Here is a 56904-nt window from a genome sequence, read left to right as displayed (position 1 = left end):
ATGAGCTACTGGAATCCGGTGCTCAAGTACGGCGTCGATCGCTTCGCACGCGATCTGGCCGCCGCGGGCGGGTCCGGCCTCATCACCCCCAACCTGATCCCGGAAGAGGCCGATGACTGGTTCGTCGCCTCGTCCACGCACAACCTGGACCGCATCTTCCTGGTCGCGCCCTCGTCCACCGAGGAGCGTCTGGTGAAGACGCTCGAGGCCAGCCGCGGCTTCGTGTACGCGGCCTCGACCATGGGCGTCACCGGCGCCCGCGACGCGGTGTCCTCCGCCGCGCCGGCGCTGTGCGCGCGCATCCGGGCTCACTCCGACCTCCCGATCGGCGTCGGACTCGGTGTGCGCTCGGGCGAGCAGGCCGCCGAGATCGCGGGCTACGCCGACGGCGTCATCGTCGGCTCGGCGCTGGTCACCGCGGCCGCCGACGGGCTCGACGCAGTGCGGCGTCTCACGGCGGAACTTGCCGCCGGTGTCCGTTCACCGATCGCGTTCGCCAGTTGAGTCGCGCTGTGACTACCAGCCCCAGTTGTCGTCCGGCGGCGGCTGCACGAGGCGGATCCCGACCGCAGATGGTGGCAGAACAGGCCTGCGGCCGAGCGGCTCGCCCATGTCGAAGAACTTCGATCCGACTACTACGGTTGGGGGCCCGATGGAGCTGGACCGCGACTTCAGCGAGTTCATCGCATCGTGCGTCGAGCATAGTGTCCGTTCCCTGGTTGTAGGTGGTTACGCGGTTGCAGCACACAGGCATCCCCGATTCACGAAGGATCTGGATGTGTGGGTGTGGGTAGACCCGCACAATGCGGACCGGCTGGGCAGGATCTGGCCGATGCGGCGGTGCTGGAGGAACAGGATGTCCGCGGATCGGGCGACGCCTGACCGCGGAGCTTGCGACTGAACCGCACTCCGCTACGGTGGCGACCGTGACCTTACGAGTCGTGGCAGACAGTGTCGTGGCCAACAGCGACGTGCTGGCCTACATTCCCAGCCCCGCGCAGGGCGTGTGGCAGCTCGGACCCTTCCCATTGCGCGCGTATGCCCTGTGCATCATTCTCGGCATCGTCGTCGCGATCTGGTGGGGCGAGCGGCGCTGGCGCGCGCGGGGCGGCCAGCCCGGCGCGATCCTGGATGTCGCGATGTTCGCGGTGCCATTCGGGCTGGTCGGCGGCCGGCTCTACCACGTGGCCACCGACTGGCAGAAGTACTTCGGTCCGGACGGGAACCCGGTCGACGCGCTGAAGATCTATCAGGGCGGACTCGGCATTTGGGGTGCGGTGCTGTTGGGCGGCATCGGCGCGTGGATCGGCTGCCGGGTGTACCGGATCCCGTTGCCGGCGTTGGGTGACGCGGTGGCCCCGCCGATCCTGCTCGCCCAGGCCATCGGCAGGCTCGGCAACTACTTCAATCAGGAGCTGTACGGCCGCGAGACCGACGTGCCGTGGGGCCTGCAGATCTTCCGCCGGGTCGGCGACGATGGTCAGCTGGACATGATGAACGGTGTCTCCACCGGCGTGGTCGACAAGATCGTGCATCCCACCTTCCTGTACGAGATGGTCTGGAACCTGCTCGTCGTCGTGCTGCTGGTGTTCGTGGACAGGCGCTTCCGGATCGGCCATGGCCGCCTGTTCGCGCTGTACGTCGCCGGCTACTGCTTCGGGCGGTTCTTCATCGAACTGATGCGTGCCGACGAGGCGACCGAGATCGCGGGCATCCGGATCAACTCGTTCACCTCCGCGGTGGTGTTCCTGGGCGCGATCGCCTATTTCGTGTTCGCCACCAAGGGCCGCGAGACGCCCGAGCAGTTGCAGCCGGGCGCGAGCCCCCGCCCTTGGCCGTGGCAGCTCCGTGCGTTGCGCGCCGCGGGCGCGGCGTCGCCCGAGAAGCCTTCGGACGCAGCGGTATCCGAGGAGACCGCGTCCGATGCGGCCGGGGCCGGGACCGCCGAGGAGACGTCCGCTGCCGAGTCCGGTGCGGGGGAGTCCGCCGAGACCGGTTCGGAGAAGGCCGATTCGGACAAGGGCTGACTCGTGCCGTCCGGGCCGGGCGCTGCGGCACCCGGCTCGGCGCCGCACCGCCGTCGGATTCTCGTCCGCGGCAACGAATCGGCGACCCGCCGCGATAACTCCTCGCAGGTCCGGAAACATCGGAGGCGACAACGCGGTCGATCCCGGTGACAATGTCTCGTGATCGTCGCGAGCGGCAAATCGGCGGTCCAGCAAGGACGGGGGCCGAGAAGAGGGTGCCCGCACGAATGAGGAGGACATGAGTGACCGACCCTTACCAGCAGAATCCGGGTTCCACGGGCCCGCAGTACGGCCCGCCCGGTACGGGTCCGGATCTGACCAAGCCGCTGGAGGCGCAAGGCCAGCCGCAGTACAGCCCGCCGCCGGATCCCTACGGCCAGCCGCAGTACGGCCAGCCCATCGACCCCTACGGCCAGCAGCCAGGCGGCTACCCGCAGGCGCCGTACCCGGGCGGTCCGCAGGGATACAACCCGAACGACCCGGAGGCTCCGTGGGGCCGCGATCCCTTCGGCGTGCCGCTGTCGGAGAAGCAGAAGCTGATCGCGGGCCTGCTGCAGATCTTCCTCGGTAGTTTCGGCGTCGGTCGCTTCTATCTCGGCTACACCGGCCTCGGCATCGCCCAGTTGGTGGTCACGATCCTCACCTGCGGCCTCGGTGGCATCTGGGGTCTCATCGACGGCATCATGATCCTGGTCGGCAAGGTCCCCGATCCCCAGGGACGCCCGCTGCGCGACTGATCGCGACCTCGACACGGCAGGGAGGCGGGCGCGGGCTGTCCGCCTCCCTGCGTGTTTCCGGCGAAACCCACGGAGCACAATCCTTCCGCGCACGATGATCGGGATACTGTCGCCGGGGCAGGTCCGGGCGTAGCATGACCCGGATTCGCGTGTCGTGTGTGGAGCTCCACGCACTGAAGAGAGGGATTTCGTGCGTCGCAAGCTGTTCGCCGCCGCCATGCTCGCCATCGTCGCCGCCACGGGCCTGAGCGGGTGCGGCGACAGTGACCCGAACGTGCTGAAGGTCGGCACCGAGGGCACCTACGCGCCGTTCAGCTTCCAGGGCTCCGACGGCAAGCTCACCGGGTACGACGTGGAGGTGATCCAGGCGGTCGGCGACAAACTCGGCAAGAAGGTCCAGTTCGTGCAGACGCCGTGGGACGCCATCTTCGCCGGTCTGGAGTCCAAGCGCTTCGACCTGGTCGCCAACCAGGTGACCGTGAACGACGAGCGCAAGGCCAAGTACGCGCTGTCGGCGCCCTACACTACGTCGGCGGGCGTGATCGTCACCCGGGCCGACAACAACGCCATCACCGGTCTCGCCGATCTCGACGGCAAGACCTGCGCGCAGTCGGCCACCAGCAACTGGAGCAAGGTCGCCACCGACGCGGGTGCGAAGGTCGAAGCCGTTGAGGGCTTCGTGCAGGCCATCCAGCTGTTGAAGAACGGCCGCGTGGACGCGACCGTCAACGACAACCTCGCCGTCGCCGAGTACGCCAAGAAGACCGGCGACACCAGCGTGAAGATCGCGGGCAAGACCGGAGCGGTGAGCAAGCAGGCGTTCGCCGCGCGCAAGGGCGACGCGCTGATCGCCGACGTGGACAACGCGCTGAATCAGCTGCGCGCCGACGGCACCCTGGCGAAGATCGCCGAGAAGTATTTCGGCACCGACGTCAGCCAGTAGCCGCCCCTTCATGGACGCCGCGACCAGGGATCTCATCTGGCACAACCTGTGGCCGATGTTGCAGGCCACCGTCACGAAGACCATCCCGCTGACCGCGATCAGCTTCGCCATCGGTTTGGTGCTCGCCTTGTTCGTGGCGCTGGCGAGGATGTCGCCGGTATGGCCGCTGTCGGCGGCCGCCCGGTTCTACATCTCGATCATTCGCGGCACTCCGCTGTTGGTGCAGCTGTTCATCGTGTTCTACGCGCTACCGCAATTCGGCATCGTGATCGACCCGTTCCCCGCCGCCGTGATCGCGTTCAGCCTCAACGTGGGCGGCTACGCCGCCGAAGTGGTGCGCGCCGCGATCCTCAGCGTCGCCGACGGCCAGTGGGAGGCGGCCGAGGCGCTCGGTATGTCCTACCCGATGATGCTGCGGCTGATCATCCTGCCGCAGGCGGCCCGGATCGCGGTGCCGCCGCTGTCCAACACACTGATATCGCTGGTCAAGGACACCTCGCTGGCTTCGACCATTCTGGTCACCGAGCTGCTGCGGGTCGCGCAGCTCGCCGCCGCGCCGACCTTCGATTTCTTCGCGCTCTACGGGGTCGCGGCGCTGTACTACTGGGTCATCTGCCTGATCCTCGGATTCGCGCAGACCCGGCTGGAAACCAGGTTGGCTCGCCATGTCGCGCGCTGAGTATCCGTATGTACCGGCTATTGAGCCCCGGTTCATATTTTTCACCAAGGTTTCACCGTGGCCAGGGCGGGACCTGTACACCCAGCGGGACTAGGCTCTACCCGTGATGCGACGGACGAAGATTGTGTGCACGCTCGGCCCGGCCACTGCCACCGAGGACCGTATCCGCGAACTCGTCGAGAGCGGTATGGACGTAGCGCGGCTGAACTTCAGCCACGGCGAGCACGCGGACCATGCCGAGAACTACAAGAAGGTGCGTCAGGCCTCCGACCACCTCGGCCGAGCCGTCGGCATTCTCGCCGACCTCCAGGGGCCCAAGATCCGCCTCGGTCGCTTCCTCGAGGGCAGGACCGTCTGGGCGACGGGCGAAGAGGTCCGCATCACTGTCGACGAGGTCGATGGGACCCACGACCGGGTGTCCACCACCTACAGGGAACTGGCCCAGGACGCCAAGACCGGCGACCGCCTCCTGGTCGACGACGGCAAGGTGGGGCTGGTCGTCACCCGCGTCGACGGCAACGACGTGGTCTGCCGGGTCACCGAGGGCGGCCCGGTCTCCAACAACAAGGGCGTCTCGCTGCCGGGCATGGACGTGTCGGTGCCCGCGCTGTCCGAGAAGGACATCGAGGACCTGGAGTTCGCACTCAAGCTCGGCGTCGACTTCATCGCGCTGTCGTTCGTGCGGTCCCCGTCCGATGTCGAGCTGGTGCACGACGTGATGGATCGCGTCGGCCGCCGGGTGCCGGTGATCGGCAAGTTGGAGAAGCCGGAGGCGATCGACAACCTGGAGGCCGTGGTCCTCGCCTTCGACGCGGTGATGGTCGCCCGTGGCGATCTCGGCGTCGAGCTGCCGCTGGAGCAGGTGCCGATCGTGCAGAAGCGCGCCATCCAGATGGCCAGGGAGAACGCCAAGCCGGTCATCGTCGCCACCCAGATGCTGGAATCGATGATCGAAAACTCCCGCCCCACCCGCGCCGAGGCCTCGGACGTGGCGAACGCGGTGCTCGACGGCGCCGACGCGGTGATGCTGTCGGGGGAGACCTCGGTGGGCAAGTACCCGATCGAGACGGTGCGCACGATGGCGCGCATCGTGCACGCGGTGGAAACCGAGTCGACCCGCGTCCCCCCGCTGACCCACGTGCCGCGGACCAAGCGCGGCGTGATCTCCTACGCCGCTCGGGACATCGGCGAGCGGCTCAACGCCAAGGCGCTGGTGGCGTTCACCCAGTCGGGTGACACGGTGCGCCGCCTGGCCCGGCTGCACACGCCGTTGCCGCTGCTGGCGTTCACGCCGCTGCCGGAGGTGCGCAGCCAGCTGGCGCTGACCTGGGGCACGGAGACCTTCATCGTGCCGACCGTGAACACCACCGACGCGATGATCCACCAAGTCGATGTAGCGCTCCTGTCCATGGACCGATACCAGAAGGGAGACCTGGTGGTCATCGTGGCGGGATCGCCGCCCGGCACCGTAGGCTCCACCAATCTGATCCACGTGCACCGTATCGGTGAGGAGGACCATTAGTGAGTGCTTCCCTAGGCAGCTCCGTAGTCGTCGAGGAGCTGCCCGCACAGCGCTCCGACCTGGATGTGTTGCTCGGCCTGCTCGATCTGGAGCAGATGGATGAGGACGTGTTCGTCGGCCAGCATCCGGCGAAGGTGTGGAGCCGGACGTTCGGCGGTCAGCTCGTCGCGCAGGCCATCATGGCGGCGGGCCGGACGGTCGGTGACCGTCCGGTGCACGCCGTGAACGCGCATTTCGTGCGCGGCGGCGACGTGAAGAAGCCGATCGAGTACCGGGTGGACCGCCATCGCGACGGACGCGCGTTCGCCAACCGCACCGTCACCGCGACCCAGGACGGCCAGGAGCTGTTCGTGATGCTCGCCGCGTTCCAGGATTGGGGCAAGGGGCTCGAGCACGCGCACGCCCAGCCGGAGGTCCCGGATCCGGAGACGCTGCCGCGGGTGGAGGAGAGCTTCGAAGGCTTGGAGGACAAGCTGGAGATGTTCGTCAAGGCGCCGCATCCGATCGACATGCGCTACACCAACGATCCGGCGTGGATTCTCAAGGGCACGGGGGAGCGGCTGAACCACAACCGGGTCTGGATGCGCGCCGACGGCAGGTTGCCCGACGACCCGCTGATCCACGTGGCGACGCTCGGCTATTCGTCCGACACCACGGTGCTGGACTCGATCATCACCACCCACGGGCTTTCCTGGGGCCTGGACCGGATCGTGGCGGCCACGGTCAACCATTCGATCTGGTTCCACCGCCCGTTCCGTTTCGACGAGTGGGCGCTGTACGCCACCGAGTCGCCGGTGGCCGCGGGCTCCCGCGGCCTGGCAACCGGACGGTTCTACTCCCGCACCGGAGACCTGCTCGCCACGACGGTGCAGGAGGGGCTCATTCGCCACTTCCCCGCGCGCCAGCGGGCTTAGGCGGCTGCCTCGCCTCCGCTCGGCCCGGCGCGGGTCTACGGCGGACTTCGTCCGGCAGTGTCCTTTCTGCGGCGCCTCGCCTCCGTTCGGCCCGGCGCGGGTCTGCGGCGGACTTCGTCCGGCGGTGTCCTTTCTGCGGCTGCCTCAGCCCTAGCTCCGCCTGGTCCGCGGGCGGAATTCATCTGGCCGCGCCCGGGAGGCGCACTACAGCAGTTCGCGGTGCCGATCGATGTCGAGATCGACGTCGGTGCGTTGCGAGGCGCGGATCGAAACCGGGATCTGCCGTCCCGGCTCGGTGCGCGCGAGTCCGGAGATCCCGCGCAGCAGTTGGCGTTCCAGCGTGGCCACGTCGTCGTCGGTCAGTTGGTCCGGCAGTCCGACCAGGCTGAGCGCGATCTCGTAGGTGCGGCGGTCTGCCAGTGCGCCGTCGAGCCGGCCCGGACCGCAGCGGCTCTCCAGGGCCAGGTGGGTAGGGTCGTCGGTATCGACCGGCAAGGTGAAGCGCCAGACGAATACGTCGCGGTCGGTGAGATAGTCGTCCACCACCTCGCGCACGGTCTCGACGACGCGATCGAGGGCTTCCGGTGTCACATAAACATGGAGCGAAACATCCGAAATTCGCTTCGGCATGTCTGATTCCTGTCCTGTGTCGAAGCAGCAACGGGCGGGAGTGTTGTCCGCGAGGAGTTTAATCCGTCCATACCCGGAATGGACATAGCCGGATGATGACAGGCGGGCGGGCCGTGCATTGCACGGTGTCCGAGCGAGTTCCCGGTCTGGCCCTCGGGTTGCTACCGCGCGCGCTGGGCGGCGAGGAAGGTCGCCAGTGGCGGCCGCGACATGCCGGGACGGATCACCAGTCCGCGCTCGTCGTCCTGCGGGCGCGGCTGCTCGTTCGGGGCCAACGCTAGCAGCAGCGGCACCAGCGCCTCGGCGATGCGGTCGCCGACCTCGCAGAACGCCTGCGGGGACAGCCCGACCGGGTCGGCGATGTTCTCCCGCCCGACCAGGGAGAGGTCGTTGCGTGCGGTGTGCAGTTCGGCGACCGTGCGCGCGCCGGTGACGTGGGCGATCCGGTGGGCTTCGAGCAGTGTGTAGGTGCGGGACCCGGCGCCGAAGGCCATGTCGATCGCCTGGTCGCGGATCTGCTCGGTCATCGCGAGGACCAAGTCGGCCTTGTCGATCATGTCCGGCTTCAGGCGGCGGGCCCGGAAGTTGCCCGGGTCGGCGCCGAGCCCCGCGATGGTCTGGGCGGCGAGCGGCTCGACCGGAAATCCCACCAGCGCACGGGTTCCCGCGCTTTCGGTGGTGAGATGGGGCAGAGCGTGTTCGACCGCGAGGGCGCGGGTGAGCCGCTCGGCGATCACCGAACGGCAAACGTTGCCGTTGCAGACGAACAGGACGTGCATACGAACACGATAAGCGGCGGCGAGGCTACCAGAAGGTCCTGATTCGGTAGTCCCAGGTGTGGGAACAACATATTCATCTGTTCGTAGCGCGCCGTACACGAAGTACGCCGTTTTTCAGCCCTGGCCTGCGACGTACGTCACTCCGGCGGTTGGAGCGGTTCGATTCTCCGTCCTCGGTGTACCCCGTCGCGAGCGCAGCGAAACGCTGCTTCGTGATTGCTTCGTGATATGACAGCCTGCGCAGGTTACTCGGATTCGCCGTCGTAGTAGGTGCTTTCGCGCACCACGGGCTCCAGCTCGGCGGGTCGGTCCTCGACGCGTCCTCGGGTGGTGAACCTTCGCCCGCGCGAGGGAACCACGGGCGCGAACCGCGCGAGCCCGGTCGCGGGGTCCATGTCGTCGTACATGGCGTCGATGCCGCCGCGCGCGAAGTAGGCCTCGTGCCAGAAGCCGGTGCCACCCGAGTCGCGCAGGAATTTCTGCCACCAGTCGCGATGCGGCGCGCTGCGGGTCCATGCTTCGAGGCTGTCGAGGTCGCGCCAGTATTGGCGCGCACCCCAGTGCGGCGGAAACAGCGACCAGACGACGTCTTCGTGCAGGAGCAGCCCGTCCGGCCGATCCTGGTGCGACCGATACAGTTTGGGCCCGAGCCCGAGCAATCGCAGCATTCCCCTCGGCCGCCGCACCCGCATCCCGAGATAGATCACCACCAGATCCGGATACTCCGACAGATCCACGGTGGTCCTGTTCACCCGCATCGAACACCTCCGCTGCCCGGACGTCCGCCGCGTCCTACGCGAATCACGATCCGGCGACCGAAACGGTTCGACGCAGAGAAAGAACGTCGGCCGCCCCACGACTCCGCCGCTCCCCCCAACGCTACGCCGCAATGCCGCCACACCCGCCCGAAGCGCGAACCAACAGAAACCGCGTCTTCCCACGGAGAAATCTATGAACGCAACTCGCCACCGTCCGTAACATTCGCCAGCTGCGACCCGCGGGCATCCGGCCTCGCAATCCAACGTGCTCGCCGATCGCAACCACGTGCTCGGGGATCGGTGGCGAAGCTCGCCGTGGGGTCCAGGGGTGAAGCCCCGGAAGAACTGGCGAACCTTCCCCTGGTCAGTGCTTTCGCTGAACAGAGTTGCCCGGGAGGCCGCAACACCGACCCCGTGGGGAGTGTTCCCTCGCAGCGGGATCGCTCTGGGAACTCGTCTGGTGCCGAGTGTGGGACTCGAACCCACACGTCCTTTCGGACAACGGTTTTTGAGACCGTCGCGTCTGCCAGTTCCGCCAACTCGGCGCACCGGGTGGAAACTATAGCGGGTGGGGTGCCGTGGAAGCGAATGAGTTGGCGTCGGCGGTGCGAGCGCGCGGTTTGCGCAGGGTATATGCGTTCTATGCAGAAGTGAAAGGTACTCTTTACATCACTCGACAGCCTGATGGTCGCCCGGAGGATCGTGGCTTCTTTCGGTGTGTCGAGGACAGGGCATCGGAACCAGAGGGGTCTACCTATGAGCACAGCAGCTGGGGGCGCCGGCACCAAACGGGACGCCGGGGCGAAGCGGGTCGTCGTCGCCGAGGATGAGGCGCTCATTCGCATGGATCTGGTCGAGATGCTGACCGAAGAGGGCTATCACGTGGTCGGCGAGGCGGGCGACGGTCAGCAGGCGGTCGATCTCGCGGTCGAGCACCGGCCGGATCTGGTCATCATGGACGTGAAGATGCCGCGCCGGGACGGAATCGACGCGGCGGCGGAGATCGCGTCCAAACGTGTTGCGCCGGTGGTTATCCTGACCGCGTTCAGCCAGCGTGATCTGGTCGAGCGGGCGCGGGACGCGGGTGCGATGGCCTACCTGGTGAAGCCGTTCACCAAATCGGACCTGGTGCCGGCCATCGAATTGGCGGCCAGCCGCTTCCACGAGATCACCGCGCTGGAGAGCGAGGTGGCGAATCTGGCCGATCGGCTGGAGACGCGGAAGCTGGTCGAGCGTGCCAAGGGTGTGCTGATGCAGACCCAGGGCCTTTCGGAGCCGCAGGCGTTCAAGTGGATTCAGCGCACCGCAATGGATCGGCGCACGACCATGAAGGCGGTCGCGGAAGTCGTGTTGGAGAACCTGACGCCGAAGTGACATCGGCGTACGCCCGCGGGAAAATTTACTCAGTCGAAACGCGGTCGTGAACAAGAATTCGACACAATGTCGCGCGCATGATCCGAATGTGATGCGGAACTAACGTACCGACGCTATGTTCTGACCGGGCCGACGTGGTCGGCCTCCTCGGCGAGCCCGGGGGAGCACAGAACTTAGATGAGGTGAATCGTGCTTAGTTCCACATGGCGCAGTCGCTCGACGCGAGGTCTTCTGGCCGTCGGCGCTGCCGCTGCGCTGGTGCTGACCGGTTGTAGCGACAAATCCACCAGCAGCGGTTCGGATTCCTCGGGCACCAATGGCGCGGGTGGCTTGTCCATCCAGCCGGTTTTGCAGGTCGACCAGCAGGGCAAGGAGGTGCCGAAGGCCGACGCGGCCACCGCCGCCGATCCCGCGGGCGACGGCAAGGCGACCTGCGCGCCGGGTACGTCCATTGCCATGGCCGGCGCGCTGACCGGCCCGGACGCCGCGCTCGGCATCAATATCGTCAACGGCGTCAAGCTGGCCCTCGATCAGCACAACAAGGCCAACCCGGGCTGCAAGATCGAGCTGAAGCAGTTCGACACCGAGGGTGACCCGCAGAAGGCCACCCAGGTGATCCCGCAGATCGTCAACGACAGGTCGATCATCGGCCTGGTCGGCCCCGCGTTCTCCGGTGAGACGAAGGCGACCGGGAAGATCCTCAGCGACGCGGGCCTGGTCTCGGTGACGTCGTCGGCGACCAACGCGACGCTGACCCAGAACGGCTGGACCACCTTCTTCCGCGGCCTGGCCAACGACGACGTGCAGGGCCCGTCGGTGGCGAAGTACCTGGTCAACACCGCGAACTACAAGAAGGTCTGCGTCATCCAGGACAACACCGACTACGGCACCGGCCTGGCGAAGTCGATCACCGAGGGCCTGGGCGCCGCGGCCGATCCGGCCTGCGCCGCCAGCATCAAGAAGGGCGACAAGGACTTCTCCGCGACGGTCACCAAGGTGGCGGGCGCGAATCCGGACGCCATCTTCTACTCCGGCTATTACTCCGAGGCCGCGCCGCTGGCCCAGCAGCTGAAGTCCGGTGGCGTGAAGGCGGTCTTCGTGTCCGCCGACGGCACCAACGACCCGCAGTTCGTCGCGCAGGCGGGCAGCGCGGCCAAGGGCGCGAAGCTGTCCTGCCCGTGCGGTCCCGCGCCGGAGACGTTCGCCAAGGACTACGAGGCGCTCAACGGTCAGGCGCCGGGTGTCTACTCGGTGGAGGCGTACGACCTGACCGCCATCCTGGCCAAGGGCATCGACGGCGGTAAGGTGACCCGCCCGGATCTGCTGGAGTTTGTGCGGACGTACGACGGTGCCGGCCTCGCGCGTCAGTACAAGTGGAATCCGAACGGTGAGCTGTCGAACGCGCTGATCTGGGTGTACGAGGTCAAGTAGCTCTGGGACTCGGACGGACGGCACGTACCGGGGTTCGCACGAACCCCCGTACGTGCCGTTGTTCCGCGGGCGAATGGATGAGGGCAAGAAATAAATGAAATCAACGGCATTGGCCGGTGGGGCACAACTCCTCGGCGGCTCGATCGACTTCAACTACGAGGGATTGATCGATAGTTTCTGGCGACTGACCGTCGACGGAGTGACCTATGGCGCCATCTATGCCTTGGTCGCCGTGGGCTATACCTTGGTCTACGGCGTATTGCGCCTGATCAATTTCGCCCATTCGGAAATCTTCATGCTCGGCTTGTTCGGGCAATTGATCGGGTTGATGATCTTCGGATTCGTCGCGAGTCCCGATGTCTACACCCAGGGCGTCGTGCTCACGATCGTCTATCTGGGGTTGGCGATGATCGTCGGCATGCTGGTGTCCGGCGGCGCGGCCGTCGGATTGGAGCGGGTGGCCTATCGGCCGCTGCGTAAGCGGGGCGCCAAACCGCTGGCCTTTCTGATCACCGCGATCGGCATGTCGTTCGTGCTCCAGGAACTGGTGCACTTCGTGCTGCCGAAGATCCGCCCCGATCTCGGTGGCACCAACGCGCAGCAGGCCATCCGGCTCGTCGAGCCCACCGTGCAGTTCAGTTTCGGTGGCGCGGACGTCACCAACATCATGCTGCTGATCGTGATCGCGGCGGTGGTGCTGGCGATCGTCACCGAGGTGCTGATCAACCAGACGAAGTTCGGCCGCGGCATCCGGGCCGTGGCCCAGGACCCCGATACCGCGACGCTGATGGGTGTTTCGCGGGAGCGGGTCATCATGCTGACCTTCCTCATCGGCGGCGTGCTCGCGGGCGCGGCGGCGATGCTGTACACGCTCAAGATCCCGAACGGGATCATCTACTCCGGCGGATTCATCCTCGGCATCAAGGCGTTCAGCGCCGCGGTGCTCGGCGGCATCGGCAATCTGCGCGGCGCGCTGCTCGGCGGACTGCTGCTCGGCGTGGTGGAGCAGTACGGCCAGATCCTGTTCGGCACCGAGTGGCGTGACGTGGTCGCGTTCGTGGTGCTGGTTCTTGTGCTGATGGTTCGCCCGACCGGCATCCTCGGCGAGAGTCTCGGAAGGGCACGCGCATGAGCGACACGACCAAGACGGCGCCCGCGCCGGAGGGCGCGCGCCACGGCCTCGGCGACGCCATCCGTACCTGGTGGGACGGCCTGAGCAGGCCCGCGCAGTGGGGCGTCGGCGTCCCGATCCTCCTCCTGCTGGCGCTGCTGCCACTGTTCCCTCCGCCGCTGCTGAACACCCCCTCCTACAACTTCGGCCTGGTGATGGCGCAGGTGGCGATGTACGCGCTGCTGGCCATCGGGCTCAACGTGGTGGTCGGACAGGCGGGCCTGCTCGATCTCGGCTACGTCGGTTTCTACGCCGTCGGCGCCTACACCGTCGGCCTGCTCACCAGTCCCAACAGCCCGTGGAACCAGACCGACGGCGGCTGGCTGGATCCGAAATGGGCGTGGTTGGCCTGCCTGCCGCTCGCGGTGGCGGTGACCGCGGTCTCCGGCCTGATCCTCGGTTCGCCGACGCTGCGCCTGCGCGGTGACTACCTGGCGATCGTGACCCTCGGCTTCGGCGAGATCGTCCGGCTGCTTGCGGAGAACCTCACCGAGCTCACGAACGGCAGCCTCGGTTTGTCCGGCGTGGCGTACCCGCACGTCGGCGAGTCCGAGAGCAGGCCGGAGGGCGTGTTCTCCGGCGGCAACAGCGGGGACCCGGACGCCGCGAACCTGCTCGACCGCGCCAGCTACGGCACCTACTGGTACTGGCTCGGCATGGCGCTGGTGGTAATCGTGCTGCTGATGGTCGGCAATCTGGAGCGCAGCCGGGTCGGCCGCGCCTGGGTGGCCATCCGCGAGGACGAGGACGCGGCCGAGATCATGGGCGTGCCGACGTTCAAGTTCAAGCTGTGGGCGTTCATGATCGGCGCCGCGGTCGGCGGCATGTCCGGCGCGATCTATGCCGGACAGGTGCAGTTCGTCAACCCGACCGGGTTCAACATCATCAACTCGATGCTGTTCCTGTGCGCGGTGGTCATCGGCGGTCAGGGCAACAAGCTCGGCGTGATCTTCGGCGCGTTCATCATCGCCTATCTGCCCGCGCGACTGCAGTCGGTGAACCTGGTGAGCAACGAGTCGACCGGGTATGTCCTGCTGGCGATCGACGTCGCGGTGTTCGTCGCGCTGATCCTCGCCTGGCGGCTGTGGGCCGACCGGCTGGGCGCGTGGCCCCGCCGCGGGGTGATCACCGGCATGGTGGTGACCGGCGTGCTGGCGCTGCTGCTACTTGGCAGCGTGTTGTTGTTCCGCAAGGGCGGCGCGCAATCCCTCGGCGATCTCAAGTATCTGTATTTCGGTATCGCGTTGGTGGTGATGATGATTCTGCGTCCGCAGGGTCTGTTCCCGGTGCGGCAGAAGCTGCTCACCTACGGCAGGCAGGTGTATCAGGCCGTGCGCAGACCGGCCACCCGCGAGCTGATCGGAGCCGGACGATGACCGGGCCCGGCGCGGGTGACGCGCTGTTCGACAACGAGGACTTGGTGGCGGGCTACGCGCCCGCGCCCGAGGTCCAGAGTGCGGGCACGGTGGACGTGACCGCTGTGCTCCCCGATCTCGCCGATGCCGAGACGGTCGCGGAAGTCGTTGCGCCGCATCGGGTCATCGAGACCGCGGTGGGCGAACCGCTGTTGCGCACCGATGGCCTGACGGTGAAGTTCGGCGGTCTCACCGCCCTGGACGACGTGAGCTTCGAGATCCGTCGCGGCGAGATCCTCGGCCTCATCGGTCCCAACGGCGCGGGCAAGACCACCTGCTTCAACGCGATCACCGGCGTCTACCAGCCGGCCTCCGGACTGGTGTACTTCGACGGCAAGCCGCTGACGAAGACCAAGCGCAACGCGATCACCCGCCTCGGCATCGCCCGCACCTTCCAGAACGTGCGGCTCTTCGGTGAGATGACCGCGTTGGAGAACGTGGTGGTCGGCACCGACGCGCGGCACAAGACCTCGGTGCCGGGTGCGATTCTCCGGACGCCGCGGCATCGGCGCGAGGAACGCGACGCCATCGAACGCGGGATGGCGCTGCTGGAGTTCGTCGGCATCGCGCCGCGTGCGGTGGAGAAGGCGCGCAACCTCTCCTACGGCGACCAGCGTCGCCTGGAGATCGCCCGCGCGCTGGCCACCGAGCCGAAGCTGCTGTGCCTGGACGAGCCTGCGGCCGGGTTCAACCCGAGCGAGAAGTCCGCGCTGATGGATCTGATCCGCAAGATCCGCGACGACGGGTTCACGGTGCTGCTGATCGAGCACGACATGCGGCTGGTCATGGGCGTGACCGATCGGATCGTGGTGCTGGAGTTCGGCCGCAAGATCGCCGACGGGCTACCCACGGACATTCGGGACAACCCGGCCGTGATCGCGGCGTACCTCGGCGTGCCGGATACCTCGGTGATCGAATCCGGAACTGCCGCAGGTGAAAGCGGCGCGTCCGGTGCGCGGTCCGGGCCGGAGCCTGCGCCGGGCGAGCCTACGGTCGACAAGCCGTTCACACCGCCTGCGCTGCATGGCGAACCCGCCGCCTCCGGTTCGGCCGCCCCGCTGCTCGAAGTCGAGGACATGGTCGTCAACTACGGCAGAATCCAAGCGCTGCACGGGATCTCGCTGACGGTCGCGGAGGGTGAACTGGTCACCCTGCTCGGCGCCAACGGCGCGGGCAAGACGACGACCATGCGCGCCATGTCCGGGCTGCTGCCGCTGACCCGCGGGCGGATCTTGTTCGAGGGTCGCGACATCACCCACATGAAGGCGCACGAACGGGTGACCAGCGGCCTGATCCAGGCGCCGGAGGGCCGGGGCGTGTTCCCCGGTATGACGGTGCAGGAGAACCTCGACATGGGTTGCTACGGACGGGGTTTCAAGCAGAAGGCCGAGTACGACCGGACGCTGGAGTGGGTGTTCGAGCTGTTCCCGCGGCTGCTGGAGCGGCGCAAACAGGTCGGCGGCACGCTCTCCGGCGGTGAGCAGCAGATGCTGGCCATCGCCCGCTCGCTGATGGCGCGGCCCAGGCTGCTACTGCTCGACGAGCCGTCGATGGGCTTGGCGCCCATGGTGATCCAGCAGATCTTCCGGATCATCAGCGAGATCAACCAGCAGGGCACCACCGTGCTGCTGGTCGAGCAGAACGCCCAGCAGGCCCTGGCCCGCAGCCACCGCGCGTACATCATGGAGACCGGCGAGGTCACCAAGACCGGCCGCGGCGGCGAACTGCTCACCGATCCCGCCGTCAAATCCGCCTATCTCGGCGTGGGTTAGGCGTCCCGCCGCGGCGGCTGCGCCGCAGTCCGGTGCCGTGCGGCCGAGCTCGAGGCATGATCGTGACCATGGATGGTCACGACGAGCTGATGAGCTTGGCCGAGCGGTATTGGGACAGTGTGCTCGAGGCGGCGCCGAGCGAGGCGACCCTGCTCGGCGACCGCCGCTTCGACGATCGCATCGAGGATCTGTCCGTCGAGGCGGAGCAGCGGGTGCTCTCGACCTGGCGCGACCTGCTGCGCGCGGTCGACGCCCTCGACGCCGACCGGCTGAACCCGACCGACCGCATCACCCGCAGCTTGCTGCGCACCGAGTTGAGCGGCGCCGTCGAGCATCTGGAGTGGCGGCCGGTGGAGATGGCCTCCGACCAGATGAACGGCGTGCACGCCGCGGTGCTGATGATGGCGCCGCAGACCAACGCGCCGCGACCGGAGAACGCGCTGGCGCTGACGCGGCGGTACCGGCAATTCGGCGACATGCTCGGCCAGGCCGTGGAACGGTTCCGGGCCGGGCTGGCCGCCGGGCGCGCCCCCGCACGGATCACCATCGAGCGCTCGCTCAACCAGCTCGACGGCTACCTGGACTCCGATCACACCTCCGACCCGTTCGCCACCTTCGCCGGACCGGACGGGTGGGATGGCGAGGCCGCATGGCGCGCCGAATTGGCCGAGGTGGTACGGGATGTCATCCGTCCCGCGTTCCAGGTCTACCGCGACGCGCTGTACGACGAGCTGCTGCCGGCCGGCCGACCCGACGACAAGCCCGGCCTGTGCTGGCTCGGCGCCGACGGCGAGGACATCTACCGGCGGCTGCTGCGCCACCACACCACGCTGCCGGATCTCGGCGCCGAGGAGATCCACGAACTCGGACTCAGCGAGCTGGCGAAGCTGCGCGAGGAGTACGCCACGGTGGGCGAGCGGCTGTTGGGCACCGGGGATCTCGGCGAGGTGTTCGCCCGGCTGCGCGACGATCCCGCGCTGTGCTACGACGACGCCGAGCAGATCATGTTCGACGCGCGGCGGGCGCTGTCGCTGGCCACGGCCGAGATGGGGAACTGGTTCGGGCGGTTGCCGAAGGAATCCTGCGACATCGTGCCGGTGCCGGAGTTCCTCGCCGCGGATGCGCCCACGGCGTACTACTTTCCGCCCGCCGCCGACGGCTCGCGGCCGGGCACCTACTTCGTCAACCAGCACCATCCCACCGGCCGCGGCCGCTACGAGACCGCGTCGGTGGCCTATCACGAGGCGATTCCCGGCCATCATCTCCAGCTCACCATCGCCAACGAACTGGACCACCTGCCGCGCTTCCAGCGTCAGTCCTTCGCGAACACCGCCTTCGTCGAAGGCTGGGCGCTCTACACCGAGCGGTTGGCCGACGAAATGGGTTTGTACGAGGACGATCTCGGCCGCCTCGGCATGCTGGCAGGGGATTCGTGGCGCTCCTGCCGTCTGGTCGTCGACACCGGTCTGCACGCGAAGGGCTGGACCAGGCAGCAGGCCATCGACTTCATGGTGGCCAACGCGCCGGTCGGGCTGGCCGAGATCACCGTGGAGGTGGACCGTTACATCGCGATGCCGGGGCAGGCGGTCGGCTACAAAGTCGGCCAATTGGAGATCCGGCGCCAGCGGGCGGCGGCCCACGAGCGGCTCGGCGCGGCATTCGACATCAAGGCGTTCCACGACGCGGTGCTCGGTTCGGGATCGGTGAGCCTGCCGGTGCTGCGCGAGCTCGTCGCCGCATTGTGAGCGAGCACATCGCGCGGGCGGTTATGCCGGAGCCGAGCGTCAGGGAGGCGCAGGCATAGGCGTCGCTGGGCGCGGTTCCCGGCACGCGAACGGACCGGGAGCCGCTCCGAGCGGCACGCCGCCGGTGGGTGTCACCTTGTCGGTGGCGGTCCCTAGACTCTGGAGGGTGAGTTCACCCACGACCGCTCCGCGTCCCGCCACCGCGTCCGGCTCCAGCGATCCCGGGTCGGGCGACCGGCCGACGCTGCTGCTGCTGGACGGTCATTCGATCGCCTACCGCGCGTTCTTCGCGCTACCGGCGGAGAACTTCAAGACGGTCACCGGGCAGACCACGAACGCGGTGTACGGCTTCACCGCGATGCTGATCAACCTGCTGCGCGACGAGAAGCCGACGCATGTGGCCGCGGCGTTCGACGTGTCCCGCCAGACCTTCCGCGCCGAGGCGTACCCGGCGTACAAGGCCAACCGCACCACCACGCCGGACGAGTTCCGCGGGCAGGTCGAACTCACCAAGGACGTGCTCGGTGCGATGGGTATCCCGGTGATGGCGATCGATGGCTTCGAGGCCGACGATCTCATCGCCACGCTCACCACCCGCGCGACGGCCGAGGGTTTCCGCGTGCTCATCGTCACCGGCGACCGCGACTCCATCCAGTTGGTCGACGAGAACGTCACCGTGCTGTACCCGCGCAAGGGCGTCTCTGATCTGACCAGGTTCACCCCGGACGAGGTGCTGGCCAAGTACGGCCTCACACCGATCCAGTACCCCGACTACGCGGCGTTGCGCGGGGATCCGAGCGATAACCTGCCCGGCATACCCGGCGTCGGAGAGAAGACCGCCGCCAAGTGGATCCGCGAGTACGGCGACCTGAACACCCTGGTCGACAAGGTCGACGAGGTGAAGGGCAAGGTCGGTGACGCGCTGCGCGCCAACCTGAGCAGTGTGGTGCTCAATCGGCAGCTCACCGAGTTGATGCGCGACGTGCCGCTGCCGTACACGCCGGACCAGCTTGCGCAGGGGCCGTGGGATCGGGAGAAGATCCACCGATTGTTCGACGATCTCGAGTTCCGCGTGCTGCGCGATCGGCTGTTCGAGACGCTGGCCCCGCCGCAGCCCGAGGCGGAGGCGGGCTTCGAGATCAGCGGTGGCGCGCTGGAGATCGGCGCGGTTGCCGCCTGGCTCACCGAGCACGCGAAAGCCGGTGTGCGCCACGGTGTCTCGATCATCGGCACGGGCACTCCGGCGCATGGTGACGTGCGCGCGCTTGCCATCGCGGCGGGTGATGGCGAGAGCGGCTACATCGACGTCACCGTGCTCACCCCGGAGGACGAGGCAGCGCTGGGTGCCTGGCTGGCCGATCCGGCCGTGCCCAAGGCACTGCACGAGGCGAAGGCCGCCGTGCACGCGCTGCGCGGCCGCGGCTGGACCCTCGGCGGGCTGACCAGCGACACGGCTCTGGCCGCCTATCTGGTCCGCCCCGGCCAGCGCACGTTCAACCTCGACGATCTCTCGCTGCGCTACCTGCACCGCGAGCTGCGCGCCGAGACTGTCGATACCGCGCAGCTGTCCCTGCTCGACGAGGAGGACACCGTCGACGCCGAGCTGGCGCGGGCGCAGATGCTGCGCGCCCGCGCGGTGGCGGATCTCGCCGACGCGCTGGACGAGGAACTGCGCAAGATCGAGTCCACGCCGCTGCTCGCCGATATGGAGCTGCCGCTGCTCGGCGTGCTGTCCACGCTGGAGGACGCGGGCATCGCCGTGGACACCGATCAGCTGGCGACGTTGCAGCGGCAATTCGCCGATCGGGTCACCGAGGCGGCGAACGCGGCCTACGAGGTGATCGGCAAGCAGATCAACCTGGGCTCGCCCAAGCAGCTGCAGGTGGTGCTGTTCGACGAACTGGACATGCCGAAGACCAAGCGCACCAAGACCGGCTACACCACCGACGCGGACGCACTGGAGTCTTTGTTCGAGAAGACCCAGCACCCGTTCCTGGAGCACTTGCTGGCGCACCGCGACGCCACCCGGCTGAAGGTCACCGTCGACGGCCTGCTCAAGTGCGTCGCCGAGGACGGCCGCATCCACACCACGTTCAACCAGACCATCGCGGCCACCGGGCGGTTGTCCTCCACCGACCCGAATCTGCAGAACATCCCGATCCGCACCGACACCGGCAGGCAGATCCGCGACACCTTCGTGGTCGGCTCCGGCTACGAGTCGCTGATGACGGCGGATTACAGCCAGATCGAGATGCGGATCATGGCGCACCTGTCCGCGGACGAGGGCTTGATCGAGGCATTCAACTCCGGTGAGGACCTGCACAGCTTCGTCGCGTCGAAGGCGTTCGACATCCCGATCGCCGAGGTGACTCCGGAGTTGCGCCGCCGGATCAAGGCGATGTCCTACGGCCTGGCCTACGGGTTGAGTTCGTATGGGCTCTCGGCGCAGCTGAAGATCAGCACCACCGAGGCGAAGGAGCATATGGACGTCTACTTCGCTCGCTTCGGCGGGATCCGTGACTACCTGTACGAAGTGGTCGAACAGGCGCGCAAGGTCGGCTACACCCAGACGTTGTTCGGCCGCCGCCGCTACCTGCCCGATCTGGACTCCAGCAACCGGCAGCGCCGGGAGGCGGCCGAGCGGATGGCGCTCAACGCCCCGATCCAGGGCACCGCGGCCGACATCATCAAGGTCGCGATGATCAACGTGCACCGGGCGATGCGGTCGGCCGGGCTGCGTTCCCGGATGCTGCTGCAGATCCACGACGAGTTGCTGTTCGAGGTCGCGGAAGGGGAGCGGGAAGGGTTGGAAGCGCTGGCGTGCGAACAGATGTCCGCGGCGATCGCCCTGTCGGTGCCCTTGGAGGTCTCCGTGGGCGTCGGCCGCAGCTGGGACGCCGCAGCGCACTGAAAGCACAGCGCGACGCATCGACCGGACATGCCGGGCCCGACCGCACGGGCCCGGAATCCGGCATTCCGGGAGCTATCATCGCCCTGCCGCGCCAGTAAACGAATCACCGTGAACGGGACAGGTGTCCCGCCGCGCGCGGGCATCTACCGTGAGCTGGTCACATAGAGGGATTTCCGCATACCGAGCGCAGGGGATAGCCCATGACTGTCACCGATGAGTACCTGGCGAACAACGCGGCATATGCCAACGCCTTCCAAGGCCCGCTGCCGTTGCCGCCCTCGAAGGGGGTGGCCGTTGTCGCGTGCATGGACGCGCGGCTCAACATTTACGGCGCGCTCGGCCTCGCGGAGGGCGAGGCGCACGTCATCCGCAACGCGGGCGGCGTGGTGACCCCCGACGAGATCCGCTCGCTCGCGATCAGTCAGCGGTTGCTCGGTACCAGGGAGATCATCCTGATCCACCACACCGATTGCGGCATGCTCACTTTCACCGACGACGCGTTCAAGGCCACCATCCAGGCGGAGACCGGGATCAAGCCGGAGTGGTCGGCGGAGTCGTTCTCGGACCTGGAAACCGATGTGCGCCAATCGATCGCACGGATCGTCGCGAGCCCCTTCGTGCCGCACAAGAACTCGATCCGCGGCTTCGTCTTCGACGTCGCCACCGGCGCGCTGAACGAGGTCCCGGCCGGCTAGCGAGTACCGCAGTGCCACAGTAGGATTCGGGCAACACGCCCGGATCGCGCTGTCGGCGCCCTGCCTTACTGCGGGAGCTGCCGCACCAGGCGCGCCGAACCACTCGTGAGATCCACCTCATCGCGCGGCGGTGCGCCGTCGGACTTGTTCTCCCGGTGCATCAGCGTCGTCATTCGCTGCTCGAATTCGTAATGCTTCGCGCCTTGGAACAGCGCCGTCACCTCTTCGAAGCCCGCGGCCGCCACCGGGCGGCCCGACCGTCTGCGGGTCCAGGGCAGCACGCGGGTTCCGGTGAGTTTGTTCCATGCGACTTCGGCGAAGGCGAGCGCGATCAGCAGGAGGGACAGACCCGGGATGGTCATGGCGACGAGACCCATGCCACCGACGCTACCTTCGGCGTGCCCGCAATGCCCTGAACTGCGCGAATGGTACTCGCCAGTAGACAGATCCGGCATCGAATATGGTTGCTATTGCGCCGCGATGTCCCTATTCTCGATCGCGTGCCGAATCCCGTCGACCGCCACAGCGCAGCGCTCCGCGTCGCAGACCGCGACCGTGCTGTGTCGATGGCGTCGCTCACCGGGCACTCCGTGATCGCGCCGGTTACCGCCGGACCGGAAGTTCGCACCGGGCTTGTTCCGCTTACCGCGATGGTGGCGCAGCGTCGTCGAGGCCTCGTAGTAACCCGCCGTAGCGGGGTCTGATCCGGGCCGGCTCCCTCGCTGCGGGCTGTTCGACTTGTCAGTGCTGGTCCCCTCTGTCAACTGAGCCACGACATCTTCGGGAAGACCTACTTTCAATGACCATCCTGTCGCTCGATACCGACATGTTCCACGCCGCCGCTCCGAAGGGCCTGCGCGCCGAAAGCACCGGCCTGACCTCGGCGGAGTTCCACCGCCGCTATTGCGAGCAGCACGGCCCGATCCGGCTCGGTGACTGGTCGCCAGCGGGCAGCCGCACCGCCGAGTTCACCGCCACGCTGGAGTTCGCCGGCCATTTGCGGACCGTCGTCGCCGCGGGCAGCCCGGTCGCGGCGATGACTTCGGCCCTCTACGACGAGGGCTACCCGGTGGAGATCCTGCAGTTCCATCAGCGGCGCACCGCGAGTGGCACCGCCACTTTCGTGCAGTGCGAGTGCGACGGCAGGCGCGGTTGGGGCGCGGCCATCGCCGACGACGGCGCCGAGTCGACGGTGCGCGCGATGATCGCGTGCGTCAACCTGCTCGGCGTGTCCTGACATCGAGAACATCGACCGCGGGGCGGCTGGGTGCCGCTCCGCGGTCGAAGCATGCCGCCCGGGCCCGGTCACGAGCCAGGCCCGAACACGGACTCCCGCTTGCCGGGGCGGCCGTGTTCGGGCCTGGATCGATACCGTTGCGGCGCAGGAACTTTCCGCGCCGAGCCGACTACTGACCGGCCTGCTGTTCGGCGAGCTGCTTGCGCACTTCGTCCATGTCCAGCGCCTGGACCTGGGTCACCAGATCCTCGAGCGCGGCGGGCGGCAGCGCGCCGGGCTGCGCGAACACCAGCACGCCCTCCCGGAAGGCCATGATGGTCGGGATCGAGCGGATGTTGGCAGCCGCCGCGAGGCCCTGTTCGGCTTCGGTGTCGACCTTTCCGTGCACCACGTCGGGGTGCTTGTCGGAGGAGGCCTCGAAGGTGGGGGCGAAACTCTTGCACGGACCGCACCAATCGGCCCAGAAGTCGACGAGTACCACGTCGTTTCCAGTGACTACCTCGTCGAAATTCTGCTGGGTCAGCGTCTGGGTCGCCATGACGTCCTCTCGTGTTCGGTGTGCCAGCTATAACGCGGGCCGACTCGGTTATCTTCCACGGCGGATCCGGCCGACCGGCCACTCGCGCCGCTGATCACCATCCCATCGACGGATACCCAGCACGGTCGCCGGAAAATCCCGATCCCGCGCGACGGCGTGGATCGCCTCGCCCAGCTGATGCGGCGGCACGCGCCTGGCCAGCGTGATGTGCGGTGTCCAGGCGTCCGGATGCAGGTTGGCCGGAATGCCGGGGCAGGGTGAGATGGTGTGGAAGATCCGCCGGTGCAGCGCGAGCAGCGGCTCCGACGGCACGACCAGCCGCACCAGGATGGGACGGCGCGCACCGAAGACCACCAACCCGCCCAGCCGCACCGAGATTGGCGAGAATGCCTGCTCGTCCAACGCCTGCTCGATGCGCGGCCAGACCTGTCTGGCCACCGCCGCGGTGATGTGCGGGCGGTTGGACTCGTCGGTGCGCACGGCAAGGCTCGACACGCCGGCCTCGGCCAGCAGCCGCCACTGCTGACGAATCTCCGCGTCGGCGGCGTCATCGAGAAGTAGTTCGACCGACTGCACCATGGTCTCCCGAAGGTAACTGCCTCCGGTGTGTTCGCGGGCCGGTTCAGCCGCCCGGGCGCGGCGGCGAGAGGATGTTCCGGTGAACGATGCGAGCAAGCCCCGAGCGCTGCGGCTCGGCCTGATCGACGGCGACGGCATCGGTCCCGAGGTGGTGCGCGCCGCCAGGCAGGTGGTCGACGAGGCGCTGTCGGCGGCGGGCGCCGCGCGGGTCGACTGGGTGCCGCTGGCGATGGGACATCGCGCCATCGCCGAGTTCGGTACGCCGCTGCCGGAGCAGACGCTCGACGCGCTCGACGGTGTGGACGGCTGGATCCTCGGTCCCCACGACAACGTGTCCTATCCCGCCGAACATCGCGTCGCGGTCGCCCCGGGCGGCGCCATCCGCAAGCGGTTCGGCCTCTACGCCAACATCCGCCCCGCGCGGGCGTTCGCCGGTGTGCGCGCCGCGGCGCCCGACATCGATCTGGTGATCGTCCGGGAGAACAGCGAGGGCTTCTACGCCGACCGCAACATGTTCGCGGGGACGGGCGAGTTCGCGCCGACGCCGGACATCGCGATGTCGGTCGGTCTGGTGACCCGCGCCGCCTGCGAGCGGATCGCGCATCAGGCGTTCCGGCTGGCCGCGACGCGGCGCAAGCGGGTGACCATCGTGCACAAAGCCAACGTGCTGCCGCTGACCATGGGCCTGTTCCGTGACGTCTGCTATGCGGTGGCCCACGCCTATCCTGGCGTCGATGTCGACGACGAACATGTCGACGCGGCCGCCGCGCACTTGGTGCGCGCCGCCGCCGACTACGACGTGCTGGTGACCGAGAACCTGTTCGGCGACATCCTGTCCGACCTGGCCGGGGAGCTGAGCGGCTCGCTCGGATTGGCCGCATCGTTGAACTGCTCGGCGACCAAGGCCATGGCGCAGGCCGTGCACGGCGCCGCGCCCGCGCTGGCCGGGCACAATCGCGCGAACCCGGCGGCGTTGCAGATGTCGTCGGCGATGTTGTTGCGGTGGCTGGCGGCTCGGGACGCGGAGACGCCATTGGCGCAGGCGGGCGCGCGGATCGAGCGAGCCGTCGCCGCGACGTTGGAGGCGGGCATCGCCACCTCCGACATCGGCGGAATGGCTTCGACCAGCGAATTCACCGAGCAGGTGTGCGCGAGGGTGCACCGCAGGTAGCGTCCGAGAATCGCGGCGCCGGGAGGGGTAGCGCGCCACGCCCGAGCGTGTCACGGACGAACAGCATGGTGGACCGTGCGCCGACCCCAAAGCCGCAGGTCATGCAGCGAGGGGCTAGGGTGTCCCGGCAACGTACCGGCACGTCGGCGGCAGGGAACTTCGCAACGACTTCGTGTCGCTGCGCTATCTGCCCAACACGAACCGTCCCGGTCGCTTAGATTGCCAAACGGGTGATGTCGCCCGGGTTGCGTATATCCGAAATGTGGAGGGCTGCTGTGTCTGATCGATTGTTTCTCGGCGGGCGCGCCCTGCGGGCCGCACTGGGTGTGCTCGCCGCGGGCGCACTGGTGCTGACGGGCTGTACCACGAACACCGAGGAGTCCGGACCCTCGGTGCCCAAAGTGCAGGTGGACAAGGTCGACGAGATCGCCGCACAACTGCCGGACAAGGTCGAGCAGTCCGGCAAGATCGTCGTCGGCGTGAACATTCCCTACCAGCCCAACGAGTACAAGGACGCCGGCGGCCGGATCGTCGGGTTCGACGTGGACCTGATGGAGGCGGTCGCCGCCGTGCTCGGCGTCAAGGCCGAATACGTCGAGTCGGCCTTCGAGAAGATCATCCCCGCGATTCAGGCAGGCACCTACGACGTGGGCATGTCCTCGATCACCGACTCCAAGGAACGCGAGCAGCAGGTCGACTTCACCACCTACTTCAACGCGGGTATCCAGTGGGCCCAGCAGAAGGGCAAGCCGGTCGACCCGGACAACGCCTGTGGCAAGAAGGTCGCCGTGCAGGCGACCACCGTGGAGCACACCGACGAGGTGCCCGCCAAGAGCGCCAAGTGCGTTGCCGAGGGCAAGCCCGCCATCGATATCAAGCCGTTCGATGAGCAGAGCGCCGCGACCAACGCGCTGGTGCTCGGTCAGGTCGACGCCATGTCGGCCGACTCCCCGGTGACGGCGTACGCGATCAAGCAGAGCGACGGCAAGATCGAGAACGCGGGCCCGGTGTTCGATTCCGCGCCCTACGGCTGGGCGGTGGCCAAGGGCGCGCCGCTGGCCGCGGTGCTGCAGAAGGCCGTCCAGCACCTCATCGACAGTGGTAAGTACGCCGAGATCACGAAGAACTGGGGTGTCCAGGAAGGCGCCATCACCAAGTCCGTGATCAACGGCGCCGTGAGCTGATCGGTGGCCGACAACGACATCCGGTCGGCGCCCGGCGAACCCGGGCCCGACCGGGCGGATTCAACGCGGGAGCCGGAGCCGATCAAAGCGGTTCCGCTGCGCAGGCCCGGTCGCTGGATAGCGGCGGCGATCATTCTGGCTTTGGTGGCTCTGTTCGTCTACGGCGCCGCGACGAACCCGGCGTATCGCTGGGATACCTACGGGAAGTATCTGTTCGACAGCCGGATCACCGCCGGTGCCCTCGTCACACTGGAATTGACCGTGCTCGCGATGGCCATCGCGGTCGTGCTCGGCACCGTGCTGGCCGTGATGCGCCTCTCGCCGAACCCGGTGCTGCGGGCCTCGGCGTGGGTGTACCTGTGGATCTTCCGCGGCACTCCGGTGTTCGTGCAGTTGGTGTTCTGGGGGCTGTTCCCCTCGCTGTATCGCCAGATCCACCTCGGCGTTCCGTTCGGACCGCAGTTCTTCCAGCTCGACGTGCAGGGCCTACAGGCGGCGTTCACCTTCGCCGTGATCGGCCTCGGCCTCAACGAAGCCGCCTATATGGCCGAGATCGTCCGGGCGGGCATCAACTCCGTCGGTGAAGGGCAGCGCGAAGCGTCCGTCGCGCTCGGAATGTCCTGGAGCCAGACCATGCGCAGGACGGTGCTGCCGCAGGCCATGCGGGTGATCATTCCGCCGACCGGCAACGAGCTCATCGGCATGCTGAAAACCACCTCGCTGGTCACCGCGATCCCGCTGAGCACCGACCTCTACGGCCGGGCACGGGATATCTACGGTGTGAACTTCCAGCCGATTCCGCTGCTGCTGGTCACCGCCACCTGGTATCTGGCGATCACCAGCGTGCTGATGGTCGGGCAGTACTATCTGGAGCGCTATTACTCGCGCGGCGTCTCCCGCCAGCTGACCGCCAAGCAGCTGCAGGAACTCGCCGACGCCCAAGCGGTGGTGAAGGCGAAATGAGTACAGATCTCGGAAAGACCGACACCCCGGGCGGCGATCGGCGGTCGCCGATGATCGTCGCGGATCGGGTGTGCAAGCACTTCGGTGCGTTGCAGGTGCTCAAGGGCGTCTCGCTCGAGGTGGGCCGCGGCGAAGTGCTCTGTGTGATCGGGCCTTCCGGCTCCGGCAAGTCGACCTTCTTGCGCTGCGTCAATCACCTCGAGCAGGTGAACGCGGGCCGGCTGTACGTCGACGGCGAACTCGTCGGCTACCAGGAGAAGAACGGCAGGCTCTACGAGCTGCACCCGCGCGAGGCGGCCGCGCAGCGCCGCGAGATCGGCATGGTGTTCCAGCACTTCAACCTGTTCCCGCACCGGACCGCGCTGGAGAACGTCATCGAGGCGCCCACGCAGGTCAAGAAGATCCGCAAGGCGCAGGCGGTGACCAGAGCGCGGGAACTGCTGGCCCGGGTCGGCTTGGCCGAGAAGGCGAACGCCTATCCGGCGCAGCTGTCCGGTGGCCAGCAGCAGCGTGTGGCCATCGCGCGGGCGCTGGCGATGGACCCGAAGCTCATGCTGTTCGACGAACCCACGTCCGCGCTGGACCCGGAGCTGGTCGGTGAGGTGCTCACCGTGATGCGGGAACTCGCGGAGTCGGGCATGACGATGGTCGTGGTCACGCACGAGATGGGGTTCGCGCGGGAGGTCGCCGACCAATTGGTGTTCATGGACGGCGGCGTGGTCGTGGAGGCCGGGCCGCCGCGCGAGCTGCTGGCGAACCCGCGGCATGAGCGCACCAAGGCGTTCCTTTCGCGGCTGCTCTGAATCGAGCGCCACGCGGCCCGACCCGGCGCCGAGGCGGAGAGCAGCCACGCCGACCGTGGGCGACGAACCGTTCAGCGCCGCCGGTTGTCTCGGCGGCCGCGTCGACCATCGCGACCGCACCCCGCCGCGCCGTGTGCGGTCGGCTATCGGCTCGATGCCGTCGGCTCACTCGAGTTCGGTGACCGGGCCGAGACCGGGGATCGAGACCTGGCGTCGGCTCGAGTTCGGCGAGCAGTTGGCTCGCCGACTTACGTGTCGGAGCGCATGGCGATTCGCAGTTGGCCGAGGAGCACTTTGGCCGCCGGACCGGCGGGACGGTCGATGCGCCAGGCCAGCGCGAGCCGACCGCGCAGCTCGGGCTCGACGATGCGCACGGTCCGCACTCCGAAGGCCGCGGCCTCCTGGGTGGTGAGCGCGGGCACCACCGCGACGCCGAGGCCGCGCGCGGCCAGGCGCAGCAGTAGCGCGGGTGCGGCGGCCTCGTAGGCGATGTCGGGCTCGAATCCCGCTGCGGCGCAAGCGCGTTGAAACACGCCGCGGAGCCCCGTGCCGGGTGGCAGGCAGATCAGCGGGTGAGCGCACAGCGCGGCCAGCGGAATCTCGGCGTCGAAGTCGGCGTCCGCCGCCGGGACCGCGGCCACCACCGCCGTATCCAGCACCACATCGATGCCGAACCCGGGATCCAGTTCCGCGCCGGTCAGCCCGATCAGCGCGATGTCCAGTTCGCCCCTGCCGAGGGCGGCGAGCATCCGCTCGGAGGTGTCTTCGGTGAGGCTGATGCCGATCTGCGGATGGTCGTCGTGAAAATCGGCGAGCACGGCGGCGACATCGAATTCCTCGACCGCAGCGCCCGAGATGAGGCCGATCCGGACCTGACCGCGCAGCAGGCCGGTGAACTCGTCCACCGTCTCGGTGATCCGCTCGGCGGCCGTCAGCGCCGCCTCCGCCTGCCGCAACACGGCCGCGCCGACCTCGGTCAACGTCACGGTGCGTCCGCCGCGGTCGAGCAGCGGCTGACCGAGTTCACGTTCCAGCTGCCGGATCTGCGCGCTCAGCCCGGGCTGGGCCAGATGCAGCCTCGCCGCCGCCCGGGTGAAGCTCGCCTCCTGCGCGACCGTGACAAAGTAGCGAAGCTGCCGCAATTCCATAACTACTGATTCTAGTATCTAGAAGAACTATCTGTTTTACTTCTTATCACCGGTAGAGCAGCGTCGAAGGCATGGGAAACAACGCCACGCAGGCCATCGACATCGACGCTTTCACCGGCCCGGTCTTCCGTCCGGGTGACCCCGGCTACGAGGCGGAAATCGCGGGTTTCCAGACCGCCTACACGCACCGGCCCGCGCTGATTGTCGGCGCGGTACACGCCGAGGACGTGCGTGCCGCCGTGGAATACGCCGCGCGCCACGATCTTCCGATCGCCGTGCAGGCGACCGGGCATGGGCTGTCGGTCGCGGCTGACGGGGGAGTGCTGATCAGCACGCGCCGGATGACCGGCATCCGGATCGATCCGGCGAGCCGGACGGCGCACATCGGCGCGGGGGTGCGCGCGGGCGCGCTGGTCCAAGCCGCGGCCGAGCACGGGCTGGCGCCCCTGAACGGTTCATCGCCTTCGGTCGGCGTGGTGGGCTATCTGCTCGGCGGCGGGGTAGGGCTGCTCGCGCGGCGGTTCGGCTACGCCGCCGAGTACGTGCGGGCGATCGAACTGGTCACCGCCGAAGGCCGGGTGCGGGCGCTGACGCCCGGCGACGAGCTGTTCGGCGCCGTGCTCGGCAGCGGAGGCAACTTCGGTGTCGTCACGGCGCTGGACGTCGATCTGGTTCCGGTCACGACGGTGTACGGCGGGCAGCTGGTGTTCGACACGCCGCTGGTCGAACGAGCGCTGGACGCGTGGCGGCAGTGGACCGCGACCGTGCCGGACGCGCTGACCTCGACGGTCACCATGCTCGCCTTCCCGGATATCCCGCAGGTGCACGCACCGCTGCGCGGGCGGTACGTCGCGTCCATCCGGATCGCCTTCACCGGCTCGGCCGAGGAGGGCGAGCGCTCGGTCGCCCCGCTGCGCGCGGTCGGCGACCGGCTCGAAGACGACTTGCGCGCGATGCCCTACACCGAGTCGCACACCATCCACAGCGACCCCGACCATCCGCACGCCTACGCCGCCACCAACGCGCTGCTCGGTGCGTTCACCGAAGAGGCGGCCTCCGCGCTGCTGGCCGCCGCGGGCCCGGAGTCCGGCGCGGGAGCGGTCATCGACGTCCGTCATCTCGGCGGCGCGCTGGCACGTCCGAGCGGCACGGGGATCGCGGTGGACCATCGCGAGGCCGGATACATCGTGCGGATCATCACCGGACCCGAAGACGCCGCGACCCAGGCGGAGATCCGTGCCGCACTGGCGCCATGGACGCTGGGGCACAGCCTCAACTTCCTCTACGGCGCGGGCGGTGCGGCCGACGAGGCGCAGACCCGCGCCGGCTACCGGCCCGAAACCTACGCGCGGCTGGCCGCGCTCAAGGCGGAGCACGATCCGCGCAACCTGTTCCGTTTCAACCGCAATATCCGGCCCGCACGCTGACGGTCGTCGCCGTCGCGCTCTGGTCGGCGCGGCGGCGAGATGCTATCTTCGTGATATCACTTTGATATTGGGAGGATGTCATGCAGTTTCGCTCTGCGTTCCGGGTCAACGGCTTTCTGGTGCTGGTTGGGTGGTTCGTGCTCACGGTGCTGTTCGGTGGCGCCGCGGCGCTCGGTTTCGTCGCGGGAGCCAGGCACGGCAACGCACTCGCCGTTGGCGGCGCGGTGGCCGCGACGGTCATCGTCGTGGTCCTGCTGTTGCTCGTGACCGGCCTGACCGTGGTGAACCCGAATGAGGCCAAGGTGGTCCAGTTCTTCGGCCGTTACGTCGGCTCGGTGAGCGAGCCGGGCTTCTTCTCGGTGCTCCCGTTGACCGACCGCAAGAGCATCTCGCTGCGCGTGCGCAACTTCGAGACGCAGAAGCTCAAGGTCAACGACGCCGACGGCAACCCGGTCGAGATCGCCGCCGTGGTCGTCTACCGGGTGATGGACAGCTTCAAGGCGGCCTTCGCCGTCGACGACTACGAGGAGTACGTCGAGACCCAGTCCGAGGCGGCGGTGCGCCACCTGGCCACCACGCACCCGTACGACGCGCACGACGCGGACCGCACCAGCCTGCGCGACGGCGCCGAGGTCGCCGAGGAACTCACCGTCGAACTGCGCGAGCGCACCGAGATGGCGGGCATCGAGGTGCTGGAGGCCAGGATCACCCACCTCGCCTATGCGCCCGAGATCGCCCAGGCGATGCTGGTTCGCCAGCAGGCCGCCCAGGTGGTCGCCGCGCGGACCCGGATCGTCGAGGGCGCGGTCGGCATGGTCGGCCTCGCGCTGGAGCGACTCGCCCAGGAGGGCATGGTGGAGCTGGACGAGGAGCGCAAGGCGGCGATGGTGTCGAATCTGCTCGTCGTGCTGTGTGGTGATCGTCCGGCTCAGCCCGTTGTCAACGCCGGTTCGCTCTACTCCTGAGGCGGGCGGCCCATGGCTGAGCGCAAGAAACTGCTGCTACGCCTGGACCCGGCCGTCCACGACGCCATCGCGAAGTGGGCGGCCGACGACCTGCGCAGTATCAACGCCCAGATCGAGTACGCGCTGCGCGTGGCGTTGGAACAGGCCGGGCGCAAACCGAAACGCGATGACGGAACGGCGCCGGACGGTACTGCCGAGTGACGCCGCGGCATCGGCGCGCGATCCGGCGAAGAGTGTCGTCCGGTCTGGTGCGCACACCCTCCGTCCAGGTCGAAATACCCGCGATCATGGCTGGTGCCCGACCGCTTCGGCGCGAAGACTGGTTGTCAGCAACTTTCCAGCAGCCCGCACCGAAAGGGGAGTCCGATGACCACGACAGTGCATGTCGACGACACCGTGCGCGACTACGACTCGTGGAAGACCATGTTCGACAGTTACGAAAAGTTCCGCGCCGACGCCGGAGCCCGCAACTGCCGGGTGGAGCGGTTCCTGCACAACCCGAACCGGGTGCTCATCGACTTGGACTTCGACACCGCGGCGGCGGCCGAAGCCTTCCGGGACGACTTACGCAAGATCATCGACAGCCCGCGGGTGCAAGGGACGCTGGTGTCCCATGAGGTCTCCATCCTCGAGCTGGTCGACGAGCATCACCCCTCGTCGCTCAGGGCTTCCAAGTGACGAAAATGGCGGTGCCAGGGAACAGCTCGCCGCGCAAGGGGCTCCACTGCCCCCATTCGCGGTCGAGCCATTCCGGCCATTCCGGTTCGACGATGTCCGCCACGACCAGTCCCGCCGCGACGATCTCGCGGACCCGGTCGCCGATGGTCCGGTGGTGCTCGACGTAGGTGGGGACGTTCTCGCTGTCGACCTCGACGTAGGGGGTGCGGTCGAAGTAAGGGATGGTGGCGGTCAGGCCCGCCGGACCGGGATCATCCGGGAAGACCCAGCGCATCGGATGATTCACCGAGAACACCCAGCGCCCGCCCGGGCGCAGGACGCGGGCCACCTCCCGCATCACCAACGCCGAGTCGGCGACGAACGGCACCGCGCCGAACGCCGAACAAGCCAGGTCGAACGACGCGTCGGCGAACGGAAGGGCCTCGGCGTCCGCCTGCACCAGCGGCACCCGCTGGCCGCCGCGCGCCATGACGGCTTGCCCGCGCTCCAGCATCCCGCGAGACAGGTCCAGCCCCACCGGCCGCGCGCCCTGCCCGGCCAGCCAGCGCGAGCACGGTGCCGAGCCGCAGCCGATCTCCAGGACCACCTTGCCCGCGACGTCGCCGAGGAAACGCATGTCGCCCTCGTGCAGGCCCTCCGGGCACCACACGAACTCGCCGCCGGGGGAGTCCACGCCGAGGAACTCCGCGTGCGTCTCGTGGTACTGGGCGGCGTCGGCGTCCCACCAGCGTCGGCTGGCCAGCTGGCTGGCCGCCGATCCGATTCGGGTCCGGGCTGTGCCTGCCGTTCCGAGCAGTGCGTTTGCTTGCGCATGGCGATCTTCCGACACGCCGATCAGCCTATCGGCGTGGCGGCCCGACCGGTTTGCCCGGCCGGACCGGGGTCGCGTACGCTGAACGCGCGAGTGTCTTCCGTACAGCCGTACCGGAGTTCAACCCGTGCTGAGTTTCACGCGCGTTGCGTGCGGTACGTTCCTAGTGTCCGTCTTCACACCTCGCGGTGAGATCGCAGCGTACCGAAAGTTCCAATGTCCGCAACCGACCACAATCCGTCCGGAGCAAACCGACATATGCCCACCACCGTCACCTCGCCGCAGGTAGCCGTCAACGACATCGGCTCCGCCGAGGATTTCCTCGCCGCCATCGATGCCACGATCAAGTACTTCAACGACGGCGACATCGTCGAAGGAACCATCGTCAAGGTCGATCGCGACGAGGTCCTGCTCGACATCGGTTACAAGACCGAAGGCGTCATCCCCTCTCGCGAGCTCTCCATCAAACACGATGTCGACCCCAATGAGGTCGTTTCCGTGGGTGATGAGGTCGAGGCGCTTGTTCTCACCAAGGAGGACAAGGAAGGCCGCCTGATCCTGTCGAAGAAGCGGGCGCAGTACGAGCGTGCGTGGGGCACCATCGAGGAACTCAAGGAGAAGGACGAGGCCGTCAAGGGCACCGTCATCGAGGTCGTCAAGGGCGGCCTGATCCTCGACATCGGCCTGCGCGGCTTCCTGCCCGCCTCGCTCGTCGAGATGCGCCGGGTGCGCGATCTGCAGCCGTATGTCGGCAAGGAGATCGAAGCCAAGATCATCGAGCTGGACAAGAACCGCAACAACGTCGTGCTGTCCCGCCGCGCTTGGCTGGAGCAGACCCAGTCCGAGGTCCGCAGCGAGTTCCTGCACCAGCTGCAGAAGGGCCAGGTCCGCAAGGGTGTGGTCTCCTCGATCGTCAACTTCGGCGCGTTCGTCGACCTGGGCGGCGTGGACGGTCTGGTGCACGTCTCCGAGCTGTCCTGGAAGCACATCGACCACCCGTCCGAGGTCGTCGAGGTCGGCAACGAGGTCACCGTCGAGGTGCTCGACGTCGATCTGGACCGCGAGCGCGTCTCGCTGTCGCTCAAGGCGACCCAGGAAGACCCGTGGCGGCAGTTCGCCCGCACCCACGCGATCGGCCAGATCGTGCCGGGCAAGGTCACCAAGCTCGTTCCGTTCGGCGCGTTCGTCCGCGTCGAGGAGGGCATCGAGGGCCTGGTGCACATCTCCGAGCTGGCCGAGCGCCACGTCGAGGTCCCGGACCAGGTCGTCTCCGTCGGCGACGACGCGATGGTCAAGGTCATCGACATCGATCTGGAGCGGCGCCGGATCTCGCTGAGCCTCAAGCAGGCCAACGAGGATTACCACGCCGAGTTCGACCCGTCGAAGTACGGCATGGCCGACAGCTACGACGAGCAGGGCAACTACATCTTCCCCGAGGGCTTCGATCCCGAGACCAACGAATGGCTCGACGGCTTCGAGAAGCAGCGCGAGGAGTGGGAAGGCCGCTACGCCGAGGCGGAGCGTCGCCACAAGATGCACACCGCGCAGATGGAGAAGATGGCGGCCGACGCCGCGGCCGAGGCCGCGAACGGCGGCGGCGCGTCGAACTACTCCTCGGAGAGCGGTGCGCAGGCCTCCGCCAGCCAGGCCGAGCCCGCCGGCGGTTCGCTCGCCAGCGACGCCCAGCTGGCGGCCCTGCGGGAGAAGCTCTCCGGCAACGCCTGACCGCATCAGTCAACGACTGTGCCCCAACCGGATTCCGGTTGGGGCACAGTCGTTTTCGATTAATGCCACGCCGTGTTTTTGCCTCGCGAGGGTTTCGTGGTGCCGCCGCGACGGACTTCCGGCGCTTCGGCGGGCGGTTGTGCCGCTTCGTGTGGCGCCACCATCTGGGCTGTGGTGAGCGCGACGACCTGGATTTGCTCGAGCCGCAACCCGAGCGTGGCCAGCCGGGCGATGACACCGAGCCGATGCTCCGGCAATCCGGGCCGGATCACCAGTGGCTCCCGCTCCGGACCGCGCAGGACGTACGCCCGGCGTTCAGCGTCGAATCGCACGGGCACGCCGTCCCGGATGGCCCGGTAAGCGTCCAGATCCAGCGTGCTGTGCCTGATCGGGTCGATCATCAGCGACTCGATGAACTGCTCCGCCTGTCGCAGCCACGGCTCCTGCTCCGACGGGTCGAAGTGCTCGACCCGCTGGGCGACGCGCCACCGATAATCCTCCGCCGCATGATGCAGCAGAGACCGGTGCCGCTCGATCTCCACCGCGAAAGCCACGAGCTCTTCGTGGTCCGCGGCGAATCGGTCGGGCGTCGAAGCATGGACGTCGGGCATAGTGCCCCCTATCTCTCGGGTTGCGGATTACTTTGCGTGGCAACCAGATCGACGTCCGACGCGTTCTATTGTGCCGGAGGGGTCCGACAGAAATCGGTGTCGCGAGCGCGACATGGGCTGAGGCTCAGTCGGTGTGCATGGTCGGTACGCCCTCGCTCAGTAGCCGACGGTGAAGCGGCGCTGGATGAATCGGGGTTGCTCCGCTTCGTCGAGCAGGGCGACGGCAAGGTCTTCGGCGGAGATGTCCGCGTCGCCGACGAGGAGTTGGTCGCCTCCGATGCGGAAGCGACCGGTGCGGGCGCCGGGATTGATCCGGCCCGACGAAGGGCTGAGGTACGTCCAATTGCGGTTGGACAGGCGATAGAGATGCAGGGCGTCGCGCAGGGCGCGCACGACCTCGGCGTACTCCGCCGGTACGTCCAGCACCTCGGTGAGGATGCTGGTGAAATCATCCCCGGTGTCGAGCAACTGCACGCCGGGGGCGACTTCCAGGCTGCCGCCGCCGCCCACCGCGATCAGTCGTATCCGCGGATGCCGGTTCAGCGCCGCGACCATTGCCTGAGCGCCCACCACGAAATCGCGTGCGTTGGCGATGGTGTCCGGGATGCCGTGCCCCGCGTTCACCGCGCTCACGACGACGTCGAGACCCGCGATGGCGGGCGCGATGCTGTCGGCACTCAGCCAGTCGGCCACAGCCCATTTCTCTTGTCCGCGTTCGGCGGGGAACCGCGCGGCGTCGCGCGTGAAGGCGGTGACCCGGTGCCCCCGCTGCAGTGCTTCGCTGACGACACGCGAACCGATGACGCCGGTCGCCCCGAAAACCCCGATATCCACGATCACTCCTAAGCATCGTTCAGTAACTACACGCCGTTCAGTACCGGCACGGCTGATAGTAGCCAAACGCTGTAGAGTGTCAACCGTGGCCGAGATCGTCAAAAGTCGCCGGGAGCGTCTGCGCGCGCAGACACTGGTGGATATCAAGACGATCGCCATGCGCCTGCTGGCCGAGGGGGGACCCGACGCGATTTCGTTGCGTGCCATCGCCCGCGAAATGGGGATGACGGCGGGTGCCGTATACGGCTACTACGCCACCCGCGACGACCTGATCTCGACCCTCATCTCGGACGTCTACACCGCCCTCGTCGACCGCCTCGAAGCAGCGCGCGACGTCGTACCCGCCGATGACCCGGCCGGACGCATCATGGCCTGGGGAGAAGCGGTGCGTGACTGGGCGGTCGAGCGGCCCGCCGAATTCCGGCTCATCTACGGCGACCCGGTGCCGGGGTATCAGCCACCGCCGGGCGGCCCCGCCGCGGCGGCCGAATTGCGCGCCTGCACCGGCTTGGTGGGTCTCGCGGCGGCCGCCTGGCCACACGCGGCGCAGCGGCAGGCCATCGCTGAATGTGCGTGGTCGGACTTCGACGCGGACCTGGCCGAGCACGTCCGGTCCGACTTCCCCGCGCTGCCGCCGGATGCGCTCGCTCTCGCATTGCGCATGTGGGGCCGGATGCACGGCCTGATCGCGCTCGAAGTGTACGGCCATCTTCGCCCGCAATCACAAGCTCCCGCAAAGCTTTTCCGCGCCGAGATGCTGGACTTGGTCCGCTCGCTCGCGTTGTAGTCAGCGCCTTGTGCGTGAAGCCGGCCCCACGGTCGGCGAACTCGCGCTGGATGCTCTCCTTGCGGCGCGGGCTTGTCGCCTCGGTGGGTGCCGATCCGGACCAGCTTGGCGTTCAGCTCATCGTTCACAACAGGCAACTCGGCTCGTCGATCAGTGGTGCTGGGCGGTGATGTTGAACATCCAGCTGATCCCGAATCGGTCCACGAGCGAGCCTGCCTCGTCTCCCCATACCTGCGTTTCAAGAGGCAGCGTGACGGCGCCACCAACGGACAGCTTCTCGAAGTAGTCGCGGAGTTCTCCGTCGTCGCCACCGAGGAAGACCGCAACGTTGTTGCCCGGCTGATGGGGCGGGTGGCCGGGTCTTTCATCCGGAAAGTCCCATGCCATCAACGTGTAGCCGGCAGAAGTGTCCAGACGAGAGTGCATGACCTTGTCAGCGCTCGGCGAGTCCGGTGAGCCGAAGTCCGCGACTGTTGCAACCTCCAGCGCGCCACCGAAGACCTGCTGGTAGAACTCCATCGCCTCCCGCGCGTTGCCATTGAACGTGATGCACGGATTGACCTGAGAACCCACTTGAACTCTCCTTCGTGAACTGACCGATCGGGCTGTCCGATGGCCGCCGAATCAAGGCTCCCAAAGAATCACGACGCCTTCTGTCGTGATTCTTGGTAGGACTTTGTGCGTGCGCGCCGACTGGCTGAGGTTCCGACTTATATCTCCGGTAGCGGTTTCGTGGTCGGGTAGCTGCCCGTAGCGTGCCGCAGCGGGCCGGGTGGTTTGACTCCTGAGGTTCCTTTCGCCGAAGAAGCGCACGAAGCCGCACCAGCGGATCCCCGACCAGCCAGCCCTGGGCCCGCCAGTATTCGGCCCGGACGCGCGCGCTTGACTCTGTATGTAACGATCCTTACAGTGGAGTCGTGGCCAAGAAGATCGATGTCGCGCTCGATACGAGGACCGCGCCGTCGAGGGAGCAATTTCTCGATGCGGCGGAGCGGTTGATGAGCGAACGCGGCTACGCGGGCACCTCGGTGTCGGCGATCTGCAAGGAGGTCGGCGTCGCGGCCACCTCGCTGTACTGGCATTTCGGCAGCAAGGAAGGGTTGCTGGCCGCCGTGATGGAGCGCGGGGCGGCGCGCTGGTTCGCCGGGCTTCCGCGCTGGGACGATCTGAGCGGCGACGTCGAGGAGCGCACAGCGGAAGTCCGGCGCCGCGGCGCGGCGGCGGTCACCGGCCACCCGGTTTTCCTGCGCCTGTTCTATCTGCTGGCGCTGGAGGGTGGCGCCGACCGGGTGGCGGGCGAGTTGGTCGGGCGGGTGCGCGAGCATGCGCGCGGCTACTTCGCCGAGGCGATCGCCGCGATGCTGGCGGACACGGTCGAGGCCGAGGTCGCGCGCAGCGCGTCCGATGAGCTGGCGCGGTTCGCCGTCGCCTTCTCCGACGGCTGTTTCTTCGCGACCCAGCTCGAGCCCGGCGAGGCGGACTTGCAGGCCATGTACGGCGACCTCCTCACCGCACTGCGGGCGCTGGCGCCCGCGGCGATCGTGCGGGCACGGCAATCAAAAGACAGCACTGAGCGGGAGAATCGATGACGATCGCAGCAACACGATGCGCATTGCGCGTGATGGAGCCGACGGCCGGGGAGGCACGGCGTTGAGCGATCAGCAAACCGTCCTGATCACCGGCGGCACAGGCAGTCTCGGCTTCCGGGCCGCCGAAGCGATTCTCCGCGCCGACCCGGATCGGGTCGTCGCCATCACCGGCAGGGGCGGCGCCGCGGTCGACGCGGCCTCGGCTCGGCTCGGTGACCGGGCCGTGGGATTGCCCCTCGATTTGGCTTCGCTGTCGGCTGTGCGTCGCTTCGCCCGCGGGTTCGGCGAGTTGGGTTTGCCGCCGCTGCACGCGATCGTCTGCAACGCGGGGACACAGATCGTTTCGGACACCGTGCGCACCGCCGACGGCATCGAGCAGACTTTCGCCGTCAACCACCTCGCGCACTTCCTGCTGGTCCGCGAACTTCTGCCCACCATGGCCACGCCGGGACGAATTGTGTTCGTCGCCAGCGACACCCACGACCCGACCAAGCCCACGGGTATGCCCCGGCCGGTCTACACGACGGCGTGGGACCTTGCCTATCCGGCCGACTCCGACGCCACGGCCGGCCCCGGGCCTGCCGGTCGTCGCCGATACACCACGTCCAAGCTCTGCAACGTTCTGGCGACCTATGAATTCGCCCGATATCTCGACACCGGGACGGTTCCGCCTGCCGTCACCGTGAACGCATTCGATCCGGGGCTCATGCCCGGCACCGGGCTCGGCCGGGATTATCGTGGAATCCAAGGCTGGGCCTGGCGTAATCTACTTCCCGCGCTGACGATCGTCCCGGGAATCAATGTCCATACCCCCCGCCGTTCGGCTGCCGCACTGGCTCGACTCGTGCTCGCACCCGAATTGGCCGGGACGACGGGGAGATATTTCTCCGGTCGGCGGGAGATCAAGTCCTCCGCCGAGTCCTACGACATCGCCAAAGGCGAGGATTTATGGACAACCAGCGTGGAAATCATTGAAAAGTTGTAATCCGCTGGCTTGTCGGTCATCGAGACGCAGTGTGTCGCGCACAGCAGAGTGGCCCAGCCTTGGCGAGAGGCTGGGCCACTTCGACATCGGGTTCAGCTTGCTGTGGCAGGTACCCAACGCACCGCGGGTGCGGTCGAGCGCTTCCGCGTGGCGGCGAAACTGTGCCGCGCGGGATTGATGAACGCGGTGAACCAAGAGCGACGGTGCGCGGCGAGCGCCGCCGCCACAGCAGGGATCTGAATGCAGTGCACTCGCCCCGCCCTACCCAGGCGGTGGCGACCCGTCTGGTTGATTCTGGTGCCCAATGATGTTCCTTTGCTTCGCTGGTGTCGGCCTGGATCGCCACGGCGAAGATTAGCCGAACGAAACTGCCCGCCAGAGTATTTTGCGCGAGTAATTGCCTTCGGCGTGTCGGAAAGTCGTCACCGCCGAATCGAAACATCCGGAATTGTTGCGAATCGGTCTCGGCGCAGTCACGGAACGGGCAAATGGCCGCACGCGCGGTGGAATGCAGGCCCGCAATGGGTAATCGAGCCCATTGGCCGCCGCCGGGCTGTTCGACGTGCACGGTCGGCCTCTGGTCCCTTCGCCGACCGTGTCCGGAGCCGGGTCGGGGCGGCGAAGGCCCGAGCCGGGATCGGATGCGAGACTGGTCGAATGTTACGAATCGGCCTCACCGGAGGCATGGGAGCGGGCAAGTCGACGGTGGCTGGGGTGCTCGCGGACCTCGGCGCGGTGATCATCGACTCCGATCTGATCGCCAGGGAGGTGGTCGCGCCGGGAACCGAGGGTCTCGCGGCGCTGGTCGAGGCGTTCGGCGCCGATATTCTCGCCGCGGACGGAAGTCTCGATCGGCCCGCATTGGCGGCCAAGGCATTCGGTGACGACGCCGCACGCGCGACACTGAATTCGATTACCCACCCGCTGGTCGGAAAGCGCACCGCGGAATTGATTGCCGCGGCGCCGCGGGACGCTATTGTGGTGCAAGATATTCCGCTCCTGGTGGAAAATGGTCTCGCACCATTGATGAATCTCGTTCTCATCGTCGATGTCGACGCCGAAACGCGCATTCGCCGCCTGGTCGAATTTCGCGGTGTCGCCGAAGCCGATGCGCGGGCGCGTATTTCGGCGCAGGCCACCGACGAACAGCGCCGGGCTGTTGCCGATGTGTTGCTCGACAACAGCGGCGCGCCCGGTGCGGTCGAGGCCGAGGTGCGCGGGCTCTGGGCGCAGCGGCTGGTGCCGTTCGAGCGCAACCTGCGGACCGGGACGTCCGCACGACGCGGTGCGGTGCGGATCGTGCCTCCCGATCCGGACTGGCCGGCGCAGGCGCAGCGGCTGATCGCCCGGCTGTGGGTGGCCTGCGGCGCCGCGGCGTCCCGGATCGACCACATCGGCTCGACCTCGGTGCCGGGGCTGCCCGCCAAGGATGTGATCGATCTGCAGATCACGGTGCCCGACCTGGCCGCGGCCGACGGCCTCCGGGACGCGCTCGGTGCCGCCGGGTTCCCGGTTCGGCCCGAGGTCACCCAGGACAACCCCAAGCCGACGCCGCAGGACCCGGCGGGCATCGATACCGCCCGGTGGACCAAGCGATTTCACCAGAACGCCGACCCGGGGCGGTTGGCCAACGTGCATGTGCGGGCCGAGGGTTCGCCCGGTCAGCAGTACGCACTGCTCTTGCGGGACTGGCTGCGCGCCGACGCCGCCGCCCGCGCGGAGTACCTCGCGGTGAAGCGGGAGGGCGCGGCCAAGGCAGCGGGTTTGGCCGGAGCGGAGGCGACGTCGGCCTACCTCGCTGTCAAAGAGCCGTGGTTCGATGCCGCCTATCCCCGAGCCCTGGCCTGGCGGGACAGGTAGCGGCGAGGCGGTGCCTACAGCCAGGACAGAGTGATGTCCATGGACTCCATCCAGCCCTCGAAGGTGTGGCCGTTGGCGGCGATGCCGTCGATGGCGGCGGTCGCGTGCTGCACGGCGGCCTCGGCTTCGGCGAGGGTGACCAGGCCGGCGGCATGCGCGGCGAACAATTCGTCGACGTCGAGCAGTTGGGTTTCGCGCGACGAGCGCACGACGATGTCGAGGTAGTGGTCGACGGACTTCCACTTCTTCGGCGCGACCACGCTGAATTCACCGACGTCGAGGTAGTAGTCCTGGTCGCGCCGATGGGTTGGCAGATAGTGGAAGACGGTCGCGCGGAGGAACAGCTTCGGCAGGAGCCATGACTCGATGTAGTGGAACTGCGGATGGTCCGAGGTGCGCGCCATGTACAGGCCCCATGGCTCGACGTGGTATCGCTCGACCGGGCGCACGAAGCCTTTCGGGTCCGTATTGGTCAGGTCCGCGATGTTGAAGTACTCCACTTTGGGCCGGTGCACGTCGACGAAAGGTGCCTGCGTCATGCATCAAGAATCTACCGCCGCCCCGGATGCGTCGAGCCGGATGCGGTAACCGGCTGGCTACATCCAGGTGAGCGTGATGCCCCGGGTGGCGAGCCAGTCCTCGACGCTGTGGTCGTGCGCGGCCAGCCCGTCCAGCACCGACGTGGCGCGCTCGAATGCCCCATGCGCCCGCGCGGTCTCGACGAGCCCGGCGGCGTGCGCGGCCAGCAACTCGTCGACGCCGAGGAGTTCGGCGGGGCGGCCGCGGCGCACGACGACGTCCAGGTAGTGGTCTACCGCCTTCCAGCGCTTGGGGCCGATGCGGGTGAACTCGCCGATGTCCAGGCGATAACCAGGGACCCGGTGGTGTGCCGGGTTGCGTCGCGTGACCGTGGCGCGGATCGAGAGTTCCGGTAGCAGCCAGGATTCGAAATAGTGCGAATCCGGGCCGTCGACCGCGCGCGCCATGTACAGGCCCCACGGCTCGACGTGGAACCGCTCGACCGGCCGGACGAATCCCTTGGCGTCGGTGTGGGTGAGTTCGGCGAGATTGAAGTACTCGACTCTGGGCCGGTGCGGAGCCGGAGTGGGCGGCGCGGGCGGTGCGGGCGTGGTGGCGCCTGCCATCCCGGGAACCATCGTGCGGAGATCTCTGGCGACGTACCCGGCGAGGCCGGTCACGGCGGGTGCGGCGACGAGCAATGGAATCAGACCGCTCATGGTTCATCCTTCAACATTCGAACAACCAAGCCAGGCTACACCTGGTGCGTGCCATTCGCGCAGTACCGGATAAGGTGTTCTCGAGTACGAAACCTATTGCCGTAACGGACATTTCGGACATATAGCCGATTGCGCCGAGAGCGCCGCCGCGTGCTGGGCCGTGCTCGATATCGCGGCGCGGTTACTCGCCGTCGAGCCCTTCCTGGTTGCTCCTGGCTCCGGCCCGCTGATCGGTGCTGGCGCGACGCCACTGATCAGCGGCGCGGAGCAGATCATGGCTGACCTGGATCAGGAACCGGCTCATCTCGTCCAGGCGCAGGCCGGCTGGGGTGGCCGGGCCGAGGATCGTGGCGCCTTCGCGCGCGGCGTCGGCGAGGATCTCGTTGCCGCGGGCACTGGCGACGGTCGCGCGGACCCAGACGTCGTTATCGATCACGTACCGATCGCGGCGACCCGAATCGCGGTGCCGGCGAACAAGTTCCTGTTCCTCCAGGTAGCCGACAGCTTTGGAGATCGACGCCGGGCTGACCCGCAGCCGCGCCACCAGTTCGGCACTTCCCAACCCGCCGGAGTCGGTGGTGTACAGGCACGCCAGCACGGCCGCCGGCATGTGCGGCATACCCGTGGCGGCCAGTAGCCCAGTCAGGTTTTCGATGAACTGACGCACCGATTCCGGATCGCGCCCCCGCGACGCCGCGATCGTGGACGAGGGCGGTGCCGCGGCGGTGCGCCGCCGCCGGGCGCGGCGCTCGGTCGCGCGTTGCGCACGGTCGGGCCGGTACTCGTTGGGGCCACCGTTGCGCATCACCTCTCTGGTAACCGTCGAGGTCGGCCGGTCCAGCCTCTTGGCGATCTCGGAATAGGACAGATCGGCGGCGAGTCCCTCGGCGATCGTCCGACGATCCTGCTGGGTCAGTCTGCCTCCCGGCATCCGCTACCTCCTCACAACACGACGGTGCGTAGCAGCCTGCCCAATCAACTCACTCATTGCAAGAAGTCCGATCGTTGGTTTGCATTCACCGACAAACTCATTGCAACGAATTTATCCTAATCTAGCTGCTAAATATGGCTAGACTTGCCCATCTCACAATTGACGATCCAATAAACGCACCATAGCTTTCAGTCATCGCGAAAGCCGCGAGGGAGAGCGAGGCACGACAGTGAACATCACCACCGACCACACCGCCACCGTTCAGAGCATCCTGGACCGGGCCGTCACCACCGACCACTACCCGGGTGCCTTCGCCGAAATCCGCGACGGCCGCTCGACGACGTTCCTGGCCGCCGGCGTCGCCGACACCACCACTGGCCGCCGCCCGGCAGCGCAGGATCAGTTCCGCGTCGGCAGCATCACCAAAATGTTCACCGCCACCCTGATCCTGCAACTGGCCGCGGAATACAAGCTGAGTCTCGAGGACACTGTCGAGAAGTGGTTGCCCGGTCTGGTCCAGGGCAACGGCTACGACGGCGACCAGATCACGATCCGGCAGCTCCTCGACCACACCAGCGGCATCTTCGGCTACCCGATGGACGAACAACTACTGGACTCGCACTGGAGCCCGCGGCTGCTCGAGCACCGCTTCGACACATTCACGCCCGAAGAATTGGTACGAATCGCGCTGACGCACCCGGCCTACTTCGAGCCCGGCGCGGGCTGGTACTACTCCAACACCAACTTCGTGCTCGCGGCCATGATCGTGGAACGCGCCACCGGCATGTCCTACCCCGACGCCATCGAATACCGGATCGTGCGGGCACTGAAACTCGCCGGCACCTACGCCCCCGGTGCTGACACCGGATTCCGCGGACCGCACCTGCACAACTATTCGACGCTGATGCTGCCCGACACCGACGCCCCAAGGTACGACGTCAGTGCGATGAGCCCCACCTACGCGTTCGGCGTCGGCGAGATCATCTCCACCGCGGATGATCTCGGCCGATTCCTGAGCGAATTGCTCGCAGGCCGCATCCTGCCGCCGGCCCAGCTCGAGGAGATGCTGACCATGACTCCGGTGCCGGACGGTGTCTGGCTGGACGGGTACAGCTACGGGCTGGGCATCTCGTCGGTGACGCTACCCAACGGCACCACCGTCTACGGACACGGCGGCATGATCTACGGCACGTGGTCGTACCTGTACGGGACACGCGACGGCCACCGGATCGTCGCGCAAGGCGTCAACGGTGACTGGGGCATGCCATGCACCCAGACCTTCCTCGAGCTGATGAACGCGGCATTCACAGACAAATAGCAACAGCCCGCCACCCCCGGCCGGTTCATCCACTGCGGTGAACCGGCCAACCGGCGGTCGAAGCCCTCACTTGCCACCGGATCGACGGATTCGCCGCCCGCGGACTCTGTCGGTGGGTGGGCTTAGGCTGGTGCGCATGGCATTCGCAACCGAGATTCCGGCGGAGGGCTACGAGGACAGGGCTGCCGAGCAGCCGCTCGCGCGCTCGGAGTTCCGCCCGGTCGGCGAGATCGAGCGCGTCGGCAACCGGTTCGAAGTTGTCAGCGAACATCAGCCCGCCGGCGACCAGCCCGCCGCGATCGAGGAGTTGGAGCGCAGGATCACGACGGGGGAGCGCGACGTGGTGCTGCTCGGCGCCACCGGCACCGGCAAGTCGGCCACCACGGCCTGGCTGATCGAGCGGCTGCAGCGGCCGACGCTGGTGATGGCGCCGAACAAGACGCTCGCCGCCCAGCTGGCCAACGAACTGCGCGAGATGCTGCCGAACAACGCCGTCGAGTACTTCGTCTCCTACTACGACTACTACCAACCCGAGGCGTACATCGCCCAGACCGACACCTACATCGAGAAGGACAGCTCGATCAACGACGACGTCGAGCGGCTGCGCCATTCGGCGACCTCCAGCCTGCTGTCCCGGCGCGACGTGGTGGTGGTCGCGTCGGTGTCGTGCATCTACGGCCTCGGCACGCCGCAGTCGTATCTGGACCGGTCGGTGCAGCTGCAAGTGGGCACCGAGATCGACCGGGACGCGCTGCTGCGGCTGCTGGTCGACGTGCAGTACACCCGCAACGACATGGCGTTCACTCGCGGCTCGTTCCGGGTGCGCGGCGACACCGTGGAGATCATTCCGTCCTACGAGGAACTCGCGGTCCGCATCGAATTCTTCGGCGACGAGATCGAGGCGCTGTACTACCTGCACCCGCTCACCGGCGACGTGGTCCGCCAAGTCGACACGCTGCGGATCTTCCCCGCCACCCACTACGTCGCCGGGCCGGAGCGGATGGAGCGCGCGGTGCACGATATCGAGGCCGAGCTCGAGGAGCGGCTGGCCGAACTGGAGCGCCAGGGCAAACTGCTCGAGGCGCAGCGCCTGCGCATGCGCACCCAGTACGACCTGGAGATGATCCGCCAGGTCGGGTTCTGCTCCGGCATCGAGAACTATTCGCGCCACATCGATGGGCGCGCGGCCGGTTCGGCGCCCGCCACGCTGCTGGACTACTTTCCGGAGGATTTCCTGCTCGTCATCGACGAGTCGCACAACACCGTCCCGCAGATCGGCGGCATGTACGAGGGCGACATGTCCCGCAAGCGCAACCTGGTGGAGTACGGGTTCCGCCTGCCATCGGCGGTGGACAACCGGCCGCTCACCTGGGAGGAGTTCGCCGACCGGATCGGTCAGACGGTCTATCTGTCGGCCACTCCCGGCCCGTACGAGCTCGGGCAGACCGGCGGCGAGGTGGTCGAGCAGGTCATCCGGCCCACCGGCTTGGTCGATCCCAAGGTCGTGGTGAAGCCGACCAAGGGGCAGATCGACGACCTGATCCACGAGATCGGGCAACGCACCGAGCGCGACGAGCGGGTGCTGGTCACCACGCTGACGAAGAAGATGGCCGAGGACCTCACCGACTATCTGCTCGGGCTCGGGGTTCGGGTGCGCTATCTGCACTCCGAGATCGACACCCTGCGCCGCGTCGAGTTGCTGCGACAGTTGCGGCTCGGCGAATACGACGTGCTGGTGGGCATCAACCTGCTGCGCGAGGGTCTCGACCTGCCCGAGGTGTCGCTGGTGGCGATCCTCGACGCGGACAAAGAAGGGTTCCTGCGCAGCACCACCGCGCTGATCCAGACCATCGGACGCGCCGCGCGCAACGTCTCCGGCGAAGTGCACATGTACGCGGACAAGATCACCGACTCCATGCGGTACGCCATCGACGAGACCGAACGCCGCCGCGCGAAGCAGGTCGCCTACAACGAGGAAATGGGCATCGATCCCAAGCCGTTGCGCAAGAAGATCGCCGACATCCTCGACCAGGTGTACCGGGAAGCCGACGAGACCGAGGTGGAGGTCGGCGGCTCCGGTCGCAATGTCAGCCGCGGCAGGCGCGCGCAGGGTGAGCCCGGCCGAGCGGTGAGCGCGGGTGTGTACGAAGGCCGCGACGTCAAGTCGATGCCGCGCGCCGAGCTCGCCGATCTCGTCAAACAGCTCACCGATCAGATGATGAACGCGGCCAGGGAGTTGCAATTCGAGCTCGCCGGCCGGTTGCGCGACGAGATCGCGGACCTCAAGAAGGAGTTGCGCGGCATGGATGCCGCCGGGTTGAGTTGAGTCGCGCCGCACGCCTGGAGTCGAGTTGGGACTTCGACGCTTCGCCTCCGCGGCGAGCGGCCGCGGAGGCAGCGGGCGGGTCAAGCCCGGGTGGCCAACCATTCGTTGACGCGTCGCTCGGCCTCCTCGCGCGAGACATCCTCGACCTTGGTCATCACCGCCCAGCGGTGGCCGAACGGATCGATGATCACGCCGTAGCGGTCGCCGGTGACGAAGGTCTGCGGTTCCTCGGCGCTGCGGGCGCCGTGTTCGACGGCGCGCCGCACGACCGCGTCGACATCGGGGCAGTAGTGCACGATCGAGGTGTGCACCCACTCGCCGTTCGGGGCGAGCACGCCGTTGTCCGGCATCGGCATCCCCAGCTGCAGGGTGGAGTCGCCGATCTTCAGCTCCGCGTGCGCGGGCTGACCGTCGGGCAGGTCGCTGCGACCGATCACCTCGGCCCCGAAGACGGCGGAATAGAAATCAATGGCTTTGTTGCCGTCACCGACCGCGAGAAAGCAGGTGATCGAGTGGTAGCCGTCGGCGATGGGATTCACTGTGTTCGTCATGACTACAACTTTTGTCGGTCGTGGTTCCCGGGTCTTGTAAGAAAGCGACACCGTGCCGAGTAGCGCCGAATCGCCGGGTGCCGAGCCGCAGCAGCCTCGCAACCCCGTGATGCCCACCGATACCAAAGGCATTCTGCATCCGGCCGAGCAGGCCAAACATCGCTCGCTGGTTCGTTTGCCGCCGAGCAATGCGGTGGATCGCCACATCGAGTGGTACTGGGCGGTGCGCTGGGATCTGCGCGGCAGACCACCGTATCGCGCCGAGGTACTGCCGTATCCGAGCGTGAACATCACCTTCGAACGATCTGCCACGCGCACAGGCGGATTCGTCAATGGTGTGTACACGGCAAAATTCGTCCGTGAGCTCAGCGGGATGGGGGAGGTGTTCGGTATTCGGTTCCGGGCGGGCGGTTTCGGCGCGTTCACCGGACTGGATGTCGGCTCGTTTCGGGATGGCACCGTGTCCATCACGGACGTGATGCCCGACGCGGCGGGCTTGACCGAACGGGTGCTCGACGCCCCCACCGACGAGCGGCGGCGCATCGTCGTCGAGGAGTACCTCACGAGCAGGCCGGCGGTCGAGGACCCGACCTACCGGTTGGTGCTGCGCATCGTCGACGCCATGGCCACCGATCAGGAGTTGACCAGGGTCGACCAGGTCACCGACCGCTTCGGCGTGACCGCTCGCACGCTGCAGCGCATGTTCCGCCGATACGTCGGTGCGGGACCGAAATGGGTGCTGCGGCGTTATCGGTTGCAGGACGGGGCCGATCTGCTCGCCAAGGGCCGTACCGAAGATCTCGCCGCGCTGGCGGCGGAGTTGGGCTATTTCGACCAGGCGCACTTCTCGCGTGAATTCACCCTCGAAGTGGGTATGGCACCGCTGGAGTATGCCAAAAATTCGCTGCGCTTCCGCGACGAGGTCACCGCAAAGGTCATGCCAACCAGGACGTAGCTGCTGTACAGCCGACGAGGAGCCGGAGATGGATGTCGTGGTGTTGATCGGGCGAGTGCTGTTCGTGGCGCTGTTCCTGAGTTCCGCGCTCGGGCATTTCACCCAGACCGAGGCGATGGCGGGATACGCACAGAGCAGGGGCGTCCCCATGCCGAAGTACGCCGTGCTCGCCTCGGGTGTGCTGCTGGCGCTCGGCGGCCTGAGTGTGTTGCTCGGTGTCTGGGCCGATCTCGGCTCGCTGCTGCTGGTGGTGATGCTGCTGCCGACCGTCTTCCTGATGCACGGATTCTGGAAGGAGACCGACCCGCAAACCAAGCAGCAAGAGATGATCCAGTTCAACAAAGACCTCGCCCTGGCAGGCGCGGCCCTGATGCTGTTCGCGTTCTTCGCCCACGTCGACGAACTCGGATTGACCATCACGGGGCCGCTTTTCGACCTCTAGCCCGGTCGGCGCGCTAATATTGCACGTTCTTTTTACCGCGGGAAGAGGAAGACATGGACATCATCGGCGCGATCCTCGGCATATTCTGGGCCAACTACCGGCAGTGGCCGTAGCGGTACGGTAGCCATGGCTCGATCGGCCCGTCCCGGTGCGTGATTCACGCAGCCGCGGGCGGGCCGTTCTCGTGTGACAGGCCTGGGCCTGTGATGAATATCCCAGGGCTGCAATGCCGTTCGATTCGGTTGTGGCACATCACAGTTTTGCTTCACCGAAATTGGGTCAGCGCTGGTTGGTCGGGACATTCCGGCATTCTCTGGCGATTCCGTGGCGGGAATGGTCGAACACCCCGAGTGTGATGTCTTGCGATTTCTGAAATTTCCGCACTGTTTGCCGCTATGGTCGACCCCAATCGCCGCGCCGACGCCCCGACCTGGCCGGGACGGCCCCGCGCGCGGCACCTGACCCACCGCATAGTTGGAGGAGAGAATGACCGCCTACCGGACCATTGTCGTCGGTACCGATGGCTCGGACTCGTCGTACGTCGCCGTCGAGAAGGCCGGCGCTCTGGCCGGCGTCTCCGGCGCGACGCTCGTCGTGGCCTGCGCGTACTACCCGACCGACGATCGCGATCTCGCCGCTGCCACCGACGTCCTCAAGGAGGAGGCCTACCAGGTACGCGGTTCCGCGCCGACCAACGAGATCCTGCGCATCGCGCGCGACAAGGCGATCGCGGCGGGCGCGGCCGACATCATCGAACGCGCCGTTGTCGGTGAGCCGGTGGAGTCGCTGCTGTCGCTGGTCAAGGAAGTCGAGGCCGACCTGCTCGTGGTCGGCAACCGTGGTCTGAACACGCTGACCGGCCGGCTGCTCGGTTCGGTCCCCTCCGACGTGGCGCGCAAGTCGCGTTCGGACGTGCTGATCGTGCACACCGTGCGCTGAATCCGGCCGGCGTTGCCCGAGCCCGCTCGGGGCCGTGTCAACCTACGACGGCACCCGAGCGGACCCGCGACATTCCCCATCCCGGGCTGTGCTGTCAGCGCAGCCGGTCGAGCACGTCCGGCAGTCCGGCGCTGTGCACCACATCGAGCCGCTGGGTGGCGCGGGTGAGCGCGACGTAGAGATCGTTGAGTCCGCGTGGCGATTCGTCGAGGATGCCCTGCGGCTCGACCAGGTAGACCGCATCGAACTCCAGGCCCTTCACCTCGTGCACGGTCAGGACCCGCACCGACTCGCCCGCGAGGTCGTCCAGTTGCGCCATCATCGCGTGCGGCGCGATCACCGCGGTGGTGCCGGGGCCGGTCTCGGCGGCGACGAGCCGGGCGAGGTGTGGGTGCACGTCGCCGGGAGCAACCCGGTAGGCGCGCGGCGTGACGCCGGTCGCGCGGACCGAGCGCGGTGCGGACGCCGTGGGATCGATCGCGGCGAGGACGTCGGCGGCGGCGTCCATGATTTCGGCCGGGGTGCGGTAGTTGACGGTCAGCTCGGTCAGCTTCCACCGGGCGGCGACATAGGGTTCCAGCATCCGCTGCCAGGAGGACGTGCCCGCGGGGTCGCCGGTCTGCGCGACGTCGCCGACCACGGTGACCCACCGGTTCGGGATGCGCCGCATCACCATGCGCCAGGCCATTTCCGACAATTCCTGCGCCTCGTCCACGATGACGTGCCCGTAGGTCCAGGTGCGATCGCCTGCGGCGCGTTCCGCGGTCGTCTGGCGGCTGCGCACCTCCTGGCGTTCGGCCAGCTGGCTCGCGTCGATCAGGTCGTAGGCCATGAGGATCTCGGCGTCGAGCTCGTCTTCGAGATCCTGCGGTGCGGAGCCGGTCAGGATGTCCAGCGCGTCCTGTGCCTCGGCGAGTTGGGCGCGCCAGCGGCGCCGAGCGCGCTCGCGCTCCTCGGCGTCGTCCACGCCGAGCAATTCGGCCAGCTCGTCCAGTAGCGGTGCGTCGGCAGCGCTGAACGCGCCGTTGTCCGGACGCAGCAGTTCGGCGCGGTCGGCCGGGTCCAGCGAACTCGCGGCCCGGTCCAGCCGCTTCGGGTCGGCGAGCAGGTCGGCCAGGACGTCCTGCGGCGACAGAATCGGCCACAGCGCGGCGATGGCGGCCTGGATATGCGAGTCGGCGCGCATCTCGTCCCGGATCTCGGTGAGGTCGGCGGAACTGAGCAGGCTGGGACCACCGGACAGGTCGGCGCCCATGGTTCGCGCGAGCTGGTCGGTCAGCGCGTCGACCACCGAGCCGGCGAAGATCGGCCGGGCCAGATTGTGCGGGCGGCGGGAGGACCGCGCGCGGCCACGGGCCTTGGTGACGATCTTGCGGTCCAGCACGACGGGATATCCGTCGAAGCTCAGCCGGATCGGTTCGGCCGGCACCTCTTGACGGTCGCGCACCGCCTGTTTGAGTACGCCGAGTATCGCCAGCGAACCCTTGATCTCGCCCGCACGCAGCGAGTCCTCGCGGGTCGCCCGCACGCCCGGGTAGAGGTCGCCGATGGTGGACAGCAGGACCCCCGTCTCACCGAGGGACGGGAGCACCTGGCCGATGTAGTCCAGGAAGGTGGCGTTCGGCCCGATGATCAGCACGCCGCTCTTGGCCAGCTGCTGACGGTAGGTGTAGAGCAGGTAGGCGGCGCGGTGCAGCGCGACGGCGGTCTTGCCGGTCCCCGGCCCGCCCTGCACGACGAGCACGCTCTTGTGCTCGGAGCGGATGATCGCGTCCTGCTCGTGCTGGATCGTCTCGACGATGTCGTTCATGTGGCCGGTGCGGGCGGCGTTGAGCGCGGCCAACAGGGCGCTCTCGCTGCCGACCCCGCCGTAGCCATCGGTGACGCCGGCCCGGCGCGCGGCCTCCAGATCGAGGTATTCGTCGTTGATCGCGGTGACCCTGCGGTTGCGCGAGCGGATGTGCCTGCGCCGGGTCACGCCGTCCGGTGTCGCGGTGGTGGCGAGGTAGAACGGCCGGGCCAGCGGGGCGCGCCAGTCCAGCAGCAGGCTCTCGTAGTTGTCCTTCTCGTCCAGGATGCCGAGCCTGCCGATGTAGCGGTACTCCTCCTGATCACCGTCGAGGTCGATCCGGCCGAAGCAGAGCCCGTGTTCGGCGGCGTCGTATTTCGCCAGATCCTCGGTGTAGAGCTGGGTGAAGGACTCCCGTTCGCTGCGCGCCTGCGGGGTGCCGCCGTTCTCCAGCAGCACCGTGCGCAACCGGTTGCGCGCGTAGGCGCGCATCTCGTCCAGCCGGTCGTACAGCACCGACAGGTAGGCCTGTTCCTGTTCGGTCTCGCGGGTCCGCTCGGGTGCGCCGTCGTGGGCGGCACGGTCCTGAGTGAGGTCGGGCAAAACTGAACTCCTTGTCACCGCGAAGAGCCGCGAACACGCTACCCGGACGGGCAGGTGCACGCTTGGAAAGCAGAGTTGTCGAGTTTACTGGGGTTGCCTAGGGCTCGCCGTAATCGCAGGTGACGCCGATGGCGGCGAGGAAGCGGGCCGGTCGCCGGTTTCGGGCAGCGTCACCGGCGCGAAGTGCTCGACCGCCGGGAACGGGTCGTAGAAGTGATGCAAGAGGTCCTTCCAGCGCTGGTACTCCGGCGAGCCGCGGAATCCGACGACATGATCGTCGAGGTGGTCCCACTCCACCCGGAGCAGGTAGCTGCCCGGCGACTCGACGCCGCGGGACAGCGACAGCGACCGGAATCCGGGCATGCTCGCGATGATCGGCCGCGCAGCGGCGAATGCGGCTTCGAAGTCGGCGGCCGACTCCGGGCGAACGGGCAGCAGGGCGTGTTCGATGATCATGCGCGACCCGTCAGGAGGCGTGGGTGTTGTTCGGTCGGCGGCCCAAGGGGGAGCCCTCCCGATGTCCGGGCGGCTTCGCGCGGTACATCGCCAGGTCGGCGTCGTGCAGTACGGCCTCCGGGGTGCGCCGATCGCCGGCGCCGAGCTCGGTGACCCCGATCGAGGCGTTCACCTCGATCCGGTGTCCGCGGGCGATGATGGGCTCGGCCATGGTCGAACGTAGCCGGGCCACCAGCGCGTCGATGTCCACCCGCCGGGTGACGCCGGACAGCAGCACGAGGAACTCGTCACCGCCGAGCCTGCCGACGATGTCGTCACCGCGCAGCGCGCGTTGCAGCCGCTGCGCGACGATCTGCAGCACCGTGTCGCCGATGGCATGGCCGAGCGTGTCGTTGATCGATTTGAACCCGTCCAGGTCGATGAACAGGACGGTGGACACCGGCAGCAGTTCCTCGGTGCTGGCCAGTGCGGCGGCCAGCTGGGACAGGATCAGGGAGCGGTTCGCCAGGCCGGTCAGCGAATCGTGCGTGGCCTGGTATTCCAGCTGCCGCCTGCTGGCGCGGAATTCGGTGATGTCGGCGAAGGAGGAGACCGCCGACGAGCGCCCGTCGCCGGGATTGAGCAGGCGGCTGCTGCCCGACAGCCAGCGGCGCTGGCCGTCGACGCGGTCGACGCCGAAGACGTAGCCGGTGATGGTCTCGCCGGTGGCGAGGGTGCGCGCCACGGGATGGCGGCCCGGCGGCAGCGGCTGGGCGTTGGCGTCCAGCAGCACCAGCGGCAGCGACTGAATGGTCCGGCCGATCACCTGCCGATCGGGTCCCTCGGTGCCGAAGATGCGTTTGGCCGCCGGATTCATCGATTCGATCCGCCCTTCCGGATCGATCACCACGACACCCTCCTCCAGCTGGGAGACCACCGTGGTGAAGTAGTGCTCGGCCCTGCGCTGCGCGGCCTCGGCATGGCGCTGGGCAGTCAGGTCGTGGATGACCACCTGATAGGCGAGGCGGTCGTGCCAGGCGGTCAGCACCGACACCGTCTCGACTGGGACGGTCACACCGTCCAGCCGCAGCAGCGTCATCTCGGTCGGAACGGAGGCCGCGCCCGCGCTGGTGAGTGTGCCGATGCGGTCGAGCATCGCGGGGACCGAGTCCGGATGGACGAAGTCGGTCAGCGACCGGCCCACCACCTGGTCGGCGCTTTCGGCGGCGAGCAGGCGAACGGTCGCGGGATTGGCGTAGACGACCATGCCGCCCTCGTGCACACAGATCCCGTCGGGGGTGTGCTCGACCAGGGAGCGGTAGCGCGCGGCCAGCTGTTCGGCGGCCTCGACCGCGGCGACCAGCTTGTCATCACCCACTCGAACCCCCGATCATCGACCCCATTATGGCCATTGGAACACGGGATTATTGTGGTATCGACGTGGACAAGATCACACCGTCCACGCTTTTGCTCTGATCACAGTACCGGCATTTTTTCGTGTTCGATCCGGCGATCATTACAGAACCGGATTCCGCGTCGAGGTGCGGACCACCACGTGGCCGGCCCCCGGCAAACGGTGGAGGAGCGATACACGCCGGGCGTCAACCGAACGCGGCTACACGGTTCCGACACGACCCACCGCAGCATCAAGATCATATGACGATAGCCGGGGTGCGGCTGGGCCGGGAAGATCTCGTGCGGCGAACCGGGGTATCGGCTGGTCGTGCCCTCGGACATTGGGGATGGATCGGACTGGTCGCGATCCGTACGATGGTGCATGGTGTCGTGCACCGGTGGGGCGGCCGGCAGGGCGTCGGTCAGGTCGGCTCGCCGTTCTCGGAAAGTCCTCTGCACCGCGACTGCGCCAATCCAATTCGGCGATAAGGACTTTCGGCCCTGTTCGCGGCGCCTTTGTGGTGGTGGCATAGGGGTGGACTGGACCGACCTGGAAAGTGGGCGTGGCAGATGGTTTCCTCGGGGCGGCGATTCGCATCGGAACGGTGGGCGACGGCTGCGCAACCGGAAGTGGCGGTGACTACCCGAGGGGACGTGCCCGCCCCGGACGTGACGCGGGCTGTGCGGGCGATCGGTCGCGTCTTACGCAGGCACCATCTCGACGCGCCCGCCCATGCGCGCCTTACCGCGCCACTCGACCCGGGGGAGCCGACGGTGGCGCAGATCAATGTCCGCGGCGCGGGCGTCACCACGCGGGTCCAGGTCACCGGGCCGCGCGGGTTCGCGGTGACCTTCGCCGTCGAACGCTTCGACCGTCAGCTGGCCCGGCTTGCCGCGCAGGAATCGCGCACCTGGCCCGAGCCGGCCCGCCCTGCCCTGGCCATGCTCGGCGAACCGCGTGCGATCGCACGCAGGAAACAGTGCACCCTGCTGACCTGCACGCCCGCCGAGGCGGTCGCGGTGCTGGACGCGATGGACTACGACGCACACTTGTTCACCGACAGCGAGACCGGCGAGGACGCGGTGGTCCATTGGGCGGCTGGGGGTGTGCGACTCATCCGGCAGCGTGCGACGTACCCGCCGGTCTGGCCGCCGGAGGCGATCGGGGGCTCCGTTCCGATCGTCGTGGACGCGGAACCGGCTCCGCGCCTCAGCTCCGGCGATGCGGTGAATGTGCTGTGCCGCAAGGGATTGCCATTCCTGTTCTGCACCGACCCGGACAGTGGCCGTGGCGGACTCCTGTACCGCCGTTACGACGGCGACCTCGCACTCGTCGTACCCGCCTGATTCCCTAGGCGAGCGGCGCGGACCAGCGCACCCTGGTGCCACCGTTCGCGGAGCGTTCCACCGTGCAGTGGCCGTCCGACAGATTCGCGCGGTGCGCGAGATTGGCCAAGCCGCTGCGCGCCACATCCACGGGCATGCCCGCGCCGTTGTCCTCGACCAGGACGGTCAGTTCGTCACCGACGGCGATCTCGACGGACAGCCTGTTCCCGCCGGAGTGCCGCACCGCGTTGCTGACCGACTCGCGCACCACGGCTTCCGCGTGATCGGCGAGCGCGTCGCCCACCACCGACAGTGGTCCGGCGAACCGCACACTCGTCCGGAATGCGGCGTCCGCGGTCTGCTGGCGGATCGCGTCCTCGAGCCGCCGCCGCAAGGGGTCGCCGCCGTGCAGGTCGAAAATCGACGTGCGGATCTCCTGCACCACCTCCTGCAAGCCGTCCATCTCGGCCGAAAGCCGTTGTCGCACTTCCGGATCGTCGGTGCGGGTCGCGGTGGCCCGCAGACCGAGCCCGACCGCGAAGAGCCGCTGGATGACGTGGTCGTGCAGATCGCGCGCGATCCGGTCGCGGTCGGCGAGTACGTCGAGTTCACGCATCCTGCGCTGGGTCTCGGCCAACTGCATGGCCAGCGCCGCCTGGTCGGTGAAGGCCGCGGCCAGTTCGATCAGATCCGCGGGATACGCGGCTGCCTCGCCTCCGCTCGGCCCGGCGCACTCTGAGGACGGACTTCGTCCGGCTGCGTCCTTTGTGCGGCTGTCTCGGCCTTCGCTCGGCCCGGCGCAGTTTGAGGACGGACTTCGTCCGGCTGGGTCGTTTGTGCGGCTGTCTCGGCCTTCGCTCGGCCCGGCGCAGTTTGAGGACGGACTTCGTCCGGCTGGGTCGTTTGTGCGGCTGTCTCGGCCTTCGCTCGGCCCGGCGCACTCTGAGGACGGACTTCGTCCGGCGGGGGCCTTTGCGCGGCTGCCTCGGCCTTCGCTCGGCCCGGCGCAGTGCTGCGGACGGACTTCCTCCGGCTGCGCCCGGTAGGCGCCGCAGGCGGGTGGACGGGCGAGGATCAGCACGCCGAGCACGAGGTCGGCGGTCTGTAGCGGCAGGATCAGCGCGGGCCCCGCCGGGCCGATCGAAGCGCCGAGGTCGACGGACCCGGCGTCGGCCACCTGCACCACCACGCGTTCGGTGAACGCCTTGCCGGTGGCGGTGTCGGCGGTGCGCACCTGCCGCGGGCCGGGGCCGGGGCC

Annotated in this window: 53 protein-coding genes, 1 tRNA gene and 2 pseudogenes (2 of these 56 running past the window's edge); 36 read left to right on the top strand and 20 right to left on the bottom strand. The window is 67.7% G+C overall.

What is annotated here, in order from left to right; genetic code table 11:
* The 7 genes from trpA to OHA40_RS04995 form a co-directional block, all read left to right on the top strand.
* A protein-coding gene (gene trpA / locus OHA40_RS05025; protein ID WP_330231896.1) for a tryptophan synthase subunit alpha crosses the window boundary here: on the top strand, nucleotides 1-504 show its 3' portion. The gene continues 300 nt to the left of window position 1, outside the view; only the last 504 of its 804 coding nucleotides appear in the window; its start codon lies off the left edge, out of view; the stop codon is at nucleotides 502-504.
* A gap of 437 nt (nucleotides 505-941) precedes the next feature.
* Complete coding sequence (gene lgt, locus OHA40_RS05020) at nucleotides 942-2027, top strand: prolipoprotein diacylglyceryl transferase (protein ID WP_330231895.1); 1086 nt, start codon at nucleotides 942-944, stop codon at nucleotides 2025-2027.
* A 242-nt stretch (nucleotides 2028-2269) separates the two neighbouring features.
* Nucleotides 2270-2764, top strand: coding sequence for a TM2 domain-containing protein (locus OHA40_RS05015; protein WP_330231894.1), 495 nt, complete (start codon nucleotides 2270-2272; stop codon nucleotides 2762-2764).
* Between the two features lie 190 nt (nucleotides 2765-2954).
* Nucleotides 2955-3707: an amino acid ABC transporter substrate-binding protein gene (locus OHA40_RS05010; RefSeq protein ID WP_442943927.1), complete on the top strand. Its 753-nt coding sequence runs from the start codon at nucleotides 2955-2957 to the stop codon at nucleotides 3705-3707.
* Nucleotides 3708-3717: 10 nt separating this feature from the next.
* A complete protein-coding gene (locus tag OHA40_RS05005; protein WP_330231893.1) occupies nucleotides 3718-4386 on the top strand; it encodes an amino acid ABC transporter permease in 669 nt (222 codons plus the stop codon).
* A 103-nt stretch (nucleotides 4387-4489) separates the two neighbouring features.
* Nucleotides 4490-5908, top strand: coding sequence for a pyruvate kinase (gene pyk, locus OHA40_RS05000; protein WP_330231892.1), 1419 nt, complete (start codon nucleotides 4490-4492; stop codon nucleotides 5906-5908).
* A 95-nt stretch (nucleotides 5909-6003) separates the two neighbouring features.
* Nucleotides 6004-6822, top strand: a complete 819-nt coding sequence (locus OHA40_RS04995; protein WP_330234049.1) for an acyl-CoA thioesterase — start codon at nucleotides 6004-6006, stop codon at nucleotides 6820-6822.
* Nucleotides 6823-7026: 204 nt separating this feature from the next.
* Here OHA40_RS04995 and OHA40_RS04990 read toward each other — a convergent pair whose 3' ends face one another.
* The 4 genes from OHA40_RS04990 to OHA40_RS04975 form a co-directional block, all read right to left on the bottom strand.
* Nucleotides 7027-7452, bottom strand: a complete 426-nt coding sequence (locus OHA40_RS04990) for a hypothetical protein (protein WP_330231891.1) — start codon at nucleotides 7450-7452, stop codon at nucleotides 7027-7029.
* A gap of 161 nt (nucleotides 7453-7613) precedes the next feature.
* Nucleotides 7614-8231 carry an arsenate reductase/protein-tyrosine-phosphatase family protein gene (locus tag OHA40_RS04985; RefSeq protein ID WP_330231890.1) on the bottom strand — a complete coding sequence of 206 codons (618 nt, stop codon included), beginning with the start codon at nucleotides 8229-8231 and terminating at the stop codon, nucleotides 7614-7616.
* A gap of 245 nt (nucleotides 8232-8476) precedes the next feature.
* Entirely contained in the window at nucleotides 8477-8989 is a 513-nt protein-coding gene (locus OHA40_RS04980) for a monooxygenase family protein (RefSeq protein ID WP_330231889.1), read from the bottom strand.
* A 458-nt stretch (nucleotides 8990-9447) separates the two neighbouring features.
* Nucleotides 9448-9534: transfer RNA gene (locus tag OHA40_RS04975), tRNA-Leu, on the bottom strand.
* Nucleotides 9535-9745: 211 nt separating this feature from the next.
* On the opposite strand from OHA40_RS04975, the gene OHA40_RS04970 reads away from it, so the two are divergent.
* The 9 genes and pseudogenes from OHA40_RS04970 (at nucleotide 9746) to OHA40_RS04930 (ending at nucleotide 21503) form a co-directional block, all read left to right on the top strand.
* Nucleotides 9746-10363, top strand: coding sequence for an ANTAR domain-containing response regulator (locus OHA40_RS04970; protein ID WP_330231888.1), 618 nt, complete (start codon nucleotides 9746-9748; stop codon nucleotides 10361-10363).
* 189 nt (nucleotides 10364-10552) lie between these two features.
* Nucleotides 10553-11794: a branched-chain amino acid ABC transporter substrate-binding protein gene (locus OHA40_RS04965; RefSeq protein ID WP_442943926.1), complete on the top strand. Its 1242-nt coding sequence runs from the start codon at nucleotides 10553-10555 to the stop codon at nucleotides 11792-11794.
* 94 nt (nucleotides 11795-11888) lie between these two features.
* Nucleotides 11889-12926 (top strand): branched-chain amino acid ABC transporter permease, encoded by a 1038-nt coding sequence (locus tag OHA40_RS04960; protein WP_330231887.1) that lies wholly within the window; start codon nucleotides 11889-11891, stop codon nucleotides 12924-12926.
* The gene (locus OHA40_RS04955; protein ID WP_330231886.1) at nucleotides 12923-14341 is read left to right on the top strand and encodes a branched-chain amino acid ABC transporter permease; all 1419 of its coding nucleotides are present in this window, start codon (nucleotides 12923-12925) and stop codon (nucleotides 14339-14341) included. Before OHA40_RS04960 ends, OHA40_RS04955 begins: the two co-directional genes overlap by 4 nt.
* Nucleotides 14338-15291, top strand: a pseudogene (locus tag OHA40_RS04950) (ABC transporter ATP-binding protein); the annotation flags it as partial. The gene OHA40_RS04955 and the pseudogene OHA40_RS04950, both read left to right, overlap by 4 nt.
* Nucleotides 15292-15456: 165 nt before the next feature.
* Nucleotides 15457-16152, top strand: coding sequence for an ABC transporter ATP-binding protein (locus OHA40_RS04945; RefSeq protein ID WP_330234047.1), 696 nt, complete (start codon nucleotides 15457-15459; stop codon nucleotides 16150-16152).
* 68 nt (nucleotides 16153-16220) lie between these two features.
* Complete coding sequence (locus OHA40_RS04940; protein WP_330231885.1) at nucleotides 16221-17897, top strand: DUF885 domain-containing protein; 1677 nt, start codon at nucleotides 16221-16223, stop codon at nucleotides 17895-17897.
* Nucleotides 17898-18063: 166 nt separating this feature from the next.
* Complete coding sequence (gene polA / locus OHA40_RS04935; RefSeq protein WP_330231884.1) at nucleotides 18064-20808, top strand: DNA polymerase I; 2745 nt, start codon at nucleotides 18064-18066, stop codon at nucleotides 20806-20808.
* A gap of 200 nt (nucleotides 20809-21008) precedes the next feature.
* Nucleotides 21009-21503, top strand: coding sequence for a beta-class carbonic anhydrase (locus OHA40_RS04930; protein WP_330231883.1), 495 nt, complete (start codon nucleotides 21009-21011; stop codon nucleotides 21501-21503).
* A 65-nt stretch (nucleotides 21504-21568) separates the two neighbouring features.
* Here the strand turns inward: OHA40_RS04930 and OHA40_RS04925 are convergent, their stop codons facing one another.
* Nucleotides 21569-21880: a DUF6191 domain-containing protein gene (locus OHA40_RS04925; RefSeq protein ID WP_330231882.1), complete on the bottom strand. Its 312-nt coding sequence runs from the start codon at nucleotides 21878-21880 to the stop codon at nucleotides 21569-21571.
* 422 nt (nucleotides 21881-22302) lie between these two features.
* Between OHA40_RS04925 and OHA40_RS04920 the strand changes: the two genes are divergently transcribed.
* Nucleotides 22303-22740 carry a 2-keto-3-deoxygluconate kinase gene (locus tag OHA40_RS04920; protein ID WP_330231881.1) on the top strand — a complete coding sequence of 146 codons (438 nt, stop codon included), beginning with the start codon at nucleotides 22303-22305 and terminating at the stop codon, nucleotides 22738-22740.
* Between the two features lie 169 nt (nucleotides 22741-22909).
* Here the strand turns inward: OHA40_RS04920 and trxA are convergent, their stop codons facing one another.
* Nucleotides 22910-23278, bottom strand: coding sequence for a thioredoxin (trxA, locus tag OHA40_RS04915; RefSeq protein WP_330231880.1), 369 nt, complete (start codon nucleotides 23276-23278; stop codon nucleotides 22910-22912).
* Between the two features lie 48 nt (nucleotides 23279-23326).
* Nucleotides 23327-23857: a 2'-5' RNA ligase family protein gene (locus OHA40_RS04910; protein WP_330231879.1), complete on the bottom strand. Its 531-nt coding sequence runs from the start codon at nucleotides 23855-23857 to the stop codon at nucleotides 23327-23329.
* A gap of 79 nt (nucleotides 23858-23936) precedes the next feature.
* On the opposite strand from OHA40_RS04910, the gene OHA40_RS04905 reads away from it, so the two are divergent.
* The 4 genes from OHA40_RS04905 to OHA40_RS04890 all read left to right on the top strand — a co-directional run bounded on the left by OHA40_RS04905 (nucleotide 23937) and on the right by OHA40_RS04890 (nucleotide 27978).
* Nucleotides 23937-25028: an isocitrate/isopropylmalate dehydrogenase family protein gene (locus tag OHA40_RS04905; RefSeq protein ID WP_330231878.1), complete on the top strand. Its 1092-nt coding sequence runs from the start codon at nucleotides 23937-23939 to the stop codon at nucleotides 25026-25028.
* Between the two features lie 260 nt (nucleotides 25029-25288).
* Complete coding sequence (locus OHA40_RS04900; protein ID WP_442943925.1) at nucleotides 25289-26212, top strand: ABC transporter substrate-binding protein; 924 nt, start codon at nucleotides 25289-25291, stop codon at nucleotides 26210-26212.
* Nucleotides 26213-26230: 18 nt separating this feature from the next.
* Nucleotides 26231-27175: an amino acid ABC transporter permease gene (locus OHA40_RS04895; RefSeq protein ID WP_330234046.1), complete on the top strand. Its 945-nt coding sequence runs from the start codon at nucleotides 26231-26233 to the stop codon at nucleotides 27173-27175.
* 50 nt (nucleotides 27176-27225) lie between these two features.
* The gene (locus tag OHA40_RS04890) at nucleotides 27226-27978 is read left to right on the top strand and encodes an amino acid ABC transporter ATP-binding protein (RefSeq protein WP_330234045.1); all 753 of its coding nucleotides are present in this window, start codon (nucleotides 27226-27228) and stop codon (nucleotides 27976-27978) included.
* Nucleotides 27979-28226: 248 nt separating this feature from the next.
* Here the strand turns inward: OHA40_RS04890 and OHA40_RS04885 are convergent, their stop codons facing one another.
* On the bottom strand, nucleotides 28227-29126 hold the full coding sequence (locus OHA40_RS04885) for a LysR family transcriptional regulator (protein ID WP_330231876.1): 900 nt from the start codon (nucleotides 29124-29126) through the stop codon (nucleotides 28227-28229).
* A 71-nt stretch (nucleotides 29127-29197) separates the two neighbouring features.
* Here OHA40_RS04885 and OHA40_RS04880 point away from each other — a divergent pair, with 71 nt between their 5' ends.
* The 4 genes from OHA40_RS04880 (at nucleotide 29198) to OHA40_RS04865 (ending at nucleotide 32196) form a co-directional block, all read left to right on the top strand.
* The gene (locus tag OHA40_RS04880; RefSeq protein WP_330231875.1) at nucleotides 29198-30553 is read left to right on the top strand and encodes an FAD-binding oxidoreductase; all 1356 of its coding nucleotides are present in this window, start codon (nucleotides 29198-29200) and stop codon (nucleotides 30551-30553) included.
* A gap of 80 nt (nucleotides 30554-30633) precedes the next feature.
* The gene (locus OHA40_RS04875) at nucleotides 30634-31518 is read left to right on the top strand and encodes an SPFH domain-containing protein (RefSeq protein WP_330231874.1); all 885 of its coding nucleotides are present in this window, start codon (nucleotides 30634-30636) and stop codon (nucleotides 31516-31518) included.
* Nucleotides 31519-31530: 12 nt separating this feature from the next.
* Nucleotides 31531-31719: a hypothetical protein gene (locus tag OHA40_RS04870; protein ID WP_330231873.1), complete on the top strand. Its 189-nt coding sequence runs from the start codon at nucleotides 31531-31533 to the stop codon at nucleotides 31717-31719.
* A 165-nt stretch (nucleotides 31720-31884) separates the two neighbouring features.
* Entirely contained in the window at nucleotides 31885-32196 is a 312-nt protein-coding gene (locus tag OHA40_RS04865; protein ID WP_330231872.1) for a hypothetical protein, read from the top strand.
* Here the strand turns inward: OHA40_RS04865 and OHA40_RS04860 are convergent.
* Nucleotides 32180-33025 (bottom strand): class I SAM-dependent methyltransferase, encoded by an 846-nt coding sequence (locus tag OHA40_RS04860; RefSeq protein ID WP_330231871.1) that lies wholly within the window; start codon nucleotides 33023-33025, stop codon nucleotides 32180-32182. The two genes, OHA40_RS04865 and OHA40_RS04860, sit on opposite strands and share 17 nt — an antisense overlap.
* Nucleotides 33026-33265: 240 nt before the next feature.
* Between OHA40_RS04860 and rpsA the strand changes: the two genes are divergently transcribed.
* A complete protein-coding gene (gene rpsA / locus OHA40_RS04855) occupies nucleotides 33266-34732 on the top strand; it encodes a 30S ribosomal protein S1 (RefSeq protein ID WP_330231870.1) in 1467 nt (488 codons plus the stop codon).
* A gap of 59 nt (nucleotides 34733-34791) precedes the next feature.
* Here the strand turns inward: rpsA and OHA40_RS04850 are convergent, their stop codons facing one another.
* Together OHA40_RS04850 and OHA40_RS04845 are read right to left on the bottom strand one after the other, a co-directional pair.
* Entirely contained in the window at nucleotides 34792-35343 is a 552-nt protein-coding gene (locus tag OHA40_RS04850; protein WP_330231869.1) for a hypothetical protein, read from the bottom strand.
* 156 nt (nucleotides 35344-35499) lie between these two features.
* On the bottom strand, nucleotides 35500-36177 hold the full coding sequence (locus tag OHA40_RS04845) for an NAD(P)-dependent oxidoreductase (RefSeq protein WP_330231868.1): 678 nt from the start codon (nucleotides 36175-36177) through the stop codon (nucleotides 35500-35502).
* An 85-nt stretch (nucleotides 36178-36262) separates the two neighbouring features.
* Here OHA40_RS04845 and OHA40_RS04840 point away from each other — a divergent pair, with 85 nt between their 5' ends.
* Complete coding sequence (locus tag OHA40_RS04840) at nucleotides 36263-36964, top strand: TetR/AcrR family transcriptional regulator (RefSeq protein WP_330231867.1); 702 nt, start codon at nucleotides 36263-36265, stop codon at nucleotides 36962-36964.
* 150 nt (nucleotides 36965-37114) lie between these two features.
* Here the strand turns inward: OHA40_RS04840 and OHA40_RS04835 are convergent, their stop codons facing one another.
* On the bottom strand, nucleotides 37115-37537 hold the full coding sequence (locus tag OHA40_RS04835; protein ID WP_330231866.1) for a VOC family protein: 423 nt from the start codon (nucleotides 37535-37537) through the stop codon (nucleotides 37115-37117).
* Between the two features lie 344 nt (nucleotides 37538-37881).
* Between OHA40_RS04835 and OHA40_RS04830 the strand changes: the two genes are divergently transcribed.
* The 3 genes from OHA40_RS04830 (at nucleotide 37882) to coaE (ending at nucleotide 41398) form a co-directional block, all read left to right on the top strand.
* Entirely contained in the window at nucleotides 37882-38553 is a 672-nt protein-coding gene (locus OHA40_RS04830; protein WP_330231865.1) for a TetR/AcrR family transcriptional regulator, read from the top strand.
* Nucleotides 38554-38614: 61 nt separating this feature from the next.
* Nucleotides 38615-39538 (top strand): SDR family NAD(P)-dependent oxidoreductase, encoded by a 924-nt coding sequence (locus OHA40_RS04825; RefSeq protein ID WP_330231864.1) that lies wholly within the window; start codon nucleotides 38615-38617, stop codon nucleotides 39536-39538.
* A gap of 657 nt (nucleotides 39539-40195) precedes the next feature.
* A complete protein-coding gene (gene coaE, locus OHA40_RS04815) occupies nucleotides 40196-41398 on the top strand; it encodes a dephospho-CoA kinase (protein WP_330231862.1) in 1203 nt (400 codons plus the stop codon).
* A 14-nt stretch (nucleotides 41399-41412) separates the two neighbouring features.
* Here the strand turns inward: coaE and OHA40_RS04810 are convergent, their stop codons facing one another.
* The 3 genes from OHA40_RS04810 to OHA40_RS04800 form a co-directional block, all read right to left on the bottom strand.
* Nucleotides 41413-41937, bottom strand: a complete 525-nt coding sequence (locus OHA40_RS04810; protein ID WP_330231861.1) for a DUF402 domain-containing protein — start codon at nucleotides 41935-41937, stop codon at nucleotides 41413-41415.
* Nucleotides 41938-41994: 57 nt separating this feature from the next.
* Nucleotides 41995-42636, bottom strand: coding sequence for a DUF402 domain-containing protein (locus OHA40_RS04805; RefSeq protein WP_330231860.1), 642 nt, complete (start codon nucleotides 42634-42636; stop codon nucleotides 41995-41997).
* Nucleotides 42637-42817: 181 nt separating this feature from the next.
* Nucleotides 42818-43567: a GbsR/MarR family transcriptional regulator gene (locus tag OHA40_RS04800; RefSeq protein WP_330231859.1), complete on the bottom strand. Its 750-nt coding sequence runs from the start codon at nucleotides 43565-43567 to the stop codon at nucleotides 42818-42820.
* Nucleotides 43568-43796: 229 nt separating this feature from the next.
* Here OHA40_RS04800 and OHA40_RS04795 point away from each other — a divergent pair, with 229 nt between their 5' ends.
* Together OHA40_RS04795 and uvrB are read left to right on the top strand one after the other, a co-directional pair.
* Nucleotides 43797-44885 (top strand): serine hydrolase domain-containing protein, encoded by a 1089-nt coding sequence (locus OHA40_RS04795; RefSeq protein WP_330231858.1) that lies wholly within the window; start codon nucleotides 43797-43799, stop codon nucleotides 44883-44885.
* A 136-nt stretch (nucleotides 44886-45021) separates the two neighbouring features.
* Complete coding sequence (gene uvrB / locus OHA40_RS04790) at nucleotides 45022-47211, top strand: excinuclease ABC subunit UvrB (protein ID WP_330231857.1); 2190 nt, start codon at nucleotides 45022-45024, stop codon at nucleotides 47209-47211.
* Between the two features lie 80 nt (nucleotides 47212-47291).
* Here the strand turns inward: uvrB and OHA40_RS04785 are convergent, their stop codons facing one another.
* Nucleotides 47292-47762, bottom strand: coding sequence for a VOC family protein (locus OHA40_RS04785; RefSeq protein WP_330231856.1), 471 nt, complete (start codon nucleotides 47760-47762; stop codon nucleotides 47292-47294).
* Between the two features lie 109 nt (nucleotides 47763-47871).
* Between OHA40_RS04785 and OHA40_RS04780 the strand changes: the two genes are divergently transcribed.
* The 3 genes from OHA40_RS04780 (at nucleotide 47872) to OHA40_RS04770 (ending at nucleotide 50098) form a co-directional block, all read left to right on the top strand.
* Nucleotides 47872-48717: an AraC family transcriptional regulator gene (locus OHA40_RS04780; RefSeq protein WP_330231855.1), complete on the top strand. Its 846-nt coding sequence runs from the start codon at nucleotides 47872-47874 to the stop codon at nucleotides 48715-48717.
* 28 nt (nucleotides 48718-48745) lie between these two features.
* Complete coding sequence (locus OHA40_RS04775; protein WP_330231854.1) at nucleotides 48746-49159, top strand: DoxX family protein; 414 nt, start codon at nucleotides 48746-48748, stop codon at nucleotides 49157-49159.
* A gap of 486 nt (nucleotides 49160-49645) precedes the next feature.
* Entirely contained in the window at nucleotides 49646-50098 is a 453-nt protein-coding gene (locus OHA40_RS04770; RefSeq protein WP_330231853.1) for a universal stress protein, read from the top strand.
* A gap of 94 nt (nucleotides 50099-50192) precedes the next feature.
* On the opposite strand, the gene OHA40_RS04765 is transcribed toward OHA40_RS04770, so the two are convergent.
* The 3 genes and pseudogenes from OHA40_RS04765 to OHA40_RS04755 form a co-directional block, all read right to left on the bottom strand.
* Nucleotides 50193-52490: a HelD family protein gene (locus tag OHA40_RS04765; RefSeq protein ID WP_330231852.1), complete on the bottom strand. Its 2298-nt coding sequence runs from the start codon at nucleotides 52488-52490 to the stop codon at nucleotides 50193-50195.
* A gap of 171 nt (nucleotides 52491-52661) precedes the next feature.
* Nucleotides 52662-52946, bottom strand: a pseudogene (locus OHA40_RS04760) (antibiotic biosynthesis monooxygenase family protein); the annotation flags it as partial.
* Between the two features lie 10 nt (nucleotides 52947-52956).
* Nucleotides 52957-54303, bottom strand: a complete 1347-nt coding sequence (locus OHA40_RS04755; protein WP_330231851.1) for a diguanylate cyclase domain-containing protein — start codon at nucleotides 54301-54303, stop codon at nucleotides 52957-52959.
* 653 nt (nucleotides 54304-54956) lie between these two features.
* Here OHA40_RS04755 and OHA40_RS04750 point away from each other — a divergent pair.
* Entirely contained in the window at nucleotides 54957-55667 is a 711-nt protein-coding gene (locus tag OHA40_RS04750) for a sigma 54 modulation/S30EA ribosomal C-terminal domain-containing protein (RefSeq protein ID WP_330231850.1), read from the top strand.
* Nucleotides 55668-55671: 4 nt separating this feature from the next.
* On the opposite strand, the gene OHA40_RS04745 is transcribed toward OHA40_RS04750, so the two are convergent.
* Nucleotides 55672-56904, bottom strand: the 3' portion of a protein-coding gene (locus OHA40_RS04745; RefSeq protein WP_330231849.1) for a GAF domain-containing sensor histidine kinase. It continues 669 nt past the right edge of the window; the window shows 1233 of its 1902 coding nt (coding positions 670-1902); the start codon falls outside the window, past its right edge; it ends in the stop codon at nucleotides 55672-55674.

The sequence above is a fragment of the Nocardia sp. NBC_00508 genome (genome assembly GCF_036346875.1).
Taxonomy (GTDB): Bacteria; Actinomycetota; Actinomycetes; order Mycobacteriales; family Mycobacteriaceae; genus Nocardia.
This window is presented reverse-complemented; position numbering and strand designations above follow the sequence as displayed.

Excerpts from the sequence above, each read along its gene's own strand:
- OHA40_RS04920 (WP_330231881.1), top strand. The coding sequence starts at position 22,303 with ATGACCATCCTGTCGCTCGATACCGACATGTTCCACGCCGCCGCTCCG.
- OHA40_RS04990 (WP_330231891.1), bottom strand. The coding sequence starts at position 7,452 with ATGCCGAAGCGAATTTCGGATGTTTCGCTCCATGTTTATGTGACACCG.
- OHA40_RS04785 (WP_330231856.1), bottom strand. The coding sequence starts at position 47,762 with ATGACGAACACAGTGAATCCCATCGCCGACGGCTACCACTCGATCACC.
- OHA40_RS04900 (WP_442943925.1), top strand. The coding sequence starts at position 25,289 with ATGTGGAGGGCTGCTGTGTCTGATCGATTGTTTCTCGGCGGGCGCGCC.
- coaE (WP_330231862.1), top strand. The coding sequence starts at position 40,196 with ATGTTACGAATCGGCCTCACCGGAGGCATGGGAGCGGGCAAGTCGACG.
- OHA40_RS04980 (WP_330231889.1), bottom strand. The coding sequence starts at position 8,989 with ATGCGGGTGAACAGGACCACCGTGGATCTGTCGGAGTATCCGGATCTG.
- OHA40_RS04910 (WP_330231879.1), bottom strand. The coding sequence starts at position 23,857 with ATGGTGCAGTCGGTCGAACTACTTCTCGATGACGCCGCCGACGCGGAG.
- uvrB (WP_330231857.1), top strand. The coding sequence starts at position 45,022 with ATGGCATTCGCAACCGAGATTCCGGCGGAGGGCTACGAGGACAGGGCT.
- rpsA (WP_330231870.1), top strand. The coding sequence starts at position 33,266 with ATGCCCACCACCGTCACCTCGCCGCAGGTAGCCGTCAACGACATCGGC.
- OHA40_RS04970 (WP_330231888.1), top strand. The coding sequence starts at position 9,746 with ATGAGCACAGCAGCTGGGGGCGCCGGCACCAAACGGGACGCCGGGGCG.
- OHA40_RS04775 (WP_330231854.1), top strand. The coding sequence starts at position 48,746 with ATGGATGTCGTGGTGTTGATCGGGCGAGTGCTGTTCGTGGCGCTGTTC.
- OHA40_RS04805 (WP_330231860.1), bottom strand. The coding sequence starts at position 42,636 with ATGAGCGGTCTGATTCCATTGCTCGTCGCCGCACCCGCCGTGACCGGC.
- OHA40_RS04870 (WP_330231873.1), top strand. The coding sequence starts at position 31,531 with ATGGCTGAGCGCAAGAAACTGCTGCTACGCCTGGACCCGGCCGTCCAC.
- OHA40_RS04985 (WP_330231890.1), bottom strand. The coding sequence starts at position 8,231 with ATGCACGTCCTGTTCGTCTGCAACGGCAACGTTTGCCGTTCGGTGATC.
- OHA40_RS04875 (WP_330231874.1), top strand. The coding sequence starts at position 30,634 with ATGCAGTTTCGCTCTGCGTTCCGGGTCAACGGCTTTCTGGTGCTGGTT.
- trxA (WP_330231880.1), bottom strand. The coding sequence starts at position 23,278 with ATGGCGACCCAGACGCTGACCCAGCAGAATTTCGACGAGGTAGTCACT.
- OHA40_RS04890 (WP_330234045.1), top strand. The coding sequence starts at position 27,226 with ATGATCGTCGCGGATCGGGTGTGCAAGCACTTCGGTGCGTTGCAGGTG.
- OHA40_RS04780 (WP_330231855.1), top strand. The coding sequence starts at position 47,872 with ATGCCCACCGATACCAAAGGCATTCTGCATCCGGCCGAGCAGGCCAAA.
- OHA40_RS04995 (WP_330234049.1), top strand. The coding sequence starts at position 6,004 with ATGGATGAGGACGTGTTCGTCGGCCAGCATCCGGCGAAGGTGTGGAGC.
- OHA40_RS04930 (WP_330231883.1), top strand. The coding sequence starts at position 21,009 with ATGACTGTCACCGATGAGTACCTGGCGAACAACGCGGCATATGCCAAC.
- OHA40_RS04880 (WP_330231875.1), top strand. The coding sequence starts at position 29,198 with ATGGGAAACAACGCCACGCAGGCCATCGACATCGACGCTTTCACCGGC.
- OHA40_RS04960 (WP_330231887.1), top strand. The coding sequence starts at position 11,889 with ATGAAATCAACGGCATTGGCCGGTGGGGCACAACTCCTCGGCGGCTCG.
- OHA40_RS04850 (WP_330231869.1), bottom strand. The coding sequence starts at position 35,343 with ATGCCCGACGTCCATGCTTCGACGCCCGACCGATTCGCCGCGGACCAC.
- OHA40_RS04955 (WP_330231886.1), top strand. The coding sequence starts at position 12,923 with ATGAGCGACACGACCAAGACGGCGCCCGCGCCGGAGGGCGCGCGCCAC.
- OHA40_RS04925 (WP_330231882.1), bottom strand. The coding sequence starts at position 21,880 with ATGGGTCTCGTCGCCATGACCATCCCGGGTCTGTCCCTCCTGCTGATC.
- OHA40_RS04940 (WP_330231885.1), top strand. The coding sequence starts at position 16,221 with ATGGATGGTCACGACGAGCTGATGAGCTTGGCCGAGCGGTATTGGGAC.
- OHA40_RS04770 (WP_330231853.1), top strand. The coding sequence starts at position 49,646 with ATGACCGCCTACCGGACCATTGTCGTCGGTACCGATGGCTCGGACTCG.
- OHA40_RS04865 (WP_330231872.1), top strand. The coding sequence starts at position 31,885 with ATGACCACGACAGTGCATGTCGACGACACCGTGCGCGACTACGACTCG.
- OHA40_RS05005 (WP_330231893.1), top strand. The coding sequence starts at position 3,718 with ATGGACGCCGCGACCAGGGATCTCATCTGGCACAACCTGTGGCCGATG.
- OHA40_RS04810 (WP_330231861.1), bottom strand. The coding sequence starts at position 41,937 with ATGACGCAGGCACCTTTCGTCGACGTGCACCGGCCCAAAGTGGAGTAC.
- OHA40_RS04800 (WP_330231859.1), bottom strand. The coding sequence starts at position 43,567 with ATGCCGGGAGGCAGACTGACCCAGCAGGATCGTCGGACGATCGCCGAG.
- OHA40_RS04885 (WP_330231876.1), bottom strand. The coding sequence starts at position 29,126 with ATGGAATTGCGGCAGCTTCGCTACTTTGTCACGGTCGCGCAGGAGGCG.
- OHA40_RS04945 (WP_330234047.1), top strand. The coding sequence starts at position 15,457 with ATGGTCGTCAACTACGGCAGAATCCAAGCGCTGCACGGGATCTCGCTG.